The 54,940-nt window shown below is 70.0% G+C and carries 53 protein-coding genes (2 of these 53 cut by a window edge); 41 read left to right on the forward strand and 12 right to left on the reverse strand.

Features of this window, described 5'->3' with window-relative positions:
- Nucleotides 1-346: the 3' end of an ATP-binding cassette domain-containing protein gene (locus tag AC1DCT_RS00295; protein WP_477426910.1), read on the forward strand. It extends 485 nt beyond the left edge of the window; only the last 346 of its 831 coding nucleotides appear in the window; its start codon lies off the left edge, out of view; the stop codon is at nucleotides 344-346.
- A 69-nt stretch (nucleotides 347-415) separates the two neighbouring features.
- Nucleotides 416-1,195 (forward strand): thioesterase family protein, encoded by a 780-nt coding sequence (locus AC1DCT_RS00300; protein ID WP_477426911.1) that lies wholly within the window; start codon nucleotides 416-418, stop codon nucleotides 1,193-1,195.
- Between the two features lie 22 nt (nucleotides 1,196-1,217).
- Here AC1DCT_RS00300 and AC1DCT_RS00305 read toward each other — a convergent pair whose 3' ends face one another.
- Nucleotides 1,218-1,844, reverse strand: coding sequence for a GyrI-like domain-containing protein (locus tag AC1DCT_RS00305; protein WP_477426913.1), 627 nt, complete (start codon nucleotides 1,842-1,844; stop codon nucleotides 1,218-1,220).
- 134 nt (nucleotides 1,845-1,978) lie between these two features.
- On the opposite strand from AC1DCT_RS00305, the gene AC1DCT_RS00310 reads away from it, so the two are divergent.
- Both AC1DCT_RS00310 and AC1DCT_RS00315 read left to right on the forward strand, forming a co-directional pair.
- Entirely contained in the window at nucleotides 1,979-2,506 is a 528-nt protein-coding gene (locus AC1DCT_RS00310) for a flavin reductase family protein (protein ID WP_441976960.1), read from the forward strand.
- A gap of 59 nt (nucleotides 2,507-2,565) precedes the next feature.
- Entirely contained in the window at nucleotides 2,566-2,943 is a 378-nt protein-coding gene (locus tag AC1DCT_RS00315) for a hypothetical protein (RefSeq protein ID WP_441976959.1), read from the forward strand.
- A gap of 52 nt (nucleotides 2,944-2,995) precedes the next feature.
- Here AC1DCT_RS00315 and AC1DCT_RS00320 read toward each other — a convergent pair whose 3' ends face one another.
- From AC1DCT_RS00320 to AC1DCT_RS00335, 4 genes are all read right to left on the reverse strand, one after another.
- Entirely contained in the window at nucleotides 2,996-6,565 is a 3,570-nt protein-coding gene (locus AC1DCT_RS00320; protein WP_477426916.1) for an error-prone DNA polymerase, read from the reverse strand.
- A complete protein-coding gene (locus tag AC1DCT_RS00325) occupies nucleotides 6,565-8,115 on the reverse strand; it encodes a DNA polymerase Y family protein (RefSeq protein WP_477426917.1) in 1,551 nt (516 codons plus the stop codon). The genes AC1DCT_RS00320 and AC1DCT_RS00325 overlap by 1 nt, the downstream gene beginning before the upstream one ends.
- A complete protein-coding gene (locus AC1DCT_RS00330) occupies nucleotides 8,112-8,888 on the reverse strand; it encodes a hypothetical protein (RefSeq protein ID WP_477229284.1) in 777 nt (258 codons plus the stop codon). Before AC1DCT_RS00330 ends, AC1DCT_RS00325 begins: the two co-directional genes overlap by 4 nt.
- A gap of 143 nt (nucleotides 8,889-9,031) precedes the next feature.
- A complete protein-coding gene (locus AC1DCT_RS00335) occupies nucleotides 9,032-9,481 on the reverse strand; it encodes a YybH family protein (protein ID WP_477426919.1) in 450 nt (149 codons plus the stop codon).
- A 112-nt stretch (nucleotides 9,482-9,593) separates the two neighbouring features.
- Here AC1DCT_RS00335 and AC1DCT_RS00340 point away from each other — a divergent pair, with 112 nt between their 5' ends.
- The 7 genes from AC1DCT_RS00340 (at nucleotide 9,594) to AC1DCT_RS00370 (ending at nucleotide 15,023) form a co-directional block, all read left to right on the forward strand.
- A complete protein-coding gene (locus tag AC1DCT_RS00340) occupies nucleotides 9,594-10,448 on the forward strand; it encodes a Rieske (2Fe-2S) protein (RefSeq protein WP_441976954.1) in 855 nt (284 codons plus the stop codon).
- Nucleotides 10,449-10,527: 79 nt separating this feature from the next.
- Nucleotides 10,528-10,998 carry a prepilin peptidase gene (locus AC1DCT_RS00345; RefSeq protein ID WP_477426921.1) on the forward strand — a complete coding sequence of 157 codons (471 nt, stop codon included), beginning with the start codon at nucleotides 10,528-10,530 and terminating at the stop codon, nucleotides 10,996-10,998.
- 78 nt (nucleotides 10,999-11,076) lie between these two features.
- A complete protein-coding gene (locus AC1DCT_RS00350; protein WP_440731411.1) occupies nucleotides 11,077-11,289 on the forward strand; it encodes a response regulator in 213 nt (70 codons plus the stop codon).
- A complete protein-coding gene (locus tag AC1DCT_RS00355; RefSeq protein ID WP_441976952.1) occupies nucleotides 11,282-11,896 on the forward strand; it encodes a CYTH domain-containing protein in 615 nt (204 codons plus the stop codon). Before AC1DCT_RS00350 ends, AC1DCT_RS00355 begins: the two co-directional genes overlap by 8 nt.
- A 125-nt stretch (nucleotides 11,897-12,021) precedes the next feature.
- Complete coding sequence (locus AC1DCT_RS00360; protein ID WP_477426922.1) at nucleotides 12,022-13,176, forward strand: type III polyketide synthase; 1,155 nt, start codon at nucleotides 12,022-12,024, stop codon at nucleotides 13,174-13,176.
- Complete coding sequence (locus AC1DCT_RS00365) at nucleotides 13,166-13,888, forward strand: methyltransferase domain-containing protein (RefSeq protein WP_477426924.1); 723 nt, start codon at nucleotides 13,166-13,168, stop codon at nucleotides 13,886-13,888. The genes AC1DCT_RS00360 and AC1DCT_RS00365 overlap by 11 nt, the downstream gene beginning before the upstream one ends.
- Nucleotides 13,875-15,023, forward strand: coding sequence for an FAD-dependent oxidoreductase (locus AC1DCT_RS00370; RefSeq protein WP_441976949.1), 1,149 nt, complete (start codon nucleotides 13,875-13,877; stop codon nucleotides 15,021-15,023). The genes AC1DCT_RS00365 and AC1DCT_RS00370 overlap by 14 nt, the downstream gene beginning before the upstream one ends.
- 73 nt (nucleotides 15,024-15,096) lie before the next feature.
- Here the strand turns inward: AC1DCT_RS00370 and lpdA are convergent, their stop codons facing one another.
- The gene (gene lpdA / locus AC1DCT_RS00375) at nucleotides 15,097-16,494 is read right to left on the reverse strand and encodes a dihydrolipoyl dehydrogenase (RefSeq protein ID WP_441976948.1); all 1,398 of its coding nucleotides are present in this window, start codon (nucleotides 16,492-16,494) and stop codon (nucleotides 15,097-15,099) included.
- Between the two features lie 115 nt (nucleotides 16,495-16,609).
- On the opposite strand from lpdA, the gene AC1DCT_RS00380 reads away from it, so the two are divergent.
- The 3 genes from AC1DCT_RS00380 (at nucleotide 16,610) to AC1DCT_RS00390 (ending at nucleotide 18,441) form a co-directional block, all read left to right on the forward strand.
- Nucleotides 16,610-17,086 carry an FHA domain-containing protein gene (locus tag AC1DCT_RS00380; protein ID WP_440731417.1) on the forward strand — a complete coding sequence of 159 codons (477 nt, stop codon included), beginning with the start codon at nucleotides 16,610-16,612 and terminating at the stop codon, nucleotides 17,084-17,086.
- The gene (ftsR, locus tag AC1DCT_RS00385) at nucleotides 17,086-17,763 is read left to right on the forward strand and encodes a transcriptional regulator FtsR (RefSeq protein ID WP_477426926.1); all 678 of its coding nucleotides are present in this window, start codon (nucleotides 17,086-17,088) and stop codon (nucleotides 17,761-17,763) included. Before AC1DCT_RS00380 ends, ftsR begins: the two co-directional genes overlap by 1 nt.
- A 132-nt stretch (nucleotides 17,764-17,895) precedes the next feature.
- The gene (locus AC1DCT_RS00390) at nucleotides 17,896-18,441 is read left to right on the forward strand and encodes a MerR family transcriptional regulator (protein ID WP_440731419.1); all 546 of its coding nucleotides are present in this window, start codon (nucleotides 17,896-17,898) and stop codon (nucleotides 18,439-18,441) included.
- Nucleotides 18,442-18,527: 86 nt separating this feature from the next.
- Here AC1DCT_RS00390 and AC1DCT_RS00395 read toward each other — a convergent pair whose 3' ends face one another.
- Nucleotides 18,528-19,337, reverse strand: coding sequence for a ParA family protein (locus AC1DCT_RS00395; protein WP_045252454.1), 810 nt, complete (start codon nucleotides 19,335-19,337; stop codon nucleotides 18,528-18,530).
- Nucleotides 19,338-19,419: 82 nt separating this feature from the next.
- On the opposite strand from AC1DCT_RS00395, the gene AC1DCT_RS00400 reads away from it, so the two are divergent.
- The 3 genes from AC1DCT_RS00400 to AC1DCT_RS00410 all read left to right on the forward strand — a co-directional run bounded on the left by AC1DCT_RS00400 (nucleotide 19,420) and on the right by AC1DCT_RS00410 (nucleotide 25,331).
- Complete coding sequence (locus tag AC1DCT_RS00400; RefSeq protein ID WP_477426928.1) at nucleotides 19,420-22,833, forward strand: pyruvate carboxylase; 3,414 nt, start codon at nucleotides 19,420-19,422, stop codon at nucleotides 22,831-22,833.
- A gap of 126 nt (nucleotides 22,834-22,959) precedes the next feature.
- Nucleotides 22,960-24,840 (forward strand): MinD/ParA family ATP-binding protein, encoded by a 1,881-nt coding sequence (locus AC1DCT_RS00405; RefSeq protein WP_477426930.1) that lies wholly within the window; start codon nucleotides 22,960-22,962, stop codon nucleotides 24,838-24,840.
- Entirely contained in the window at nucleotides 24,840-25,331 is a 492-nt protein-coding gene (locus tag AC1DCT_RS00410; RefSeq protein WP_440731422.1) for a peptide deformylase, read from the forward strand. The genes AC1DCT_RS00405 and AC1DCT_RS00410 overlap by 1 nt, the downstream gene beginning before the upstream one ends.
- A 70-nt stretch (nucleotides 25,332-25,401) precedes the next feature.
- On the opposite strand, the gene AC1DCT_RS00415 is transcribed toward AC1DCT_RS00410, so the two are convergent.
- Nucleotides 25,402-27,258, reverse strand: a complete 1,857-nt coding sequence (locus AC1DCT_RS00415; protein ID WP_477426932.1) for an AMP-dependent synthetase/ligase — start codon at nucleotides 27,256-27,258, stop codon at nucleotides 25,402-25,404.
- A gap of 140 nt (nucleotides 27,259-27,398) precedes the next feature.
- Here AC1DCT_RS00415 and AC1DCT_RS00420 point away from each other — a divergent pair, with 140 nt between their 5' ends.
- A complete protein-coding gene (locus AC1DCT_RS00420; RefSeq protein WP_440731424.1) occupies nucleotides 27,399-28,103 on the forward strand; it encodes a lysophospholipid acyltransferase family protein in 705 nt (234 codons plus the stop codon).
- A gap of 38 nt (nucleotides 28,104-28,141) precedes the next feature.
- Nucleotides 28,142-29,476, forward strand: a complete 1,335-nt coding sequence (locus AC1DCT_RS00425) for a class II 3-deoxy-7-phosphoheptulonate synthase (protein ID WP_440731425.1) — start codon at nucleotides 28,142-28,144, stop codon at nucleotides 29,474-29,476.
- Nucleotides 29,477-29,623: 147 nt separating this feature from the next.
- Here the strand turns inward: AC1DCT_RS00425 and pknB are convergent, their stop codons facing one another.
- Together pknB and AC1DCT_RS00435 are read right to left on the reverse strand one after the other, a co-directional pair.
- The gene (pknB, locus tag AC1DCT_RS00430) at nucleotides 29,624-31,552 is read right to left on the reverse strand and encodes a Stk1 family PASTA domain-containing Ser/Thr kinase (RefSeq protein WP_477426934.1); all 1,929 of its coding nucleotides are present in this window, start codon (nucleotides 31,550-31,552) and stop codon (nucleotides 29,624-29,626) included.
- Between the two features lie 91 nt (nucleotides 31,553-31,643).
- Complete coding sequence (locus AC1DCT_RS00435; protein WP_441978092.1) at nucleotides 31,644-32,666, reverse strand: LysM peptidoglycan-binding domain-containing protein; 1,023 nt, start codon at nucleotides 32,664-32,666, stop codon at nucleotides 31,644-31,646.
- 173 nt (nucleotides 32,667-32,839) lie between these two features.
- Here AC1DCT_RS00435 and AC1DCT_RS00440 point away from each other — a divergent pair, with 173 nt between their 5' ends.
- Entirely contained in the window at nucleotides 32,840-33,190 is a 351-nt protein-coding gene (locus AC1DCT_RS00440; protein ID WP_441978093.1) for an Rv2175c family DNA-binding protein, read from the forward strand.
- 86 nt (nucleotides 33,191-33,276) lie between these two features.
- Here AC1DCT_RS00440 and AC1DCT_RS00445 read toward each other — a convergent pair whose 3' ends face one another.
- On the reverse strand, nucleotides 33,277-34,362 hold the full coding sequence (locus AC1DCT_RS00445; RefSeq protein ID WP_477229277.1) for a polyprenyl synthetase family protein: 1,086 nt from the start codon (nucleotides 34,360-34,362) through the stop codon (nucleotides 33,277-33,279).
- A gap of 136 nt (nucleotides 34,363-34,498) precedes the next feature.
- Between AC1DCT_RS00445 and AC1DCT_RS00450 the strand changes: the two genes are divergently transcribed.
- From AC1DCT_RS00450 to AC1DCT_RS00540, 19 genes are all read left to right on the forward strand, one after another.
- On the forward strand, nucleotides 34,499-34,870 hold the full coding sequence (locus AC1DCT_RS00450) for a DUF3040 domain-containing protein (RefSeq protein WP_440731430.1): 372 nt from the start codon (nucleotides 34,499-34,501) through the stop codon (nucleotides 34,868-34,870).
- Between the two features lie 262 nt (nucleotides 34,871-35,132).
- Nucleotides 35,133-35,564: a division/cell wall cluster transcriptional repressor MraZ gene (mraZ, locus tag AC1DCT_RS00455; protein WP_440731431.1), complete on the forward strand. Its 432-nt coding sequence runs from the start codon at nucleotides 35,133-35,135 to the stop codon at nucleotides 35,562-35,564.
- Between the two features lie 108 nt (nucleotides 35,565-35,672).
- Nucleotides 35,673-36,626: a 16S rRNA (cytosine(1402)-N(4))-methyltransferase RsmH gene (gene rsmH / locus AC1DCT_RS00460; protein WP_441978095.1), complete on the forward strand. Its 954-nt coding sequence runs from the start codon at nucleotides 35,673-35,675 to the stop codon at nucleotides 36,624-36,626.
- The gene (ftsL, locus tag AC1DCT_RS00465; protein ID WP_441978096.1) at nucleotides 36,623-37,198 is read left to right on the forward strand and encodes a cell division protein FtsL; all 576 of its coding nucleotides are present in this window, start codon (nucleotides 36,623-36,625) and stop codon (nucleotides 37,196-37,198) included. Before rsmH ends, ftsL begins: the two co-directional genes overlap by 4 nt.
- 59 nt (nucleotides 37,199-37,257) lie before the next feature.
- Complete coding sequence (locus AC1DCT_RS00470) at nucleotides 37,258-39,036, forward strand: peptidoglycan D,D-transpeptidase FtsI family protein (protein ID WP_441978097.1); 1,779 nt, start codon at nucleotides 37,258-37,260, stop codon at nucleotides 39,034-39,036.
- 55 nt (nucleotides 39,037-39,091) lie between these two features.
- A complete protein-coding gene (locus tag AC1DCT_RS00475) occupies nucleotides 39,092-40,504 on the forward strand; it encodes a UDP-N-acetylmuramoyl-tripeptide--D-alanyl-D-alanine ligase (RefSeq protein ID WP_441978098.1) in 1,413 nt (470 codons plus the stop codon).
- Complete coding sequence (mraY, locus tag AC1DCT_RS00480) at nucleotides 40,501-41,616, forward strand: phospho-N-acetylmuramoyl-pentapeptide-transferase (RefSeq protein ID WP_440731436.1); 1,116 nt, start codon at nucleotides 40,501-40,503, stop codon at nucleotides 41,614-41,616. Before AC1DCT_RS00475 ends, mraY begins: the two co-directional genes overlap by 4 nt.
- Nucleotides 41,613-43,169 (forward strand): UDP-N-acetylmuramoyl-L-alanine--D-glutamate ligase, encoded by a 1,557-nt coding sequence (murD, locus tag AC1DCT_RS00485; protein WP_477426937.1) that lies wholly within the window; start codon nucleotides 41,613-41,615, stop codon nucleotides 43,167-43,169. The genes mraY and murD overlap by 4 nt, the downstream gene beginning before the upstream one ends.
- Entirely contained in the window at nucleotides 43,132-44,364 is a 1,233-nt protein-coding gene (locus AC1DCT_RS00490) for a peptidoglycan glycosyltransferase FtsW (protein ID WP_440731438.1), read from the forward strand. Before murD ends, AC1DCT_RS00490 begins: the two co-directional genes overlap by 38 nt.
- A complete protein-coding gene (murG, locus tag AC1DCT_RS00495) occupies nucleotides 44,361-45,434 on the forward strand; it encodes an undecaprenyldiphospho-muramoylpentapeptide beta-N-acetylglucosaminyltransferase (RefSeq protein ID WP_441978100.1) in 1,074 nt (357 codons plus the stop codon). Before AC1DCT_RS00490 ends, murG begins: the two co-directional genes overlap by 4 nt.
- A gap of 67 nt (nucleotides 45,435-45,501) precedes the next feature.
- A complete protein-coding gene (gene murC, locus AC1DCT_RS00500; RefSeq protein WP_440731440.1) occupies nucleotides 45,502-46,902 on the forward strand; it encodes a UDP-N-acetylmuramate--L-alanine ligase in 1,401 nt (466 codons plus the stop codon).
- 239 nt (nucleotides 46,903-47,141) lie between these two features.
- Nucleotides 47,142-47,936 (forward strand): cell division protein FtsQ/DivIB, encoded by a 795-nt coding sequence (locus tag AC1DCT_RS00505; RefSeq protein ID WP_441978101.1) that lies wholly within the window; start codon nucleotides 47,142-47,144, stop codon nucleotides 47,934-47,936.
- A 166-nt stretch (nucleotides 47,937-48,102) separates the two neighbouring features.
- Complete coding sequence (gene ftsZ, locus AC1DCT_RS00510; protein WP_477426938.1) at nucleotides 48,103-49,266, forward strand: cell division protein FtsZ; 1,164 nt, start codon at nucleotides 48,103-48,105, stop codon at nucleotides 49,264-49,266.
- Nucleotides 49,263-49,946 (forward strand): YggS family pyridoxal phosphate-dependent enzyme, encoded by a 684-nt coding sequence (locus AC1DCT_RS00515; protein ID WP_441978102.1) that lies wholly within the window; start codon nucleotides 49,263-49,265, stop codon nucleotides 49,944-49,946. Before ftsZ ends, AC1DCT_RS00515 begins: the two co-directional genes overlap by 4 nt.
- A 39-nt stretch (nucleotides 49,947-49,985) precedes the next feature.
- Nucleotides 49,986-50,486, forward strand: coding sequence for a cell division protein SepF (locus tag AC1DCT_RS00520; RefSeq protein WP_477426939.1), 501 nt, complete (start codon nucleotides 49,986-49,988; stop codon nucleotides 50,484-50,486).
- 42 nt (nucleotides 50,487-50,528) lie between these two features.
- Nucleotides 50,529-50,795, forward strand: a complete 267-nt coding sequence (locus AC1DCT_RS00525; RefSeq protein ID WP_477426941.1) for a YggT family protein — start codon at nucleotides 50,529-50,531, stop codon at nucleotides 50,793-50,795.
- A gap of 168 nt (nucleotides 50,796-50,963) precedes the next feature.
- The gene (locus tag AC1DCT_RS00530) at nucleotides 50,964-51,539 is read left to right on the forward strand and encodes a DivIVA domain-containing protein (protein WP_440731446.1); all 576 of its coding nucleotides are present in this window, start codon (nucleotides 50,964-50,966) and stop codon (nucleotides 51,537-51,539) included.
- A 9-nt stretch (nucleotides 51,540-51,548) separates the two neighbouring features.
- Complete coding sequence (gene lspA, locus AC1DCT_RS00535; RefSeq protein WP_477426943.1) at nucleotides 51,549-52,238, forward strand: signal peptidase II; 690 nt, start codon at nucleotides 51,549-51,551, stop codon at nucleotides 52,236-52,238.
- Between the two features lie 2 nt (nucleotides 52,239-52,240).
- The gene (locus AC1DCT_RS00540) at nucleotides 52,241-53,164 is read left to right on the forward strand and encodes an RluA family pseudouridine synthase (protein WP_477426945.1); all 924 of its coding nucleotides are present in this window, start codon (nucleotides 52,241-52,243) and stop codon (nucleotides 53,162-53,164) included.
- 29 nt (nucleotides 53,165-53,193) lie between these two features.
- Here the strand turns inward: AC1DCT_RS00540 and AC1DCT_RS00545 are convergent, their stop codons facing one another.
- A complete protein-coding gene (locus AC1DCT_RS00545; protein ID WP_440731449.1) occupies nucleotides 53,194-53,793 on the reverse strand; it encodes a TetR/AcrR family transcriptional regulator in 600 nt (199 codons plus the stop codon).
- A gap of 119 nt (nucleotides 53,794-53,912) precedes the next feature.
- Between AC1DCT_RS00545 and AC1DCT_RS00550 the strand changes: the two genes are divergently transcribed.
- Nucleotides 53,913-54,527 carry a DUF6230 family protein gene (locus AC1DCT_RS00550; protein WP_440731450.1) on the forward strand — a complete coding sequence of 205 codons (615 nt, stop codon included), beginning with the start codon at nucleotides 53,913-53,915 and terminating at the stop codon, nucleotides 54,525-54,527.
- Between the two features lie 11 nt (nucleotides 54,528-54,538).
- On the forward strand, nucleotides 54,539-54,940 hold the 5' portion of the coding sequence (locus AC1DCT_RS00555; protein WP_477426947.1) for a DUF6114 domain-containing protein. Its footprint extends 147 nt past the window's final position; the window shows 402 of its 549 coding nt (coding positions 1-402); the start codon lies at nucleotides 54,539-54,541; its stop codon lies off the right edge, out of view.

Genomic DNA, 54,940 nt, shown 5'->3' on the forward strand with positions numbered 1-54,940 from the left:
GCGGCAGCGCGTCGCGATCGCGCGGGCGCTCGCCGCGGATCCCGGCGTGATCGTGCTCGACGAGGCGGTGGCAGCCCTGGACGTGTCGATCCAAGCGCAGATCCTGAACCTGCTCGCCGACATCAAGGCCGAGCGCAGGATCAGCTACCTGTTCATCTCGCACGACCTCGCCGTGGTCAACCAGATCTCGGACCGCATGATCGTGATGGAGCAGGGCGTCGTGGTCGATCAGGGCGTCACCGCCGAGATCCTCGCCGATCCTGTGCAGCCGTACACCAGGGCCCTGCGCGCCGCGGTGCCCCGCCCGGGCTGGAAGCCTGTGCGCCGGGAGCGGCTCGCGTCGTGAGCGCCATCCCGAACCGGCGGCCGTGAGCCGCCGGTTCGGGGACGATCGCGGTCGACGTAGGATCCGAACATGCCCGCCTACTTCGAGCGCGTCGATGCGTCCGCCTTTCTCCCGACCGCTGCCGTCGAAGGCGCGTGGAGCACCGAGGAGCAGCACATCGCGCCGTCGCTGGGCCTCATCGCGCATGCGATCGAACGGGAACACGCTGAGCGTCGGGGCGGCGATCTGCAGCTCGGACGGATCTCGTACGACATCCTCGGCACGATCCCGATCGAGCGCGTCGACCTCGATGTCCGGATCCTGCGTCCCGGCCGTACGATCGAGCTCGTGGAAGCGGTGCTGAGCCACGACGGGCGCGCCGCAGTCATCGCGCGAGCCTGGTTCATGCAGGCGGCAGACACCCGCGCGTTCGCCGGCAGTGCGCTGCCCGCGATGCCGGACCGCAACGAGCTCGACCCGTGGGAGATGAGCGATCACTGGCAGGGAGGGGCCGTCCGCAGCGTGGACTTCCATCGGGGACAGCGGCAGCCGGGGCACGCGTGGGCCTGGCTGAGGCCGCAGATCCCGCTGCTGCGGGGAGAGCCGGTCGGGCCGATCTCGCGGCTGCTGGGCATGGTCGACTTCGCCAACGGACTGACGCTGCGCCTGGCGCCGACGCAGGTCGCGTTCCCGAACGTCGATCTCACCTGCCACCTCTTCGCCGAGCCCGAGGGGGAGTGGATCGGGTTCGACACGACGGTCTCGATCGGTCCGACCGGGCTGGGCCTGACCGACACCGTGCTGCACGATGAGCGAGGCCCGGTCGGGACGGTGCAGCAGATCCTGACCGTGCGCCCGCTGCGCGGCTGACCAGCCACGGGGCTGCGCGTGATCAGGCGGGCGTCACGGGCTGGCGAAGGATCGTGCGGCGCTTCTCGGGAGCAACCCGGCGGGCGTCGCTCAGGTAGACCTCGTGATGCAGGCCCGCCAAGCGCAGGCCCTGCTCCGGGATCACCTCGTCATGCATGCGTTCGAGGAGCGGCGCCTCGTCGTCGAAGGATCCGATGTGCAGGGTCTGCAGGCAGAGCCTTTCCGACAACGGGAGTATTCGCAGGTCGTCGAGCCGCACCGGTGCCTTCTTCGTGCGGACGTCAGCGATCACAGCCTCCACGAGCGCGTCCTCGATCCATTCGGGGATGAGGATCAGCATCGTCCAGTCCCAGCGCGACTTGTCGCGGGCCGTCGTGAATGCGTCCATCTCGTCCGCCCACCACAGCCCCTCCAGCGGCGGGACGACGTAATCCTGGTCGAGCTCGCGCTTGCTGGCGAACTTGAGCGCGTACGCGACCGGATACAGCGCCTCGAGCGCCTCGGCATAGGCAGGAGCCGTGTTCGGATCCCCATGGCCGTCGATCGCGAGATAGCGGCTCGGCGGCAGATCGAGGAGGCGGAAGTCGCCGGCGCGAGCGCGATAGCCGTCCAGGCTCTTGGTGAGATCGACCTTGGTCACCGTCGTCATGGGGTGATTGCAGCACGAAGCACCGACATCGCGATGACGGAGTGAGACGGGATCGCATCCGGCGTGCGGGAACGGGCATACCGTTGAGGGTGGGCCCGAACGCTGTGCCCGCGGCAACGACAGAGAGAAGCACGATGAGCACCCCCGGTCTGGAAGAGGACGTCACCGAGAAGTTCAAGGGAGCATTCCGGCATCACCCCGCCGGGGTCGCGCTGGTGACGGGGATCGCCCCGGACGGCCCCGTGGGCCTCACGCTGTCGAGTGTCGCCTCGGTGAGCGCCGACCCCGCGGTGCTCGTCTTCTCCGTCACGCGCGCGACCGGAAGCGCGGGCGGGATCCTCTCCGCTCCCAGTGTGCTCGTGCACTTCCTCGTCGCCGGGCAGGAGCCCATCGCCGACGCGTTCGCCCGGTCGGGCGAGCCGCGCTTCACCCCGGAGCAGGGATTCCGGACGCTGCCGACCGGCGAGCCGTTCCTGCCATCGGCCAGGGTCGCGGTGCGCGGCACCATCCGGGAGACGCACCCGGTCGGGCCCTCGGCGCTCGTGCTGCTCGACGTGCTCGACGTGATCGAGGGCACCCCCGGTGCGCCGCTGCTGTATGTCGACCGGCACTACGACAGTCTCGTCTCCGCGAGCGCGCAGGCGCCGGCACCACAGAGCTGAGAGCGTCTGCCCGCGCCGAGCCGCTTGCCCCTGCGGGTGTTCTGAACGAAGGTGGAGCCATGGCCGTGACCCTGATCCTCCCGCTGTCCGCGCCGCTCGGCGTCGGGCGCATCGTGGCCGTGGACGAGGAGTCCCGTGCCGTGCGGATCCGCGACCTGACCACCGGTGTCGTCTACCGCGTGCCCGGATCCGTCCTGCCCGAGCTCGGGGCACTGCCCTGGCGCGGCCGGGTGGAGGCGTGCACGGTGCTGGCGACGGAGGAAGGCGTGGTCACGGAGCTCGTGCTCGACGCCGTCCCGGGCGGTGCGGTCGATCTCCGCGGATCCGCGATCGCGCTCGAAGGCGCCTCGGCCGCGGCCGCGGCCGCGAAGGCCCAGGCCGCCGTCTGGGGCGGCACCGACCGTCCGCCGCAGGAGGAGACGCCCCGCTTCTGGTGAGGGCGGGCGCGGGCACCCGTCTCGTTCGGGAGCTCCGGGGCTCGATCCGCGCTCATTGGAAGTCCCGGGAATGATGCGTCACGCCCACCGCGAGCTGTTCGAACGCGTCGGCCAGCAGATTGGTGACGCCCTCGGGAGAGCGCTCCAGGACGCCGCGCACGATCAGCGCGGGTGACTCCCGGGCGATCCGGCGGTAGCGCAGCCACACGCCCTGGGTGCAGATGACGTTCACCAGACCGTGCTCGTCCTCGAGGTTGAGGAAGGTCACGCCGCCCGCCGTGGACGGGCGCTGCCGGTGGGTCACGAGGCCCGCCGTCTCGACCCGCCGGCCGTTCTCGTGGGTGCGCAGCGCGGAGGAGGACAGCACGCCGCGCGCGTCGAGCTCCGCGCGGAAGTGCGCGAGTGGGTGGTCATCGGTGGACACCCCGGTCGCCCAGAGGTCGGCGGTGAGGATCTCGTAGCTGGTCTGGTCGCCGAACAGCGGCGGCTGCACGGCGACCACCGTGTCGGGCAGATAGCGGGCGCGATCCTCCGCCGCGGAGCCGGCCAGCCAGATCGCCTCCCTGCGCTGCAGCCCGAGGGAGTCGAAGGCCCCGGCGGTGGCGAGGGCCTCCACCTGGGAGGCGGTGAGGTCGGTGCGGCGCACGAGATCGTTCAGGTCCCGGTACGGACCGTGGGACACGCGAGCGGCAACGATCCGCTCGGCCGTCTTCTCGCCGATCCCGGTGACGCCGGCAAGCCCCAGCCGCACGGCGAAGCGGCCGTCCCTGCGGTGCGCAAGGGTCTCGTCGGGGGCTTTCGGGTCGAACGGCGCAGCCTTCACACCGGGAGGCCGCGCGGGGAGCTGATGCACGCAGGCATCCAGGCCGGTGCGCCCGGTCGCCGCCGGATCCACAGGCTCGAGGGTCTCCGTCGCCCCGGAGCGCCGGATGTCGGGCCGGCGCACTTCGACCCCGTGCCGGCGGGCGTCGCCGGTGAGGGTCGCTGCCGAGTAGAACCCCATGGGCTGAGAGCGCAGCAGGCCCGCGAGGAACGCGGCGGGGTAGTGCAGCTTGAGCCAGGAGCTGGCGTACACGAGCAGCGCGAACGAGAGGGAGTGCGATTCTGCGAAGCCGAAATCGGAGAACGCCTGGATCTGCGCGTAGATGCGGTCCGAGGTCTCCTCGTCCAGTCCGTGCCGGCGCATGCCCGTATACAGGCTCTCCCTGATGCTGTCGATCTTCTCCAGGCCCCGCTTGGATCCCATCGCGCGGCGCAGGGTGTCGGCCTCGTCGGCGGTGCAGTCGCCGAGCGTGGTCGCCATCTGGATGAGCTGCTCCTGGAACACCGGGATGCCGAGCGTGCGACTCAGCACCGGCTCCAGCTTCGGATGCGCATAGGTGACGGTCTCCTGGCCCAGCTTGCGACGAACGAACGGATGCACCGCCCCGCCCTGGATGGGGCCGGGGCGGATGAGCGCGATCTGGATCGCGAGCTCGTAGAACTCCCGCGGCTGCAACCGGGGGAGCAGCCCCATCTGCGCGCGGGACTCGACTTGGAACACCCCGATCGTGTCGGCGCGGCAGAGCATGTCGTAGACCGCCGGCTCCTCCTTCGGCAGGGAGTCGAGCGTCCATTCCTCGCCGGTGGCGTCGCGGACCAGGTCGAAGCAGTGCCGCAGCGCGGAGAGCATCCCGAGCCCGAGCAGGTCGAACTTCACCAGGCCCATCCAGGCCGCCGCGTCCTTGTCCCATTGGATGACGGTGCGCTTCTCCATGCGGGCGTGCTCGACAGGAACGACCTCGCCGACCGGGCGCCGGGTGAGCACCATGCCGCCGGAGTGGATCCCCAGGTGCCGGGGTGCGCGCAGCAGCTCATCGGCATAGGCGACCACCTGCTCGGGGATGTCGTGGTCGGGGACGGGGCTCAGATCCAGCCCCCAGCGCTCCACCTGGCGCGACCAGGCGTCCTGCTGCCCCGGGGAATACCCCAACGCCCTGGCCATGTCGCGCACCGCGTTCTTCGGGCGGTACTGGATCACGTTCGCGACCTGCGCCGCGTTCTCCCGGCCGTACTCCTCGTACACCCACTGGATGATCTCCTCGCGCCGCCCCGAGTCGAAGTCGACGTCGATGTCGGGCTCCTCGGTGCGGGTCGTGGCGAGGAAGCGCTCGAAGGGTAGCCCGTACAGGATCGGATCCACGGCGGTGATGCCGAGCAGATAGCAGACCACGCTCGCCGCGGCCGATCCGCGGCCCTGGCAGAGGATCCCGCGGCGCTTCGCCTCGGCCACGATCCCGTGCACGATGAGGAAGTAGCCGGGGAAGTCCTTCTCCTCGATCACGTTCAGCTCCCGCTCGATGCGGCTCTTCCCCTCGTCGGTGAGCTCTTTCGGGGTGCCGTCGGGATAGGCCGAGGGCACGGCCGCCCAGACCAGCGCCCGCAGGTGACTCATCGGGGTCTCACCCGGGGGGACGCTCATCGTGGGCAGCGCAGGCTTGGCGCGGCGCAGCGGGAAGGCACAGGCCTCGGCGATCTCGAGGCCCGCCGCGATCGCCCCCGGGTAGCGGGCGAAGCGTGCCGTCATCTCCGCACCAGAGCGCAAGTGCGCTGTGCCGTGCGCGGGCAGCCAGCCCTCGAGCTCCCGCATGCTGCGGGTGGCGCGCACGGCGGCGATCGCCTCGGCGAGCTGGGCAGATTCCGGCGCGGCGTAGTGCACGTTGTTCGTCGCGACCATGGGCAGGCCGTGCCGGAGCGCGAGGGCGGCGAGGGCGTCGTTGCGCCGGCTGTCGAGCGGATCGCCGTGATCGATGAGCTCCACGGCGACCCTGTCGGTGCCGAACAGATCGACGAGGGTGAGCAGAGCCCGCTCCGCACCCTCCGGTCCCTCCCGTTCCAGGGCGCTGCGGACGCCGCCCTTGCGGCAGCCGGTGAGGATCGTCCAATGCCCCTCGGCGCGGTTCGCCAGCGACTCGATCTCGTAGAACGGCCGCCCCTTCTCGCCCCCGCGCAGCTGCGCCTCGGTGATCGCGGCGGAGAGGCGGTGGTAGCCCTCCTCGCCACGGGCCAGCACGAGCAGGTGCTCGCCGAGCGGATCCGGGAGGCCTCGGCGCTCCGGCGGTGGCCGCAGCCCCGCGCTCCCGCGCGGTCCGCGACCGTGCGCGTCGGGGCCGGGGAGCGACAGCTCCGCACCGAACACGGTCTGCAACGGCGGTCCGGGAGGCTCGGCGTCCTCCGGGGCCTCCGTTCTCGCGTTCTTCTCCGCCTGCGCCAGGGATTCGGCGGCCTCGGCGAAGCTCGCGGCGCCGTAGAAACCGTCGTGGTCGGTGATCGCGAGGGCCGTGAGCCCGAGCCGTTGCGCCTCGGCGATGAGGTCCTCGGGGGAGGAGGCGCCGTCGAGGAAGGAGTACGAGGAGTGCGCATGCAGCTCGGCGTAGGGGACGGCGTTCTTCGGACGCTCGATCCCGTTCAGCCGGATGGGCGGGCGCTTGTGCATGCGGGAGGGTGCGTCGATCGCGATCTGCTGATGCAGTCGCCCGTCGCCGTCCGTGGCTTCGCCGTCGCAGGCTCCGTCGCGGGGGGCCTTGCCGCTGAGGGTGCGCTCCAGCGCGGCCCACGACATGTCGGGGTTGTGGAAGCCCATCAGTGATACCTCCCTTCGGCCCACCACTGATCGCCCTGATGAAGCACCAGCCAGGCACGCTCCTGCACGTCGACGAGCTGCAGGCGCTCGCCGCGGAACGAGCCCGCGGGATCCCCGCGCCGATCCCGCACCGGCCAGGGGCCAGCCCAGGACAGCACCGCGCACGCGTCGACGGCCGCCGGCTCGGCGGTGAGCAGCCCGCGACCGTCGATGTCGACCGCGCTGCCATCGGCGGCGGTCACCGCGATCGGCCGCGGGGGGACGAACACCTCGGCCGGCAGCGGATCCGGCAGCTGCCCGGGCCAGGGCTGGTCCGCGGGCCGGGACGGCACCACTCGCTCGCCCCAGGGCGTCAGCTGCTGCCGGTCGGCGACGAGGCGCCCGCCGGCCACGACGGCGGTGACCACGCCCTCATGTCCGAGCAGGGTCTGCACGCGGGAGACCGCGTGGTGCAGCCGCTCGTCGGTGCCGGATCCGAACAGGCCCGGCTGATGGTGCGCGGCGTCATCGACGGCGACGGGGGCGATGCGCACCCGCACGATGCCGCGGAACCGGTGCGCCTCGTCATCGTCGCCGGTGGCGGCGGTCTCGGCTGCCAGCGACTCCAGCTGCCAGCGCACCCGGTCGACCAGGTCGGAGGCCTCGAAGCAGGTGGGATGCAGCCAGGTGCGCGAGGTCACCTGCTCGTCGTCGTCTGTGAGGTCGATGCGCACCTCGGTGCACACCAGCGAGGCCCTCGCGAGGGCGAGGATCACGGCGTCGGCGCTCTGCCGGACGGCGAACGCGATCTGGTCGGACTGCCCCAGGGGGGACTCGAACTCGACCTCCGACACGAGCTCCGGATCCGGTGGGCGCGGCACGACGGGGCGGGAGTCCGCGCCCGCCGCCAGGGCGTGCAGACGCGCTCCATGTTCGCCGAAACGTGCGCGCAGCCGTTCCGCACCGAGGGCGGTGAGCTCGCCGAGGGTGCGTACGCCGAGGCGGAGCAGCAGCGCGGTCACCTCCGGATCCTGCAGGGCCTGCACGGGCAGCGGGGCGAGGAAAGCAGCGGAGGCGCCTGCACCGACTACGAGCACCGGATCCGCGCCGCGCGCCGCGAGCTCGGCGGTGAACGGCCCGTCCGCGATCCCGATCCGCACCTCGGGGTGCCCCTCTTCCTCGAGGCGGGCGTGCAGAGCGCGCGCCGCCTCGACCTCTCCGCCGTGGAAGCGCGCGACACCGCGGGCCCGGAGCAGCGCGAGCCCCGGCCGGAGCAGCTGCGCCCCCGGGGCCTGCTCCTCGATCAGACGCAGGACGGGCAGGAACGCCCGTTCGTCCCTGGCCGGATCCGCGGGCAGGATGCGCAGGTTCGGCAGCAGTCCCTGTGCCTCTCTGCGGCGCTGTCCGATCCGCACGCCGTGGGCGCGTGCCGCCGCGCTGCAGGCGATGACCCTGTTCGCATGCAGGATCGCCGCGGGCTCGCTGGCTTCGGCGCCTAGGGCTGCGCGCAGCGGCCAGTCCGGGAACCACAGCACGATCACCCGGACCGGCTCCCGTGTCGCGCCGCTCATCCCGCCACCGCCAGGAGCGCGGGTGCGTCGGCGAGCGGACGCGGGGCGACGTGCATGGACGGGAGCGGGATGAGGCGGGGTGCCGTGGGCGCGACGGCCTCGACCATGCCGTGCATCCCCGGCAGGCGCACCCGCACGCTCTGCGGCGCAGGGGAGCGCCGGGTGCGCGCGGTGACCGTCACCTCGCACTCCTCCAATGCGCCCCAACCGGATCCGAGCCCACGCCAGTGCGGGTCATGCACCTGGAGGGAGCCTTCGCTCTGCGGCCAGACGAGAGGGGCGCCGGCGGCCCCGGAGACGACCAGCAGCGTGCAGCCGCGATCGCGGAGCCTGGCGCTCAGCCGGCTCAGCTCCGCATCCCGCACCGCGGAGGAGGGGCGGATCGCGATGAGCGGGATCACCTCGCTCAGCGCCGAGACCACGGAGAGCCAGCGCGGCCCAGGGGCGGGGACGAGGAGGAGGCGGTCCAGATCCACGCCATGCCCGGCCAGCGCCTCCACGCCCAGGGTGGGCATGCCGACGGCCGCGCACCATGCACCGGTGCGCGAGGCGCCGGCGAGCAGCGCCCCGATGAGCCCGGGGGAGGGGGAGAGCGCATACGTCGTGCCGACCTGCAGGCCCCCTTCGGGGAGGATCGGCTCGAGGGGAGGGGGCACCGGGATCAGCGGCAGGTCGCTCCGGCGGCGCTGCATGCGGGTGATCTCGCGGCGCAGTCTCAGCACATCCTCGGCGCGGGTGTCGGCGTCGGGGGCGATCATGGAAGCGAGCGTCATCCCCATGACTCCATTCTCGAAGATCTCTTCTAATACTGCAACAGCAGAGACGACGATAACTCGTACATCCGACATGGATGCCGAGAGCGGGAGAAGGGGCGGGACGGATCCGTCCGCCGTCAGGCAGACAGCGATCCGCATCGTCACACGACGGGGTGAGCCTCCTGGCGCACGTCCTCGTGCAGGTGCGCGATGCGCAGCGAGTCGTCCGCCTGGCGCAGCAGCACGGCGGTGTTGCGCGACAGCTCGGGGGAGATAGCGGCGCCGTGCTCGTCGATCCCGTCCACCCGCAGCAACCAGGTCGCGACGAGGACGCCACCGACCGCGCGCACGCGGAGATCCTCGATGGTCAGAGAGGTCTCCGTCCAGGCCGGTGCGCTCTGATCCTCCGCGGCGCCTCTGCGTCGGCCGCGGAGGGTCGCGAGTTCCTCGAGTCCTGTCACCAGGGGTTCGGAGGCGGAGTCGAAGATCGTCACGTCCTCCGCCAGCAGAGCGTCGATCGCCGCGGAGTCGCCGCGCAGATAGTCGTCGTACATCCCCGTCAGCAGGCGATGCACATCGTCATGCGGCAGGGGATGGGCGCTCTCATTCATCGCGGCGAGGCTATCAGCTTGCGCAGCACAGCCCGCCTGTCAAGCCGTTGACCCTCGCTCAGCGCGAAGGTAGACAGGAGGCTTCGACCACACGGTGCGGAGGAGAGATCCCATGCGAGTGACAGCGGCGATGCAGTCCCTGATCCGGACGATCGGGAAGACCAAGGGACTCGATCCCGCGGCGGAGAAACTGAGCGGCTGGGTCGACGCCGCCACCCGCTCCACGCCTGTGAAGAACGCGCTCTCCGGATCCTGGCTGGGCCATCAGGTCCATCCGATGCTCACGGATCTGCCGATCGGAGCATGGGGTGCGGCCACGGTGCTCGATCTCACCGGGGCGGACCCGGCGGCGTCCCGCCGCCTCGTCGGCCTCGGCATCCTCGCCTCCGCGCCGACGGCGGCGGCGGGCGCCTCCGACTGGTCGGCCCTGCACGGCCCCGCGAAACGGGTCGGGCTGATCCATGCCGCCGCGAACGCGACGGCCTCCGTGCTGCAGATCACGTCCTGGCTCGTGCGCCGGCGCGGCCACCACGGCGCGGGTGCGGCGCTCAGCCTGCTCGGGCTCGGCCTCACCCTGGGATCGTCGTACCTGGGCGGGCATCTCTCCTTCGTCCGCGGCGCCGGTGTGAACCATACGGCGTTCCAAGGCTCGGTGCGGCGCTGGACCGACGTGGGCGCCGACGCCGATCTCGCCGAGGGCGCCCGGTCACGGGTGCTGGTGGGCGGCGTTCCGGTGCTGCTCATCCGTGTGAACAGCGATCTGCACGCGATCTCCGCCGTCTGCAGTCACGAGGGCGGCCCACTCGACGAGGGCAAGCTCGGGGCGGACGGCTGCATCACCTGCCCGTGGCACGGCAGCAGGTTCCGCATCGAAGACGGCTCGGTGCAGCGAGGCCCCGCGAGCGTGCCGCAGCCGCGCTGGGAGGCGAAGGTCGAGGACGGGCGGATCCTGCTCCGCTCTGCCTGACCGGAGTCGCGCCGACGTTCTGGGCGGAGTTGTCCACAGCCCGCTCACGGGCATCGCGCCGATCTTCTACCGTCGGGGTGTGGATCTCACCGCTGTCGTCGTCGTGCTGGCGCATCTCGTGCTGCTCGGGATCGGGGTCTGGCTGATCGCCATCGACATCACGTCGCACCGGCTCCCCGACCGGATCGTGCTGCCGACGCTCGCGGGCGCCCTCCTGCTCGCGCTCGCCGGAGCGGTGTTCGCGGACGCGGGCGCGCGACTGCTCGGCGCGCTGTGGGGGATGCTGATCCTCGGCGGCTTCTATGCGCTGCTGCGGATGCTGAGCCGTGAGGGCATGGGCGGCGGAGACGTGAAACTCGCCGCACTCATCGGGGTGGTCCTGGGCTGGCACGGGTGGCAGGCGCTCCTCATCGGCGCGACGGCGGCCTTCGTGCTGGGCGCCGTGCACGCGCTCGGGCTCATCGTGCTCCGCCGGGCGACCGGCTCGACGCACATCGCGTTCGGGCCGTGGATGATCGTGGGCGGAGCACTCGGTGTGGCCGTGGCATGAGAACCTCTCGCGACCCCCGCGTGAACAACGCCGCACGAGGATCGCATCCGACGGGTGGCCGGGGATTAGGGTGAGCACATGGCACTCGCACGGCTTCACGGCGGCCCGCTGGACGGGCAGATCATCCCTCTCGGATCGGCGGACGACGAGATCGCCGTCCCCTACAGCGAGACGCTGCTCGTCTACAACCGGCGTGGCGAGCCGACGCACACCGGCGAGCACGACGGCCCGACCGAGTACCAGTACTGGTACCAGGGATCCCAGGACGACCTCAATCCCTCGGATGTCTGAGCCGTCCCGCACCGTCGAGGTCGAGCGCAAGTACGACGTCGACGACAGCACTCCGCTGCCGTCGTGGGATGCGGTCCCCGGTGTGGACCTCGTGACCGAGGGCGAGGCCCGCGCTCTGGACGCCCGCTACTTCGACACGGCCGCGGGCGACCTCGCCCGCGCCGGCGTCGCCCTGCGGCGGCGCACCGGAGGGCCGGACGAGGGATGGCATGTGAAGGGTCCCCGCAGCGGCGACGGCCGCGTCGAGCTCGGCTGGCCGCTCGGCGAGGGGGACGAGATGCCGTCCGCGGTCGCGGAGATCATCGCCCAGTGGACGACGCATCCCGTCCTCCCGCTCGCACGTATCGAGAACGCCCGCACCGCCTACCTGCTCATCGGTCGCGGCGGCGTGGTGGCCGAGTTCGTGGACGATCGCGTCCGCGGCACCGACCTGCGTCGGGGCGGTCAGCGGGAATGGCGCGAGTGGGAGATGGAGCTGGGCCCCGCGGCTCCGGCAGACGAAGAAGGCCGGCTGGCTTTCTTCCGGGCCGTGGAGCAGGCGGTCATCGCCGCTGGCGGCCGGAAGTCGCCCTCCGGATCCAAGCTCGGTCGCGCCCTCGGGTTCTGAGCGGAAGCGTGGCAGTTCTCCGGATCCGCTGAGACCTTCGTCGCCCGATCCGGGCGGTGTCGCAGAGTCCGAGCGGGATCCGCAAGACCCTTCCCGCGACGCGGACAGCATGCTTGAGTGGCACCATGAGCAGCCCCGCGGTGCTGAGGTCCCTGCAGACGGTCGTCCCGGACACGGTCCTTCATCAGAGCGAGGTGCGCGACGTCTTCGCCGCGCAACCGGGCCTGAGTCGGCTGGCCCGCCGCATCGTCACAGCCTCGTTCGACGGATCAGGCATCGACACCCGCCGCACCGTGCTCAGCGAGCTCACGCTGGCCGAGACGGACGCGGATCCGGTCTTCTTCGACCGCACCACCGGTGACCTGCTCTCCCCGGGCACCGGAACCCGCAACGACGTCTACGTCCGCGAAGCGACGCGGTTGTTCGTCGCCGCCGCCCGCGCCGCCCTCGACGCCGACCCCGAGATCGCCGCCGCCGACATCACGCACGTGGTCACGGTCTCCTGCACGGGCTTCCATGCCCCGGGCCCGGAGTACGAGATCGTGCGAGCGCTGGGTCTTCCGGAATCGGTGCAGCGCTACCACCTCGGCTTCATGGGCTGCTACGCCTCGATGCCGGCGCTGCGGGTGGCGAGCCAGTTCTGCGCCGCGGATCCGGACGCCGTGGTGCTGGTGGTCAGCGTCGAGCTGTGCACCCTGCACCTGCGTTCCTCGGAGAACCCGGACCTGATCGTCGCCTCCTCCCTGTTCGCCGACGGGGCGGCGGCCGGCATCGTCACGGCACGTCCGTCCGCCGCCGCCGGGCTGCGCCTGGACCGGTTCCACACCGCGATCGCCCCGCAGGGGGAGAAGGACATGGCGTGGACCATCGGGGACCACGGCTTCGAGATGATCCTCTCCACCGCGGTGCCGCAGATCATCGGAGAGACGATCATCGATGCGCTGCGCCCGCTGTACGCGGGGGAGCTGGAAGCGTCGTTCCAGGACGGCAGGATCGGCGAGGAGGTGCGGCACTGGGCGATCCACCCGGGTGGGCGCAGCATCCTCGACCGCGTCCAGGACCGCCTCGCTCTCAGCGACGTGCAGCTGCACCCGGCCAGGGAGACGCTGCGGACGCACGGGAACATGTCCAGTGCGACGATCCTGTTCGTGCTGCGGCGGATCCTGGAGGAGGAGGGGGCGCATCGCGGCGAACGCGTCTCGGCGATGGCTTTCGGGCCCGGCCTGACCGCGGAGAGCGCGCTGATGACCGTCGTCGGCGCCGAGGGCGATGGGCGCTGACCTGTCCGCACGCGCCGTCGACCTGCGCGAGCTGATGGACGACCCGCGGGCGGATCCGCAGACACTGGAACGCACCTACCGGCGCTTCGGCGCGGTGAACGCCGTGGTGTCCCGCGTCGGTGCGCTGTATCGGCGCGACATCCGGCCGCGGGCCAGGGCAGGGCGGGTGCGGATCCTGGACGTCGGCGCGGGAGGCGGGGACCTCTGCCGCGCGCTCGCGGCGCGGCTCGCCAGAGACCGGCTCGCCGCCGAGATCATCGCGTTGGATGCCGACGAGCGGGCCACGGCCTGGTCGGCCGCGCAGGACGATGATGCCGGGGTGGTCTACCGGTGCGCGTTCGTCGCCGACCTGGTCAGGGCCGGAGAGTCCTACGACATCGTGGTGTCCAACCACATGCTGCACCACCTGGACCCGGCGGAGCTGCAGCAGATGCTCGCCGACACCGCGTACCTCGCCGGTGGGGCAGGGCTCGTGGTGCATCGAGACATCGCGCGCAGTCGTGCCGCGTACATCCTGTTCGCGGCGGGGACATGGCCCTTCGCCGGGAATCTGCTCGCGGGATCCTTCATCCGCGCCGATGGGCTGACCAGCATCCGTCGGTCCTACACGCCCGCCGAACTCGCGGCCGTCGCCCCGGCGGGCTGGATCGTGCGGCGCGGGCTGCCCGCGCGGCTGGAACTGCGGCGCGAGCCGGGCGATGTCCGATCCTGACGGGCCGCTGGTCAGGACCACGCTGCACGATCATGAGGTCGTGATCGTCGGCGCCGGTCCTGTCGGGCTGCTGCTGGCCTGCCTGCTCGCCCAGGACGGCGCCGACGTGTTGGTCTGCGAACGCCGCCGCGGCGACGACCTGCGCAGCCGGGCGATCGGGATCCATCCGCCCGGCCTGGAGCTGCTCGACCGCGCAGGCGTGGGCGAGGCGGTCCGAGCCGAGGCCCTGACGCTCGAAGGCGGCGACGTGCTCAGCCGCGGTCGGATCCTGGCGGCCCTGACCTTCCCCGAGTCGCGCCGCGTGCGCGTGCTCCCGCAGCAGCGCACCCACGCCCTGCTGCGGGATCGGCTGGAAACGCTGTCCGCCGGGACTCTGCGCTTCGGCTGCACCGCCGGTGCCGTCCGGGACGAGGGCGACTTCGTGCGGCTGGCGGTCGACCGGCCGGCCGGCCGCCTGGAGATCACCGCAGCGTTCGTGGTGCTCGCGGACGGCGTGCACAGCGCCCTGCGCCGAGAGCTCGGCCTGGGCTGGCGGCGCCGCCCGGGGCGCGCCGCGTACGCGATGGCGGACGTGCCCGATCTCGCGGGAGACGCCCGCGCGCGGCTGCACTGCGAGCCCGGCGGGCTCGTGGAGTCGTTCCCGCTGCCGGGCGGGATGCGGCGGTGGGTGCTGCGATCCGACAGCGTGCACACGGCGGCGGAGTTGCGTGCGGCGATCGCAACGCGGATCGGGCAGGATCCGGAGATCAGCGACGACACCCCGCCGACCCGTTTTGTCGCGACCCAGCACCTGGCGCGCACGTTCGTCCGCGGTCGCGTTGCGCTGCTGGGCGACGCCGCGCACGAGATCAGCCCGATCGGCGGCCAGGGGATGAACCTCGGCTGGGTGAACGCCGGTCGGCTGGCCGCGGCGCTGCGCGCGGCGCTGACCGAGGGCGGGGCTGACCTCGGCGACTACGCACGTCGCGCGGCCCGATCCGCCCGCACGGCCCAGCGGCGCAGCGCGTTCTACATGTCGATGGGCGCCCCCGCGCAGGGCGTTCCGCTCGGGGCGAGGGAGACGCTCATCCGGACCCTGGGCTCCGCGCCGCTGCGTCCGTGGGCGGCCGGCCTGGTGACGATGCGCGGCCTCTGACCACACCGAGCGGAGACGACAGAGGGCCGGTCACGCGCATGGCGTGACCGGCCCTCTGTCCGATCGGATCCGATCAGAGGTTGATCATGTGGCCCGCGAGGCCGTGGAACGCCTCCTGCAGCGCCTCCGACAGCGTCGGGTGCGTGTGCACGTTGCGAGCGGCCTCGAGCGCCGTGAGGTCCCACTTCTGCGCGAGGGTCAGCTCGGGCAGGAGCTCGGACACGTCGGGGCCGATCAGGTGGCCGCCGATGAGCTCGAGGTGCTCCGCGTCCGCGATCAGCTTGACGAAACCGACCGGCTCGCCCAGGCCGTTCGCCTTGCCGTTCGCGCTGAACGGGAACTTCGCGACCTTGATCTCGCGACCCTCGGCCCTGGCCTGCTCCTCGGTGAGGCCGAAGCTGGCCACCTGCGGCTGGCAGAACGTGGCGCGCGGCATCATGCGGTAGTCGCCCAGGGTCATCGTCTCGGCCTTGCCGATGGTCTCGGCGGCGACGACGGCCTGCGCCTCGGCGACGTGCGCGAGCTGCAGCTTGGCGGTGACGTCGCCGATCGCGTAGATGCCCTCGACGTTGGTGCGCATGTGGTCGTCGATGTCGATCGCGCCGCGCTCGGTGAGCTTGACGCCCGTGTTCTCCAGGCCGTAGCCGTCGACGTTCGGAGCGAAACCGACCGACATGAGGACCTTGCCGGCGGTGATCTCGCCGGGCTGGCCGTCGCGGGTCTCGTAGGTGACGTGCACGGACGAGCCGTTGTCGGTGACGGTCTTCACCGCGGTCGAGGTGAGGATGTCGACGCCGAGCTTCTTGTACTGCTTCTGGATCTCCTTGGAGACCTCGACGTCCTCGTTGGGCAGCGCCCTGTCGAGGAACTCGATGATGGTGACCTTCACGCCGTAGTTGGTCAGCACGTAGCCGAACTCCATGCCGATCGCGCCGGCGCCGACGATGACGATCGACTCGGGCAGGTCGCGGGTGAGGATCTGTTCCTCGAAGGTGACGACGTTGTCGCTCAGCTGCACGCCCGGCAGTAGGCGGACGGTGGATCCGGTCGCGATGATGGCGTTGTCGAACGTGACCTCTTCGGTCGTGCCGTCGGACTTGGCCACGGAGATCGCCTTCGGGCCCGTGAAGGTGCCGCGGCCGTCGTACTCGACGACCTTGTTCTTCTTCATCAGGAAGTGGATGCCCTTGACATGGGTGTCCGCGACCTTGCGGCTACGGTCGAATGCGGCGCCGAAGTCGAAGTGCACGTCACCCGAGATGCCGAAGAACTCGGCCTTGTGGTTGAACGTGTGCGCGATCTCCGCGTTCTTCAGGAGTGACTTCGAGGGGATGCACCCCACGTTGAGGCAGATGCCGCCCCAGTACTTCTCCTCGATGATGGCGGTGGAAAGGCCGAGCTGGGCGCTGCGGACGGCGGCGACGTAGCCGCCGGGGCCAGCGCCGAGGATGACGACGTCGTAGTGTGGCATGCTCCCAGCCTATCGCCCGCGCGAGCGGGCTCGGGCAGGTGAGACAGCCCCGGATCCGGCTCCCGGGGGCCGCGCGCTTCCGATAGGCTGGAACGCCAGAGGAGGGGGAGAAACAGTGACTGAGAACGACGTTCCCGAAGGCGCCGTCCGCCGCGGCGGTGAGCCCCTGCACGACACCACGCAGACGTTCGGGCACGACTCCGACCTGTCGTTCGTCCCGTTCGGCGCCGAGCTGACCGAGGTCGAGCAGGCGGCGATCGCCGCGCTCCCCTCGGGTTCCGCGCTGCTGCTGGTCCGTTCCGGCGCGCTCGCCGGTGCCCGCTATCTGCTCGACACGGCGGTGGCGACGGTCGGACGTCATCCTGAGGCGGACATCTTCTTCGATGACGTCACGGTCTCCCGGCGGCATGCGGAGGTCATCCGCACCGGCACCGCGTTCGAGATCGTCGATCAGCGTTCGCTGAACGGCACGTACGTGAACGGCGAGCGGGTCGATCGCAGCGAACTGCGAAACGGCTACGAGGTGCGCGTCGGCAAGTTCCGGCTGAACTTCTTCGCCTCACCCGTGGATCTCGCGCAGGCGAACGACTGATGGCGGCGTCGGCCGCCGAGCGTTCTGCCCCCACCGGGTTGCTGAGCATCGGCCAGGTGCTCGCACGTCTCACGCCGGAGTTCCCCGACGTACGCGCCTCCAAGCTCCGGTTCCTGGAGGAGAAGGGGATCGTCAACCCCGTGCGCACCGCGTCCGGGTACCGCAAGTTCTCCGCGGCCGACCTGGAGCGGATCCGCGTCGCGCTGACGCTGCAGCGCGACCAGTACCTGCCGCTCAAGGTCATCCGCGAGCACCTCGACGCGCTCGACGAGTCCGGCGGCTCGCCGGAACTACCCGCATCGATCGTGCAGGGTCCGCGCCGGTACCGCCGCGACGAGCTGGTCCACGCGGCGGGTGCGTCGCACGCCCTCCTCGGCGACGCGGTGTCGAGCGGCATGCTTCCGGCGGCCGAGACCTACCCCGAGTCCGCGGTGTCGCTGCTGCGCGCGCTGGCGGCGCTGGACGGCCACGGCATCGGGCCGCGCCACCTGCGTCCGCTGCGGCAGAGCGCCGAGCGCGACATCGCCCTGGTCCAATCGGCGCTGTCTGCGCTGCTGCGCCGCACCGACACTCCGTCGCGGGCGCGGGCCAGCGAGATGGCCCCCGAACTGGCGTCCCGTCTGGACGAGGTGCGTTCGCTCCTGGTCAAAGACGGCATCGGCCGGCTGCTGTCGTAACGAACTGATTGCGACACACCCCCTTGTCGGGACGGATGTCGTTGTCGGGGGGTCCGCGCTGTTCTAGCGTGGAGTCATCGACTTTCAGGTTGTGGTTGAAGGATGCTGTGCCTTCAGGATGAGGAGGATGCCATGAGCGCCGAGGAACGGGGCGATGCACCGTCGTTCGGAGACGATCTCCTCTTCACCGACGGACTTCCCGCGATGGACGACGAGGTCGGCTACCGCGGCGCCGTGGCCGCCCGTGCGGCGGGCATCACGTACCGCCAGCTGGACTACTGGGCGCGCACCGAGCTGGTCGTCCCGACCGTGCGCGGCGCGAGCGGATCCGGATCCCAGCGCCTGTACGGCTTCCGCGACATCCTCGTGCTCAAGCTCGTCAAGGAGCTGCTCAACACCGGCATCTCGCTGCAGCAGATCCGCACCGCCGTCGATCAGCTCAGGGCCGCCGGCATCCGCGACCTCGCCGGCACCACCCTCATGAGCGATGGCGCCTCGGTCTACCTGTGCACCTCGAACGACGAGGTCATCGACCTGCTGAGCCGAGGCCAGGGCGTCTTCGGCATCGCCGTGGGCAAGGTCTTCCACGAGGTCGAGGCGACGCTGGTCGAGTTCGATGCGCTCGTCGCCGAGCCGGCGGACGACCTGGCCGCGCGCCGCGCCCGTCGCACCGCCTGACCGCACGGGAACAGCAACGACGAGAGCCGGCCCCCTCGGGGACCGGCTCTCGTCGTATCGGGGCTCTTGCGAACCGCCGAGTCCGCTCAGACGCGGGTGTCGTCGGGCAGGGCGATGCGCCCGGTGCGGATCACCCTGTCCAGCAGCGTGTCGAAGTCGGCGGCGAGTTCCTGCGCGGAGTCGCCGGGCCAGATGTGCAGCGGCTTCGCGGCGCCCTGCGCCTGCTGCAGCGATGTGCGCTCCGGCAGCTGCGGCGAGAGCACGAGCGGGCCGAACATGTCGCGCAGCTCCTTGATGCGGAACTGGTGCTCGATGGACTGCGGGCGCACGCGGTTGACCACGATGCCGAGCGGCTGCAGCCGGGGGGAGAGGCCGCGGCGGATCTCCTCGATCGCGCGCAGGGCGCGGTCCGCGGCGGCGACCGAGAACAGGCCCGGCTCGGTGACCACCATGACGCGATCGCTCGCGGCCCACGCGGTGCGGGTGAGCGCGTTCAGCGACGGGGCGCAGTCGATCAGCACGAGGTCGTAGTCGGCCTCGACGGCGGCCAGCGCCTCCTCGAGCTTCCACACGTCGCGCACGCTCGGGTGCGGGCCGTCGAAGTTGATCGCCGACGGGCTGCCGATGAGCACGTCGATCGTCCCGGGGTGCACCTTCGCCCAGCCGGAGGATGTGATGGCCTGGCGGACCACCTTCTCCTTGGGGTTGGCCAGGACGTCGGCGATGTTGAGCCGGCCGGCGACCTGGATGTCCATGCCGGTGGAGACGTCGGACTGCGGGTCGAGATCGACCACGAGGGTCCGGACGCCGCGGGCGAACGCCGCCGAAGCGAGGCCGAGGGTCACGGTCGTCTTTCCGACACCGCCCTTGAGGGAACTGACGCTGAGTACGTGCACGGACACCACGTTACCTTCCTCTAGGCTGAGGACACACTCAGCCCCCGATGCGCGTCGCTGCGCCCCCAGTGTTCGAGGTGCCATGTTCCAGAAGATCCTTGTGGCCAATCGTGGAGAGATCGCGATCCGGGCCTTCAGAGCCGCGTTCGAGGTGGGGGCGAAGACGGTCGCCGTCTTCCCCTGGGAAGATCGCGGATCCATCCACCGCCAGAAGGCGGATGAGTCGTATCAGATCGGGGAGGTCGGGCACCCGGTGCGGGCCTACCTCGACGTCGAGGAGATCATCCGCGTCGCGCGGGAGTGCGGCGCCGACGCGATCTACCCCGGCTACGGCTTCCTCTCGGAGAACCCGGAGCTGGCGGCACGCGCCGCCGAGAACGGGATCGCCTTCATCGGCCCGCCGGCGCACGTGCTGGAGATGGCCGGCAACAAGGTGACGGCGAAGCAGCATGCGGTCGCAGCCGGCGTGCCGGTGCTGCGTTCGACCGACGCGTCCGACGACGTCGACGAGCTCGTCGGACAGGCTGCCGACATCGGCTTCCCGATCTTCGTCAAGGCCGTGGCCGGCGGCGGCGGACGCGGCATGCGCCGGGTCGAGTCGATCGGGGAGCTGGCGCCGGCGCTGGCCGAGGCCATGCGCGAGGCCGGGAGCGCCTTCGGTGACGCGCGAGTGTTCCTCGAGCAGGCGGTGCAACGGCCCCGGCACATCGAGGTGCAGGTGCTCGCGGACGGCACGGGGCACACGGTGCATCTGTTCGAGCGCGACTGCTCGGTGCAGCGTCGTCACCAGAAGGTGATCGAGATCGCTCCGGCTCCGAACCTCGATGACGGAATCCGCACGGCTCTGCACGGCTACGCCGTCGCCTTCGCGAAGTCCATCGGCTACGAGAACGCGGGCACGGTCGAGTTCCTGCTGGAGACGGCAGGGGAGCGCGCGGGTGAAGTCGTGTTCATCGAGATGAACCCGCGGATCCAGGTCGAGCACACCGTGACCGAAGAAGTCACGGACGTCGACCTCGTGCAGTCGCAGATCCGGATCGCCGCCGGGGAGACGCTGGCGGATCTGGGCCTGGACCAGGACAGCATCCAGCTGCGCGGCGCCGCGCTGCAGTGCCGGATCACCACGGAGGACCCGGCGCAGGGATTCCGTCCCGACACCGGCCGGATCACGACCTACCGCTCGCCCGGCGGTGCCGGCATCCGCCTCGACGGCGGCACCACGGCCGCCGGCTCGCAGATCAGCCCGCACTTCGACTCGATGCTCGCGAAGCTGACCTGCCGTGGCAGGGACTTCCCTGCGGCGGTGGCCCGGGCGAAGCGCGCTCTTGCCGAGTTCCGGATCCGTGGCGTCGCGACGAACATCCCGTTCCTGCGCGCCGTGCTCAACGACCCGGCGTTCGTCGCCGGAGACGTGTCGACGCTCTTCATCGAAGAGCGGCCTGAGCTGCTCACGACCAACCCCTCGAGGGACCGGGCCACGCGTCTGCTGAACTGGCTCGGCGACGTCACGGTGAACAGGCCGTACGGCCAGAAGCCGTTGTCGCCCTCGCCCGGGAGCAAGCTCCCGAAGATCGATCTGAGCGTCGAGCCGCCCGCAGGAGCCCGTGAGCGTCTGCTCCGGCTGGGACCGGCCGGGTTCGCCCGCGCGCTGCGCGAGCAGACCGCGCTCGCCGTGACGGAGACGACCTACCGCGACGCGCACCAGTCGCTGCTCGCGACGCGGGTGCGCACCCGGGATCTGGTGCGAGTCGGCCCGCACGCGGCGCGCATGACGCCGCAGTTGCTCTCGATCGAGGCATGGGGCGGCGCGACCTACGACGTCGCGCTGCGCTTCCTCGCGGAGGACCCGTGGGAGCGCCTGGAGGCGCTGCGGAAGGCGATCCCCAACATCCCGCTGCAAATGCTGCTGCGCGGGCGCAACACGGTCGGGTACACGCCGCGGCCGGTCGAGGTGACGAACGCGTTCGTGCGTGAGGCCGCGACGACCGGGATCGACGTCTTCCGCATCTTCGACGCGCTCAACGACGTGTCGCAGATGCGGCCCGCGATCGACGCGGTGCTGGAGACCGGCACCGCGGTCGCCGAGGTGGCGCTCTGCTACACCGGCGATCTGCTGGACCCCGCGGAGCAGCTCTACACCCTGGACTACTACCTGCGCCTCGCGGAGCAGATCGTGGACTCCGGCGCGCACATCCTCGCGATCAAGGACATGGCGGGCCTCCTCCGCCCCGCGGCGGCGGCGCGCCTCGTGTCCGCGCTGCGCGAGCGGTTCGACCTGCCCGTCCAGGTGCACACGCACGACACCGCCGGCGGGCAGCTCGCGACGCTGCTGGCCGCCAGTGCGGCGGGAGCGGACGCCGTGGACGCCGCGGCGGCGCCGATGTCCGGCACGACGAGCCAGCCGTCGCTGTCGGCCCTCGTGGCGGCTCTCGCGCACACCGAGTGCGACACCGGGCTGGATCTGCAGGCGATCGGCGACCTGGAGCCGTACTGGGAGGGCGTGCGCCAGCTCTACCGCCCCTTCGAGTCAGGACTGGCCGCACCCACGGGCCGCGTGTACCACCACGAGATCCCCGGAGGGCAGCTGTCCAACCTGCGCCAGCAGGCCATCGCCCTGGGCCTCGCGGACGACTTCGAGCGCATCGAGGACATGTACGCGGCGGCGGACCGGATCCTCGGCCGGATCCCCAAGGTGACCCCCTCGTCGAAGGTCGTCGGTGATCTCGCCCTGGCTCTCGTCGCGGCAGGAGCGGACCCCGCGGACTTCGAGCAGAATCCGCAGAACTACGACATCCCCGACTCCGTGATCGGCTTCATGGCCGGCGAGCTGGGCGATCTGCCCGGCGGATGGCCGGAGCCGTTCCGCACGAAGGTGCTGGCGGGGCGGAAGGTCTCGATCGACGTGGTCCCGATCTCCGAAGACGAGCAGCGCGCACTCGACGGAGAGAGCCTGGAACGGCGGCAGACGCTGAACCGTGTGCTCTTCCCCGGGCCGGCCGCGGAGTTCGAGCGCAATCGCGCGGCATTCGGAGACCTGTCCGCGCTGGGCACGCCCGATTACCTCTACGGCCTCGTGCCTGGTGAGGAGCACGTCGCGGAGATCGACCCCGGGGTGCAGCTCTATGTGGGGCTCGAGGCGATCGGCGAAGCGGACGAGAAGGGCTTCCGCACGGTCATGACCACGCTGAACGGCCAGCTCCGGCCGGTGTTCGTGCGGGATCGCTCCCTCAAGGTCGATGTGCGTGAGGTCGAGAAGGCGGACACCTCCAAGCCTGGTCAGGTGGCTGCCCCGTTCTCGGGCGTGGTGACGCTGAAGGCCGAGGCAGGACAGGCGGTGAGCGCCGGCGAGGCGATCGCCTCCATCGAGGCGATGAAGATGGAGGCGGCGATCACGGCACCCGTGGACGGCGTCGTGGAGCGCCTTGCGATCGGCGCCACCCAGCAGGTCGACGCCGGCGATCTCCTGGTCGTGATCCGCCCGTCGCACACCGACTGAGAGCCGCGGAGGGCGTCCGCGATGGACGCCCTCCGGCCCGGTCCGCCGCGTGGGGGCGCGGCGATGTGCACTAACCTTGGGCGTTGTGATGCGCGCCGACAGGGCGTATCACGGGGGAGAAGCATCATGAGCACAGAACGCAGGAATACACAGAACGAAGAGGCCGAGGACGCTCTCGGCGTCCTCGACAGCACCGGCGCCATCGGCACGGCGGACATCGGGCTGCTCGGCGAGTCGACCGCACAGGTCCCCGTCGCGCTGCCGGTCCCGGACGACGATGATCTCGTCGACGACGACGTCACCGATGGGGAGGCGTTCGCCGACCTCGTGCTCGACGCCGATCCCGCCGACCTCGTCCGAGGGGACGACGGCATCGGGAGGATCCATCAGGGCGCAGGCATCTCGGACATCGTGATCGAGATCCCGGCGGTCGCGGCCGAGGAGGTCGTGGTCGCTGAGCTCGTCGAAGATGCAACGGCGCGGGACCATGACGTCGCCGGCGGGGTCGAGGGCGATGCCTCCGGGTCCGCGGATCCGTCGCCGCAGGCGGCGGCCTCCGACGAGCCCGCGGTGCAGGAGGACGCGCCTGCCGAGGAAGCAGCTGTCGAGGATGTGGCTGCCGAGGAAACGGTCGTGGATCCGATCGACGACCAGGTCGATGCCCCGGACTTCGACACCGCCTTCGACGGCACCGCCTTCGACGGGATCGCCGAGGACGTGAACGCCGGCGAGGTCGAGTTTCCGGTCGACGATGATGCGGAGGCGGTCGAGGTGGGCGAGCATGCCGAGCCTGTCGCCGACGTCGAAGCCGAGGAGGACACCGGCGCCGTCGCCGACCACGAAAGCTCCGTCGAGCCCGTTGTCGCGTCGGTCGTGCCGGCGGAGCTGGTGCTCCACGCCGTGGACGGGACGAGCCCCGCGCCGGTCCGGGCGCTCGATGTGAACACCGCGCCGACCGTCGCTGCGGCGGCGACGGAGGAGGAGGAGATCATGACCGACGACCACGCTCGCGCGTCCGACCCCGACCTCACCTCGCGTCGGCTGGATCAGCTCGGCGACCGGGAGCGGGAGAGCGCGGACCTGCTCACGGCCGACCGGTTGCTGGATGCGAGCAGGCTCGCGGGCCCGGAGCCGGAAGGGCTGTGGAGCCACCTGCTCTACACGGTGTCCGGCCGCCGTATCAACCTCGGCGACGGCAAGCGCGCCCAGCAGCGCAAGGCGCTGAGCGCGCGCATCGCCTCGCCGCTGTCCGGGACGGCCCGGTTCGTCCCGGTGCTGAGCCGAAAGGGCGGCGTCGGCAAGACCACGGTGACGGCGCTGCTCGGTATGGCACTCGCCGATGCGCGGGAGGACAGGGTCATCGCCGTCGACGCGAACCCCGACCGCGGCACCCTCGCCGATCGCATCGCGCGCACCAACAGCAAGACCGTGCGTGACCTGGTGCGCATCCACGATCAGGTCACCGGCTATCACGACATCTCCGCCGTGGTATCGCGCGACGCCACCCGCCTTGATGTGCTGGCATCGGACGCCGATCCCCGGGTCTCCGAGGCGTTCAATGACGAGGACTACGACCAGGTCGCCTCGGTCGCGGCGCACTACTACTCGCTCGTGCTCACCGACACCGGCACCGGCATCGTCCATTCGGTGATGGGCGCGATCCTGGACCGCGCGGACACGCTCGTGATCGTCGCCGGACTCAGCGTCGACGAGGCGCGGCTCGCATCCGAGACGCTCACCTGGCTCGAGGCGAACGGCTATGCCGCCAAGGTCCGCGATGCCGTCGTGGTGCTCAACCAGTCCACTCCGGGGTCCCCCATGGTGCGTCTGGGCGAGCTGGAGGCGCATTTCCGCACTCGAGTCGCGCACGTGCTGCGCCTCCCGTACGACGCCCGCATCGCGGCGGGAAGCGCGATCACCTTCGCAGCGCTGCAGCCGGAGACGCGCCAGGCGGCGCGGGAGCTGGCCGCGATCGTGGTCGAGGGCCTGAGGGCGCAGGCGGCCTGATGGCGGTCCGTGAGATCCGGCTGTTCGGAGACCCCGTGCTGCGCACGGTGTGCGCCGAGATCGGCACCATCGACGACGGCGTGCGCGCTCTCGTCGCCGACCTGGTCGACAGCGTCGAGCTCCCCGGGCGCGCCGGGGTCGCCGCCCCTCAGATCGGCGTGGCGCTGCGTGCGTTCAGCTACAACATCGACGGCGACATCGGCTACGTGCTGAATCCCGTGCTGGTCGAGGTGCGCGGCGACCCGGTGCCCACCGGCGAGGGCTGCCTGTCCGTGCCCGGCCTCTGGCACGACGCGCTGCGCCATCCGTGGGCGCGCGTCGAGGGGATCGACCTCGACGGCGAGCCCGTGGTGCTGGAGGGGGAGGGGCTCCTCGCCCAGGCTCTGCAGCACGAGACCGACCACCTGGACGGCAAGGTGTACCTCTCCCGGCTGGATCCGGAGACCCGCAAGATCGCCATGCGCGAGGTGCGCGAGAGCTCCTGGTTCTGAGAGCACCTGGTTCTGAACGCATGAGGAAGGGCCCCGGGAAGCCCCGGGGCCCTTCCTCATGCGCCTGCCGTCAGCCCAGCGGCACCGTCGTGGTCGCGGTGGTCTCGTTGTAGATCGCGGCGACCTGCGGGGCGAAGTCCTTCATGATGACGTTGCGCTTGATCGAGAGCTTGGGCGTGAGGTGCCCGCTCGCCTCGGTCCACTCCGAGGGCAGGATCGTGAACTTGCGGATCGACTCGGCACGGGACACGCGGGTGTTGGCGACGTCGATCGCGCGCTGCACCTCGGCGCGGACCGCGTCGTTCGCGGCGGCGTCGGCGAGCGACATGTCCGCGGGGAGCCCGTTGTTCGCCAGCCAGGTCGGCAGCATCTCGGGATCGAGCGTGACCAGTGCCGCGATGTACGGCTTCTGGTCGCCGACGACGACCACCTGGCCGACGATCGGGTTGGCGCGGATCGGATCCTCGAGCGCGGCGGGGGAGACGTTCTTGCCGCCCGCGGTGACGATGATCTCCTTCTTGCGGCCGGTGATCGTCAGGAACCCCTCGTCGTCGAAGGAACCGAGGTCGCCGGTGCGGAACCAGCCGTCGTGGAACGCGGCCTCGGTGGCCTCGGGGTTGTTCCAGTACTCCTTGAAGACGTTGACGCCGCGCACCTCGATCTCGCCGTCGTCGGCGAGGCGGATGCCGACTCCGGGCAGCGCGGGACCGACAGTGCCGATCTTCGACTTGTCCGCCAGGTTGACCGTGGCGGGGGCGGTGGTCTCGGTGAGGCCGTAACCTTCCAGGATCACCACGCCGAGGCTGTGGAAGAAGTGGCCCAGGCGTGCGCCGAGCGGCGCGGATCCGGAGATCGCATACTGGATGTTGCCGCCCATCGCCTCGCGCAGCTTCGCGTAGACGAGCTTGTCGAACAGCGCGAACTTGATCTTCATGCCGAGCGGGATCTTCGCCCCTTCCTCGACGAGGCGGGAGTGCTCGATCGCGGTCGCCGCAGCGGCGCGGAAGATCTTGCCCTTGCCGCCGGCCTCTGCCTTCTGCTCGGCGGAGTTGTACACCTTCTCGAACACGCGCGGCACGGCGAGCAGGAAGGTGGGCTTGAAGGACCCGAGCGCCGGGAGCAGCTGCTTGGTGTCGGGCTGATGCCCCGTGCGCACGCCGGCGTGGATGTCGAGGATCGAGATGAACCGGGCGAACACGTGCGCCGTGGTGATGAACAGCACGGTCGATGCGCCCTGGATCGAGACGACGTCATCGAGCGACTTCGCGGCGTTGCGGGACAGCTCCACGAAGTTGCTGTGCGTGAGCACGCAGCCCTTGGGCCGCCCGGTCGAACCCGAGGTGTAGATGAGGGTGGCGATGTCCGCGCCGTTCGCGATGACGCGGCGGCGTTCGATCTCCTCGTCGGGCACCTCGGTCCCCTTGGCGGTGAGCTGGGCGATCGCGCCGAGGTGCATCTGCCACACCTCGCGGACCAGCGGCAGGTCGCCGCGCACCTCGTCGAAGCGGGTGAAGTGCTCGGGCGACTCGACCATGAGCGAGATCGCTGCCGAGTCCTCCATGATCCACTGGATCTGCGACGGGGAGCTGGTCTCGTAGATCGGAACCATGACGGCACCGGCGTAGAACAGCGCGAAGTCCACCAGCGTCCACTCGTACGTCGTGCGGGCGAGGAAGCCCACCTTCTCGCCGGGCTGGATTCCGGCGGCGACGAATCCCTTCGCGAGGGCGATCACGGCGGTGCGGAACTCGGCCGCGGTGATGTCGCGCCATCCGGCGCCGTCCGGCACCGAGAACAGAGCGAGGTTCGGGGTCTTCTGCACCCGCTGCTCGAGGAGGTCGGTGATGTTGTCCTCGGGTGCGGCTTTCACGATCGCGGGGACTTCGAACTGGACCACGGCAACTCCTTCGGGGCCGGACGCGTACATGCTTCCCAGGAGTCTATGCCATGCGGCGCCTGGGGTCTGGGCATCATGCGTGAGATTCAGTCGCACGATCGGTGAAACTGCGTCGCAAGCAAAGAACCCGCCTCTCGTCCTCATCCCGGTAGCGGGATAGACTGCGGGCGATGATCTACTGGTTCATGAAGTACATCGCCATCGGCCCCCTGGTGAAGGCGATCTTCCGTCCGTGGATCGTCGGCAGAGCGCATGTGCCGGTGACGGGTGCCGCGATCATGGCGAGCAACCATCTGTCCTTCTCCGACTCGATCTTCCTGCCGCTGATGCTGGATCGGAAGATGTCCTTCCTCGCCAAGAGCGACTACTTCACAGGCCGCGGGCTCAAGGGCTGGGCGACGCGGATGTTCATGAAGGGCACGGGGCAGCTGCCCATCGACCGCTCGGGAGGCAAGGCCTCCGAGGCCTCACTGAACACCGGGCTGGGGGTGCTCGGGCGCGGCGACCTGCTGGGGATCTATCCCGAGGGCACCCGCAGCCCCGACGGAAAGCTGTACCGAGGCCGTACCGGCATCGCGCGGATGGCGCTGGAGGCGAAGGTCCCGGTGATCCCCGTGGTGATGGTCGACACCGACATCGCGATGCCGACCGGGCAGCGCATCCCAAAGATCATGCGCGTGGGCATCGTCATCGGGGAGCCGCTGGACTTCTCCCGGTATGCGGGCATGGAGAACGACCGCTACATCCTGCGCTCGGTGACGGACGAGATCATGATCGCCCTGCAGCGGCTGGGCGAACAGCACTACGAGGACGTCTACGCCTCGACCGTCAAGGACCGCCTCGCCGCACAGGCGTCATCCGCGCGGGCTTCATAGAGCGATCCGTACCCGTCCCCGCACCCTAGGATGGGGGGATGCCTCAGCCTCTCGACCTCGACTCGTGGCGCGCCCTCCCGATCAAGCAGCAGCCGCAGTGGCCTGACGCCGAGCGCGTCGCCGAGGTCTCCTCGCAGATCGCGGCGCTCCCGCCGCTCGTGTTCGCCGGCGAGGTGGACAACCTCCGCGAGCGCCTCGCCCGCGCGGCGTCCGGGCAGGCGTTCCTGCTGCAGGGCGGCGACTGCGCCGAGACCTTCGCCGGCGCCACCGCCGACCAGATCCGCAACCGCATCAAGACCGTGCTGCAGATGGCGGTCGTGCTGACGTACGGTGCGTCCATGCCCGTGGTGAAGATGGGGCGCATGGCCGGGCAGTTCGCCAAGCCGCGCTCGAGCGACACGGAGACCCGCGGCGACGTGACGCTGCCCGCATACCGCGGCGACATCGTCAACGGCTACGACTTCACCGAAGGCTCCCGCGAGGCGAACCCGGCGCGACTGCTGCAGGGGTACCACACCGCGGCGTCGACGCTGAACCTGATCCGCGCGTTCACCCAGGGCGGCTTCGCGGATCTCCGCGAGGTGCACTCCTGGAACCAGGGTTTCGCGAAGAACCCGGCCAACCAGCGCTACGAGCGCATGGCGGCCGAGATCGACCGCGCGATCAAGTTCATGGAGGCGGCGGGCGCCGACTTCGACGAGCTGAAGCGCGTCGAGTTCTTCACCGGCCACGAGGGCCTGCTGATGGACTACGAGCGGCCGATGACGCGCATCGACTCGCGGACCCTGACGCCGTACAACACCTCCGCGCACTTCCTCTGGATCGGTGAGCGCACCCGCGAGCTGGATGGCGCGCACGTCGACTACTTCTCCAAGGTCCGCAACCCCATCGGGGTGAAGCTCGGTCCCACCACGACGACCGACACGGCGCTGGCCCTCATCGACAAGCTCGACCCGAACCGCGAGCCCGGCCGGCTCACGTTCATCACCCGCATGGGCGCCGGCAAGATCCGCGAGGCGCTGCCGCCGCTGCTGCAGGCCGTGAAGGATTCCGGTGCGCAGCCGCTGTGGGTCACGGATCCGATGCACGGCAACGGCATCACCACGCCGACCGGGTACAAGACCCGTCGCTTCGACGACGTGGTCGACGAGGTCCGCGGGTTCTTCGAGGCGCACCGCGCCGTCGGCACCTTCCCCGGCGGCATCCACGTGGAGCTCACCGGCGATGATGTCACCGAGTGCCTGGGCGGATCCGAGCAGATCGACGAGGCCGCCCTCGCGACCCGGTACGAGTCGCTGTGCGACCCGCGCCTGAACCACATGCAGTCGCTCGAGCTGGCCTTCCTCGTCGCCGAGGAGCTCGAGAAGCGCTGACGCCCGTTCGAAGGCCCGGCCCCCGCGCAGCGGTGCCGGGCCTTCGCCGTACCGGCGGGTGGCCCCGCGGATCGCGCGGTCTCGCGGGTGTCATCCGGTTCGCGGACCACTCGACCACTCCACCACGCGCATGGCGGGCGTCGTCGGTCAGCCCGAGACCTTCACCCGGATCGTCGAGTTCTTGTCGACGCTGACGCCGGCCTTCGGATCCGTCCCGGTCACCTGGAACAGGCTCCACGCGATCTCGGGAACGCTCGTCTGCGGGTTCAGGCCCGCGTTCGTGAGGGTCTGCATGGCCTCGGCGAGGTTCTTGCCGACGACGTCGGGCACCGTGACCGGTTCCGGTCCCTTGGACACGTTCAGCACAATCGTGTCTCCGGGGCGCCAGTTGCCGCCGCCTTCGCGGTCGCCGATGCCGATCACGCGGCCCTTCGGCACGCCGTCGCTGTACGAGGACACCGAGCCCGCGTCGACGCCGAGTCCCACGGCCTTGAGCTTGTTCGTGGCGTCGTCCACCGTGAGGCCCGACACGTCCGGGACAGGCCCCAGTGACGTCAGCAGGCGGATCTGATCGCCCTCGTAGATGCTGCAGCCCTCGCCGCACTCGTAGCCGGCGGCGCCCGAGCGAGGCGTGACCTCCGCGTTGATCACCAGGCCGCTGTCGGCGCCGGAGAACAGGGCCACGGAGTCCTGCAGCTTCAGGTGCAACGGCGCGAGTGCCTTCTTCGCCTGATCCTCGGTCATCGCGTCGAGCTTCGGGATGTCGTGCTTGGCGGGCCCGGCGGAGATCAGCACGCTGACGCGGGCCTTCTTGTCCACGCGGGAGCCCGCGGCGGGATCCGTGCGGATCGCCTGCCCCTGCGGCACATCGAGAGAGTTCTCACTGCCCTGGACGGGGGTGAGCCCCTCCTTCGTGATCGCCGCTGCGGCGACCTCCCAGGTCTTGCCTGCGACCCCCGGCACCGAGATCTTCGAGCCGGGACCGGATCCGAACCACCAGCCGGTTCCGCCGGCCAGGACCGCCAGCAACAGCACGAGCACCAGCAGCAGCGCACCTCGCGAGCGCCGGTGCGCCGTACGGCGACGCAGCAGCGTCGCATTGTCCAGCGGCGCCTCCGCCGCCGGGGCCGGGGCGGTCGTGGTGGGGAGGCCTGGCAGCACCAGGGTCTGATCCCCGGTGTCGCGCATCGGCACGACCGTGGTCTTCGCGGTCGTCGGGGCGGGGGTGACGCCCAGTTCGCGCTCGATCACGCGCAACCGGTCGAGCATCGCCTGTGCGTCGTCCGGCCGCTCGTCCGGCGTCTTCTCGGTCGCCCACAGCACGAGCTCGTCGAGCTGCTCCGGCACACCGGGATTGCGCACGCTGGGGCGCGGTACCGAGTCGGTCGCATGCTGGAATGCGATCTGCATGGGCTGTTCGCCCTTGTAGGGCTGCTCGCCGACGAGCATCTCGTACAGCATGATGCCGAGCGCGTAGATGTCGCTGCGGGCGTCCGCCGTGCCGCGCGTCACGAGCTCGGGTGCGAGGTAGGCGATCGTGCCCATCAGCTGCGCGCCCGAGGCGGTGTTCGCCGTGGTTGCACGGGCCAGGCCGAAATCGCCGATCTTGATCCGGCCGTCCTCTGCGAGCAGCACGTTCTCGGGCTTGACGTCGCGGTGCACGATGCCGGCGCGGTGCGCGGCGGCGAGGCCCGAGAGCACCGCGTCCATGATCGTGATGGTCTGCGGGACGGTGAGCCGGCGCTGCTCCCGCATGAGTTCGCGCAGCGTGATCCCGGGCAGGTACTCCATCACCAGGTAGGCGAGTTCGCCGTCCTGGCCCTGGTCGAAGACGTTGACGACGTGCGGGTCGGCGAGGCGCGCGGCCGCGCGCGCCTCCTGGATGAAGCGGCTCTGGAACACGGAGTCGTCGCTGAGGTGACCGTGCATGACCTTGAGCGCGATGCGCCGTTCGAGCCGCAGGTCGGTGGCGACGTACACGGTGGCCATGCCGCCACGCGCGATCCGTGCGCGGACCCGGTAGCGACCGTCGACGAGCCGCCCGATGAGGGGGTCGGCTTGTTGGCTGGTCGTCACGACAAGAGTCTATGGAGAACTCGCTGAGAGCCCGGGGAACGGCTCGCGTGCGCGTGCTTTTCCGTTCGTGGGGAGCGGATCCCGCGGTGACTCAGCCGAGTGCGGCGAGCCAGCCGTCCGCCTGGGGCTCCCACAGCCCATAGCGGGCGGGGAACGCGGAGATCTGCACGTCCTGTGCGGCTTCGCTGAAGCCGAGGCCCTCCCAGCCCGGGATGTCCAGCAGCCCGTTCGTGTGCGGGGTGCCCAGGTAGAAGGCCCTGATCGCGTAGTCCGCATCGGCGATCTGCTCCGGCGTGCCCCAGCCCGTGCTCGGGCGCTGCTGGAACAAGCCGATCGAGTCGCGATCCCCGGACGGCGTGTTCACCAGGCCGGACTCGACCATCGCCGTGGCCAGGGCGATGGCGATGCCGCGGTCGCTCACGCCCAGCTCACGACCGACGCGGATGATGTGCTGCGCGTTGGCCGTCTGCACGTCGTCGAGCACGACCTGCGGGGCGGTGTAGGTGTCCGCTGCGGGCTGGGGTGCGGGATCGACCGCAGCGGGAGCCGGCGCGGGGGCGGAGAAGCGCAGCGTCTGACCCGGGTAGATGATCGAGTCGGGGGAGAGGCCGTTCGCCGCGTAGAGCTCGGCGAGCGTGATCCCGTGCTCGTGCGCGATCGACCACAGCGTGTCGCCGGCGACCACGTCGTAACCGGGGCCGGTGGTGTCCGCCGCGGGAGCGGGCGTCGCCGACTCGGCCACGGCAGGGGCAGGCGCCGGCGCCGTTCCGCCGAGGGAGAGCACTTGGCCGGGGTAGATGATCGAATCGGATCCGAGCCCGTTGGCCGCGTACAGGGCGGCGACAGTGGTTCCGTGGGCCTGAGCGATGTCCCACAGGGTGTCCCCGTCCTGCACGGTGTAGGAGGTGACAGGCACGAGTTCGGCCGGCGCAGTCCTCGCGGCGAGGGCAGCCGCGACCGCGCCGGTCGGCAGCGCGGTCAGGGGAGGCAGAGGGATGCGGGCGGGTGTGTGAGCCTGGGCCGGCGTCGCCACGAGTGCGGTCGCCACGGTGGTCAGCAGCACCGTCGGCACAGTGAGGCCGAGAGCGCGGCGCGGACTGGATGTGGTCGTCATGGATCCCCCGATTCTGACGTCTGGTGCCGGTGCGCCACGTCGCGCATCGGCCCTACGACGGTGTCACGGATGCATATCCAAGTCAACTGAAGTGATGAATGTTAAAGGTGAGATCAAACGGTGAATCGAAGCCCGTGACCTCCGTCCGGCCGCGGGGATGAGAACATTGCTGAGTGTCTGAAACGGAAACGGCGGCCTCCACGGCCGAATGGCTGACCCTCCCCGAACTCGTCGAGATCCTCGGTGAGCCGCTCGGGCGTGTGCACCGGCTCTTCGACGAGCAGCATCTCGTCGGATCGCGGCGCAACGGACCGCTCGCGGTTCCGGCCGTGTTCCTGAAGGATGACCAGCCGATCGGATCGCTGCGCGGCACGATCATCGTGCTCAGGGACGCCGGGTTCAGCGACGACGAGGTGATCGACTGGCTGCTCGCCGAGGAGGAGTCGATCGGTCGCGCCCCGATCGCCGCTCTGCGCGACGGCCACAAGAGCGAGGTGCGCCGGGTCGCACGCGGTCTGGCCTGATCCCACGGGCTCGCGTTCGGCCGCCCGCGTACTGATCTCGGTCGACGCGGTGGTCGGCGGGATCGTCGGGCAGCACCCCGCCGGAATCAGGCCGTGCGCTGAGTGGCGTCGCGGGCGAGTCCGCGCAGCAGCTCGAGCGCTCCGGCATCCAGTGGCGCTTCCTGCAGCGCCGCTTCGCCCGCCTCGGCGTACTCCACGATGAGCTGCTCCATGCGAGCGAGCGCTCCGGATTCCATGATGATGGCCTGCAGGCTCGCGATCTGATCCGCGGTGAGCTGCGGGTCTCCCAGCAGCTCGTCGACGAGACGCCGCCCTTGCGGCGCCAGAGCCTGGCGGGTCCATGCGATGAGCAGGGTGCGCTTGCCCTCGCGCAGGTCGTCGCCGGCCGGTTTGCCGGTGACCTGCTCGTCGCCGAAGACGCCGAGCACGTCGTCGCGCAGCTGGAACGCCATACCGAGCGGATGCCCGAACGCGCGCAGCGCGGCCTGCTGCGCCCGATCGGCACCAGCGATCACCGCCCCGATCAGCAGCGGCTGCTCCACGCTGTATCGCGCCGCCTTCAGCGAGACGACGCGCAGGGCGCGTTCGGAATGGCCGTCGTCGGCGTTCACGCTCCATGCCGACTCCTCGGCGATGTCCAGGAACTGCCCGATCGTGACGTCGCGGCGCATCCGGGCGTATTCCGTGCGGACGGCGTCGGCGTGCGGATTCGCCGAGATCCCCGCTTCCAGCAGGTCGTCGCTCCACGCCACGAGCAGATCGCCGAGCAGCACGGCGGCGGCGCGGCCGAATTCCACGGCGCTGCCGCTCCACCCCTGTCCGACGTGCGCGGCCTCCAGCGCTCGATGTGCGGACGGCCGGCCCCGGCGGGTGTCGGAGTTGTCGATCAGGTCGTCGTGCACGAGCGCGGCCGACTGGAACACCTCGAGTGCCGCGCAGGCGTCCCAGAGCGCGGTCGGCGCAGCGTCGATCCCGTTGAGGCCGGCGACCGAGGCCCATCCGGCATGGCAGAATCGCGCACGCAGGCGCTTGCCCCCGCGCAGCGTCGCCTCGGCGGATGAGACGAAGGCTGCGGCATCGGGGCCGTACGTCGCGGTCTCCTCGCGCACCCGGGCGACGAAGGCGTCGAGACGAGCGGAGACCTGGTCGATCACAGCGGTTGAGGATGCCACTGGATCAGCCTACTCAGCGCCACCGTACGGAACCGGACCGCTTTCTGCAGGGTGATGCCCAACTCCCAGGCGAATCCCTACCCTGGGGCATCCCGGCACGCGTAGACTGGGTGGAAGACCACCCGAGGGGGATGAAATGCCACTCTCCGAACAGGAGCAGCGCCTGCTCGATGAGATGGAGCGCCATCTCATGCAGAACGACGCCGACGTCGTTTCCGCGCATGCAGGAGACCGCGCGCTCAGCTATCGCAATCTCATCTACGGAGCCGTGCTGCTGCTCGCCGGCGTCGGCGGCCTGATCGTGGGCGTCGTGGTGGGCAACATCGGCGGGATCATCATCGGCGTGGTGGCGTTCGCCGCCATGCTCGGCGGACTGATGCTCGCCCTGACGCCGGTCCACCACAGCGTCGGAGACGACGGGGCGCCCGGCACCAAGAGCAAAGAACCGTCCCCGTCGTTCATGGATCGCATGAACGATCGGTGGGACCGTCGGCACGAGGAGCGCTGACCTCGTCACCATGACCTTGTGAGGGTCCGGACGCCTCGGCGTCCGGACCCTCTGTCGTCCCCCGGCTGTCCATTCGCCCGGAGTCCTCCTCTGTCCTCCACCATCCCCTCCACTTCACTCCACAGGCCCTCGTTCCGCATGATCTCGCGGATCGGGGGCCTTCTTCGTGCTCTGCCCCTTGCTTTCCGAGACAGGAATAGGTATCGGAATGGAGGGAAGTGGAGTAAAGTGGAGGAAACGGCGGCGAAAGGGGGATAGGCGCATGTTGCTCGGCACGCATTCCCCCAAGCTCGACGACAAGGGCCGCGTCATCCTCCCCGCCAAATTCCGCGAGGATCTGGCCGGCGGCATCGTCGTCACCCGCGGACAGGACCGCTGCCTGTACGTGTTCAGCACCGCCGAGTTCGAGAGCGTGCACGAGCGCATCCGTCAGGCGCCGCTCGCGAACAAGGAGGCACGCGCCTTCCTGCGCATGTTCCTCTCGGGAGCGAGCGCCGAGATGCCGGACAGCCAGAACCGCATCACCATCCCCGCCCACCTGCGCACCTACGCAGGCCTCGGCAAGGAGCTGGTGGTCACCGGCGTCGGCGCGCACGCCGAGATCTGGGACGCGGCCGCGTGGAACGCGTACGCCGAGGGGCACGAGGACGCCTTCGCCGAACTCGAGGAGGAGGTGATCCCCGGCCTGTTCTGAGCCGACCCCTGACTGTGACTCCCAGCCGCTCCCGCCCCGGCGCACCTTCCCCGGTGCCGGGTCGAGCGGATGGGGATCAGGGTCAGGGACCGGAAGGCCGAAGGAACCATGGACATCCGTCGCATACACACCCCGGTGATGCTCGAGCGCTGCGTCGAGCTGCTTGCTCCTGCGCTGCAGCACGACGGGGCGGTCCTCGTCGACGCCACGCTCGGCATGGGCGGGCACTCCGAGGCGTTCCTCGAGCGCCTGCCCAACATCCGGCTGGTCGGCCTCGACCGCGACACCGACGCGCTGCGCATCGCAGGGGAGCGGCTGGCCCGCTTCGGTGATCGCGTGACTCTCGTGCACACCGTCTACGACGCGATCGGCACTCACGCCCAGGGTGCGTCGGGGATCCTGTTCGACCTCGGTGTCTCCTCGCTGCAGCTGGATGAGGCCGAGCGCGGCTTCGCCTATGCCAAGGACGCGCCGCTGGACATGCGGATGGATCAGTCGAGCGGCGTCACCGCCGCCGAGGTGCTCGCCACCTACAGCGAGGGCCAGCTGCGCCGGATCTTCGAGCGCTACGGCGAGGAGAAGCTCGCCGGACGCTACGCCCGGGCGATCGTGCAGGCACGCCAGACTGCGCCGCTGGAGCGCTCGGGACGCCTGGTCGAGGTGCTGCAGGACGCGACCCCTGCTGCGGTGGCGCGCGCAGGGCACCCGGCGAAGCGCGTGTTCCAGGCGCTGCGCATCGAGGTGAACCGCGAACTGAACGTGCTCGCGGACGCGATCCCCGCCGCCATGGACGCCCTCGTCCTGGGCGGGCGCATCGTCGTGATGTCGTATCAGTCCCTGGAGGACCGGCTTGTCAAGCACGCGTTCGCCGCCGCCTCCGCCTCGACGGCTCCCGCCGGACTGCCGGTGGAGCTGCCGGAGCACGCACCGCGGTTCAAGACCTTGACCAAGGGTGCGGAACTCGCCGACGAGGAGGAGCGCGCCGCCAACCCCCGTGCCATCCCGGTGCGCCTGCGCGCTGCAGAACGTGTGAGAGACGATCAGAGGAGGGCCGCGCGATGAGCCTGGCCGAGAACGCCCTGCTGCAGCCCGAGTTCGACGAGCCGCAGCGCTCGCGGCACCTCCAAGCGATCGAACGCCCCTCCCGACGCCGCCGTCCACGTCTGGCGTACGCCATCGTCGCCCTCGTCGGAGCGGCCCTCATCGCCGGCGCGCAGATCGCCCTGACCATCGCGACCACGCAGGATTCGTTCGCGGTCGCGAAGCTGACCCAGCAGAACAAGCAGCTCACCTGGCAGGCGCAGGCCGCCGCGCAGGACCTCGACGGGATCAGCTCGCCGCAGTCCCTCGCCGCGGAGGCGAGCAAGCTCGGGCTCGTGGTCGGCGGCAGCGCAAGCTATCTGCGGCTGAGCGACGGCGGAGTCATCGGCGCCGCCGGGGCTGCGCCGTGGGCCTCCACGGTCAACCCCACCGGCTCGAACGCGGTGCCGAACGCCCTGGTCCACGACACGCCGCCCGCCACCGCGACCAAGCCCGGGGGTGCAGGCGTAGAACCGAAGGCACAGGAGACCGCTCCCGTGCAGGCGGAGGCTCCGCCGACGGCCGAAGGCCTGCCGAGCCCGACCATCCGCTGACCGAGCCGCCGGCTCTCAGCCCAGACGATGACAGACCGCGAGCCCCGGACGGAGATCCGATGACACCCCGAGCCAGCCGGACCCCGCGCCGGCGGACCGTCCTCGCCCTCGCTGTGATCCTCGCGGTCATGTGCGGCTTCCTGGTGCGCCTCGTCGACATCCAGGTGGTCAGCGCGTCCGCCACGGTCAAGCAGTCGGTGAAATGGAGCCTCGGCAGTACGCGAGAGATCGACGGGGCCCGGGGGAAGATCGTCGACTCCAACGGCACCGTGCTCGCTGAGAGTCAGCTCGTCTACGACCTTCAAATGGATCCCTACACGATGACGCAGCTTCAGGAAGCGAAGACCAAGCCCAAGCTGCCCTGGGCCAAGGCTTCCGACAAGATCGCTGCCATCATCGGCGAGAGCGGTGACGCGATCCGCAAAGAAGTAGCGGATGCACTGAAGGCGAACCCGGAATCGCAGTACGTGATGCTGAAGCGGGGACTCAGCACGGACCAGTTCCTCAAGCTTCGTGCCCTCGACCTGGCCTATCTCTGGCCGATGCCGCGGTCCGTGCGGGTGTATCCGAACGGCGCCGTCGCGGGCAACCTGATCGGCTTCATCGCAGGCAATGGCGACAAGGAGGGTCTCGAGGAGGCCCAGAACCAGTGCCTGAGCGCGACGAAGGGCCAGGAGACCTACCTGCAGGGCAAGGACGGCGTCGTCATCCCCGGTAGCCAGAGCGAAACGCCGGCGGTCGACGGCGGGACCGTGCAGCTCACGATCAACACCGAGCTGCAGTGGTATCTGCAGCAGATGATCTCCGAGGAGGTCAAGGCGCAGGCGGCGAAGGCCGGCACCGTGACGGTCGTCGAGGTCGGCACGGGCAAGATCCGCGCCGCCGCCGAGTTCCCGACCGTCGACCCCAACGACCCCGGCGCCGCGAACCCCGAAGACCGCGGATCGCGGATCTTCTCGACGAGCTTCGAGCCCGGATCCACATTCAAGGCCATCACGGCGGCTTCTGTCATGGAGTACGCGAACGCGAACGCCTCGACCAGGATCACGGGCGCCTCCAGCCACGAGGAGTTCCCGAACGGCGCGGTGATCAACGACGCGTTCGAGCACCCGGCCTACGACTACACGCTCGCGGGTGCCCTCATCGACTCCTCGAACGTGGCGCTGTCGAAGTTCGGCGACATGGTCACCGACCAGCAGCGCTACGACGAGCTGGTCAAGTTCGGAGTGGGCAGCAAGACTGCGATCGACTTCCCCGGCGAGACTTCCGGAGTCATCCACCCGGTCAAGGACTGGGACTACCAGTCGCACTACACGACCACGTTCGGCCAGTACTACACCGTCACCGCTCCGCAGGTCGCGAGCGCATACCAGGCCATCGCGAACGGCGGGGTGAAGGTCCCGCTGTCCCTGGTGGAATCCTGCACCGACGCGTCGGGCAAGGTCACCGAAGCGCCCGCCCCGAAGCCGCAGCGCGTCTTCGATGCGGCCAAGGACGCCGAGCTCAGCCGCATGATCGAGAACGTGGCCGAGCAGGGCAGCGTCTCGGACCTGATCAAGGTCCCCGGCTACCGCATCGCCGCCAAGACCGGAACCGCCCAGAAGCCCGATCCGGAGACCGGCGCTTACAAGGAGGGGATCTACTTCACCAGCATGGTGGGATACGCCCCTGCCGACCACCCGGAGTACGTCGTCGTGGTCACCCTCGACGAGCCCACTAGGGTAACCTCGTCTGCGGCCACCGCGCCCGCCTTCCAGAAGGCGATGACGCAGGTGCTGAAGACCTATCGCGTGCAGCCCTCCACCACACCCATGGAACCGCTGCTGCCCAAGTACTAATGATGGCCGCCGTCGCTTCGGAGCGATGGCGTCGCCCTCGGAGGATCCCATCCCCATGATCGCTCTGTCTCTCGCGGAGATCGCCGAGATCGTCGGCGGCGACTTGCGCCCCGCCGCAGGTCACGATCCCGCATCGATCGTCTCCGGCGTCGTCGACACCGACTCTCGTCAGATGTCGCCCGGCGGCATCTTCGTCGCCAAGCCCGGTGAGCAGACCGACGGCCACCGGTTCGTGGGCGCCGCGATCGAGAACGGCGCCGTGCTGGCGCTCGTCGAGCACGCCGTCGACGAGGCGATCTCGCAGATCGTCGTGCCCGATGTCGTCGACGCCATCGCGGAGCTGGCCCGTGCGGTCGTCGCCAAGGTGCGGGCGGCAGGCGACCTGCGCATCGTCGGCGTCACCGGATCCAACGGCAAGACCACCACGAAGAACTTCCTCGCGCGGATCCTGCAGGACGAGGGCGAGACCATCGCGCCGATCGCCTCCTACAACAACGAAGTCGGCGCGCCGCTCACCATGCTGCGGATCACCCCCACCACCCGCTTCCTGGTGTGCGAGTTCGGCGCCAGCGCGCCGGGCGAGATCGCGCGCCTGGCCGGGCTCGTGACTCCCGACGTCGTGATCGAGCTCATGGTCGGACTCGCGCACGCGGGCGGTTTCGGCGGCATCGAGGAGACGGCACGGGCCAAGGCCGAACTGGTCGAGGCTGCGGCCCACGGTGGCACCGCCGTGCTGAACCTCGACGACCCGCGCGTAGCGGGCATGGCGCCGCTCGCCGAGGAGCGCGGCCTGCGGATCGTCGGCTTCGGCCAGACCCCCGCGGCAGACGTGCGCGCGGCCGAGATCGACGTCACCGCATCCGGGACGTCCTGCATCGTGCACGTGGACGGGCAGGCGCTGCCGCTGCGTCTGCAGGTGCTCGGCGCGCACCACGTGAACAACGCGATCGCGGCGATCGCTGCGACCGGCGCACTCGGCGTCGCGCCTGCCGACGCCATCGCGCGCCTGGAGACCGTGCAGCTCGCCGAGCGGTGGCGCATGCAGCCCATGGGCGGCGCCGACGTGCGCATCATCAACGACGCGTACAACGCGAGCCCCGACTCCATGGCGGCCGCGCTGCGCACCCTCGCGCAGATCACCGGTCCGGACGAGCGCACCGTCGCCGTGCTGGGCGCGATGAGCGAGCTCGGCGAGACGGCCGGCGACGAGCACGACCGGATCGGGCTGCTCGCCGTGCGCCTGAACATCCAGCGCATCGTCGTGGTCGGCGCGGAGGCGCGCCGGCTCTACCTCGCGGCCGTGGGCGAGGGCTCGTGGGACGGTGAGGCCGTACATCTCGCCGACGCCGACGCCGCCTTCGAGTACCTCCGGGGTGAGCTGCGCCCCGGCGATCGCGTGCTCGTGAAGTCGTCCAACTCCGCCGGACTCCGGTTCCTCGGCGATCGTCTGGGAGAATCGTTCTCGTGAGATCCCTGCTTACCTCCGCCGCGATCTCCCTCGCGTTCACGCTCCTGCTGACGCCGGTGTTCCTCCGGCTGTTCCGGAAGTGGGGCTGGGGACAGGTCATCCGCACGCCGGAGTCGATCAGCAACCCCAGCCACCAGGCCAAGCGGGGCACGCCGACCATGGGCGGCGTCATCTTCATCCTCGGCACCGTCGTCGGCTACGGCGTCGGCACCTTCACCGGCGGGAGCTATCCGACGGCCTCCGGGCTGCTCGTGATCTGGCTCATGCTGGGCTTCGGCGCGGTCGGCTTCATCGACGACTACATGAAGCTGCGCCGGCGCAACAGCCTCGGACTCTCGGGCTGGCGCAAGATCGTCGGGCAGGTGCTGGTCATGGTGCCGTTCGGCATCGTCGCGCTCACGGTGCGCAGCCCCTCCGGCAACACCCCCGCGAGCGGTTTCGTCTCGCTCTTCCGCGACATCCCCGTGCTGTGGTTGTTCGCGCTGGGCCCCATCGTCGGCTGGTTGCTGTACTTGCTCTGGATCTCGCTGATCGGCATCGCGACCTCCAACAGCGTCAACCTCACCGACGGCCTGGACGGCCTGGCGGCCGGCTGCGCCGTGTTCGTGATCGGCGCCTACAGCCTGATCTCGTTCTGGCAGTTCAAGCAGTCCTGTGCCGCTGAGTCGCTGTCGCCGTCGTCACTGGCAGGCTGCTACGACGTCGCGCATCCGTTCGACCTCGCCGTGATCTCGGCATCGTTCGTCGGCGCGCTGATCGGTTTCCTGTGGTGGAACGCGCCCAAGGCGAAGGTCTTCATGGGCGATGTCGGATCCATGTCCATCGGCGGCGTGATCGCGGCGCTCGCGATCCTCACCCGCACCGAGCTGCTTCTCCTGCTCCTGGCGGGCGTCTTCATCATCGCCTCCGGTTCGGTGATCGTGCAGCTGGCCTACTTCAAGCTCACCCGCGGCAAGCGCCTGTTCTTGCAGAGCCCGTTCCACCATCACCTCGAGATGCGCGGCTGGCCCGAGGCCACGATCGTGGTGCGGATGTGGATCATCGCCGGTCTGCTCTCCGTGTCGGCGTTCGGCCTGTTCTACGTCGAGTGGCTGCGGCTGACCAGCTCATGACCCGTGATCTCGATGTCCTGACCAGCTGGCACGCCGACTGGCGGGGCCTGCGGGTCGCCGTGCTCGGCCTGTCCGTGACCGGGTTCTCGGTCGCCGACACCCTGACCGAGCTCGGCGCGGAGGTCCTGGTGCTTTCCGAGAGCGCCACCGAGGAGTACGAGCGCCTGGTGCCGCTGATCGGCGCCCAGCTGTGGATCGGCGATCTCGGATCCGTTCCGGAACAGCTCGTCGAGTTCGCGCCGGAGGTCGTCATCGCCTCGCCGGGCTTCGCGCCCGCACATCCCGTGATCGCGTGGATCCGCACGCAGCCGATCGCTCTGTGGGGCGACATCGAGCTCGCCTGGCGCGTGCGGGACAAGGTCCTCCGCGACGACGGCACACCCGCGGAGTGGGTGCTGATCACAGGGACCAACGGCAAGACCACCACGACCCAGCTCACTGCGACGATGCTCGTCGCCGGCGGTCTGCGCGCCGCCCCGTGCGGCAACATCGGCGTGCCCGTCCTCGACGCGGTGCGCGACCCCGGCGGCTTCGACGTGCTCGTGGTCGAACTGTCCAGCCACCAGCTCTGGTACCTCGGGCGCTCCGACCCCGCAGGGCAGCCGGTGCCGTGGACGGCCACGTGCCTCAACCTCGCGGACGACCACCTCGTGTGGCACGGCAGCGCCGAGGCGTACCGCGATGCCAAGGCGGTCGTGTACCGCAATACGCGCGTCGCCTGCGTGTACAACAAGGCCGACGCGGCCACGCAGCGCATGGTCGAGGACGCCGACGTCATCGACGGCGCCCGCGCGATCGGATTCGGGCTGGGGATCCCGGGGCCCAGCGACCTGGGCGTTGTCGAGGGCATCCTCGCCGATCGCGCGTTCCTCGACGACCGCCATCACAGCGCCCTCGAGCTCACGACCGTGGCGGATCTCGCCGCGCACGGATTGAACGCCCCGCACATCGTGCAGAACATCCTCGCCGCGGCGGCGCTCAGCCGGTCGCTCGGGGTCGAGCCCACCGCGATCAGAACGGCGCTGGACGGATTCCGCCTCGATGCGCATCGCATCGAGGTCGTCGCGCGTTCCGCGGGGATCACCTGGGTGGATGATTCCAAGGCTACGAACCCGCACGCCGCCCAGTCGTCGCTGCGGGCGTTCCCCGGGGCGATCTGGGTCGTGGGCGGGGATGTGAAGGGCGTCGACCTGTCGGAGCTGGTGGCCGGCGCGGGCGCGACCGCTCGGGCGGCCCTCGTGATCGGCGTCGACCGGACGCACCTGCTCGAGGTGTTCGCGCGACACGCGCCCGCGGTGCAGGTGCTGGAGGTCGTCCCCGGCGACACTGAAGAGGTCATGACCCGCGTCGTCGAATTGGCTGCGGGCATCGCCCGGGAGGGGGACACCGTGCTCCTCGCTCCGGCGGCGGCGTCCTTCGACCAGTTCGCGAGCTATGCGGATCGCGGCCACCGCTTCGCCGAGGCGGTGCGGCAGTGGATCGATCAGGGACGGTCGAGCGAGCAGGGGAGCGCCGATGACGCAGGTGGCACCACGCCCGACGCCGGCTCCTGAGCCTCGCGTCGACGGACTCGCCGCGCGCGTCCGTCTGGGGCGGGTCTTCCGCCCCGTGTCCACCGAGTTCGCGCTGATCGCCTCGACGTCGCTGCTGCTGACGGTGTTCGGCCTCGTGATGATCCTCTCGGCCTCGAGCGCGAACGCGGTCGAGGGCGGCCAGGATCCCTTCGCGATCGTCATGACGCAGGCTCTCGTCGCCGCCATCGGCGTCCCGCTCATGTTCCTGATGAGCCGGTTCCCCATCACGTTCTGGAAGCGCACGGCCTGGCTCATCCTGATCGGTGCTGTAGGGCTGCAGATGCTCGTCTACACGCCGCTCGGGTATGCGAACGACGGCAACACGAACTGGCTGAGGATCGCGGGCCAGGTGGTGCAGCCCTCCGAGTTCATCAAGCTCGCCCTCGCCGTGTGGGCCGGCTTCATCCTGTGGCGCAAGCAGGACCTGCTCGGACGCTGGAAGCATGTGTTCATCCCGCTGATCCCGGTCGGCTTCCTCGCCATCGCCGCCGTGCTCGGCGGCAAGGACCTCGGCACCTCGATGATCCTCTTCCTGATCATCCTCGGAGCACTGTTCTTCTCAGGGGTGCGGCTGCGGCTCTTCATCCTGCCGCTGCTGATCTCCCTGGCCGCGGTGCTCGGATTCGCCTTGGCCGACGAGCGGCGGCGCGCCCTGATCCTCGGCGTCTTCGATGCTTCGAACGACACGAGCTGCTATCTGAGCACCTGCTATCAGCAGGTGCATGCGATCTGGGGCATGGCGAACGGCGGCATCTTCGGCCTGGGGCTCGGCAACTCGCGCGAGAAGTACGGATGGCTCCCTGCCGCCTCGAACGACTACATCTTCGCGATCGTGGGCGAGGAGCTGGGCCTGATCGGCTGCGGGCTCGTGCTCGCCCTGTTCGTCCTGTTCGCCGTCGCCGTGTTCCGCATGGTGCGCAAGACCGACGACCTGTTCGTCCGCGTCACCTCCGGCGGCATCGTGGTGTGGATCCTCTCGCAGGCACTCATCAACGTCGGCGTCGTGCTGCGCATCTTCCCCGTGCTGGGCGTTCCGCTGCCGTTCATGTCGCAGGGCGGCACCTCGCTGCTGTCCGTGCTGCTCGCCTGCGGCGTGCTCCTCTCCTTCGCCCGCACGCTGCCGGCGCCCGCGCAGAGGCCGGCCGCAGGCCGGTCCGGTACGCTCCTGAAGTGACCACGTATCTTCTGGCCGGCGGCGGGACCGCGGGCCACGTCAATCCGCTGCTCGCCGTCGCCGACGGCCTGCACGCTCGTGATCCCGAGTCGTCCGTGCTGGTGCTCGGCACCCGTGAGGGCCTGGAATCGCGGCTGGTGCCGCAACGCGGTTACGACCTGCTCACGATCGACAAGGTGCCGTTCCCGCGCCGCCCGAACGGCGCTGCGTTGGCCTTCCCGGTGCGGTTCTCGCGCGCCGTGAAGCAGGTGCGCTCCTATATCCGCGAGCACGGGGTGGACGCGGTGATCGGCTTCGGCGGATACGCCTCGGCACCCGCGTACGTCGCGGCGCGGCGCGAGCGCGTCCCCTTCGTCGTGCACGAGGCCAACGCCCGCCCCGGCATGGCGAACGTGCTGGGCGCCCGCACCGCGGCGGCCGTCGGCGTCGCCTTCCCCGGCACGCCCCTGCGCCGCGGCGAGTTCGTCGGCATGCCACTGCGCCGGGAGATCGTCGACCTGAACCGCTCCGCCCTCCGCACCGAGGCCGCGGCGGAGTTCGGGCTGGATCCCGATCGCCCTGTGCTGCTCGTGTTCGGCGGCTCGCTCGGCGCACAGCGCCTGAACGAGGCGATCGCAGGATCCTGGCAGGACGTCCTCGACACGGGGTGGCAGATCCTGCACGCGACCGGCGATCGTTCCGAGATGTCGGATCCGGGTGCTCCCGGGTACACCATGCGCCGCTACCTGGACCGGATGGATCTCGCGTTCGCCCTGGCGGATCTGGTCCTCTCCCGCTCCGGCTCGGCGACCGTGAGCGAGATCAGCGCCCTCGGCATCCCCGCGATCTACGTGCCCTACGCCGTCGGCAACGGCGAACAGCGGCTGAACGCCGCAGCCGCGATCGATGCGGGCGCCGCCGTGCTGATCGAGGACGGGCAGCTCACTCCCGAGCGCGTGCGGAGGGAGGTGGTCCCGCTGCTGCGGGACACGGATCGCCGTGCGGAGATGAGGCGGGCGGCCGAGAGCGTGGGATCGCGCACCGGGACCGAGGACCTCATCGCGCTCGCCGACCGCGCGCTGGCGCGCTGAGCCCCTCCAGCCCTGACCCGGCGAGCCGGGCGCCGCCCCGCTCGCCCCGACTTAGGATTATTCAGTCATGATCAGACCCGACCTCTCCCTGCCGATTCCGGACGACATCACCGCCGCGCACTTCATCGGCATCGGCGGCTCCGGCATGTCCGGACTCGCCCGGATGTTCCTCGATGCGGGCATCCGCGTCTCCGGCAGCGATCGCGCGGACAGCGCCAACCTGCGGGCGCTCGCCGACCTCGGTGCCGAGGTGCACGTGGGTCATGACGCGGCGAACCTGGGCGACGCCGACACCGTCGTGCACACCGGCGCGATCTGGCCGGAGAACCCGGAGTTCGTTCTCGCCAAGGAGCGGGGACTGCATGTGATCCACCGGTCGCAGGCGCTGCACTGGCTGATCCGCGGGCGCCGCCTCGTCTCCGTGGCGGGCGCGCACGGCAAGACCAGCTCGACGGGCATGATCGTCACCGCGCTGCGCGAGCTCGGCGCCGATCCGAACTTCGTCAACGGCGGCGTGATCGAGCAGCTGGGCACCTCCAGCTCCTCCGGCGCCGACGATCTGTTCGTGATCGAGGCCGACGAGTCCGACGGCACGTTCCTGCTCTACGACACCTCGGTCGCCCTGATCACGAACGTCGACCCGGATCACCTGGACCACTACGGATCCGACGAGGCCTTCCACGAGGCGTTCGTGACCTTCGCGAACGCGGCGGGCGAGGCCGTCGTGATCTCGAGCGATGACGCCGGCGCCCTCCGCGTGCGAGCGGGGATCACGCATCCGAATGTCATCTCGTTCGGGCTCGCGGAGGACGCGGACCTGCGGGTCACCGACATCGTGACCGACGGTCCGGTCGCCGCGACCCTGACCTTGCGCGGCGCCTCCGCCCGCATGCAGCTCGCGGTGCCCGGCGTGCACAACGCGATCAACGCCGCGGGTGCCGTCGCCGTGCTCACGACGCTGGGGTACGAGCTGGCCGACGCCGCTCGCGCCGTCGAGGGCTTCGCGGGGACCGTGCGCCGGCTCGAGCTGCACGGCGTCGCCCGGGGCGTGAGCGTCTACGACGACTACTCGCACCACCCGACCGAGGTGCGCGCTGCACTGGATGCCATGCGCACGATCGTCGGCGACGGCCGCATCATCGCGATCCAGCAGCCGCACACCTATTCGCGTACTCAGCACATGTACCGTGAGTTCGCCGAAGTGCTCGAGACCGGTGCCGACCACACCGTCATGCTCGACGTGTACGGAGCCCGGGAGGATCCGGTTCCGGGAGTCACCGGTGAATTGGTCAGCGGCGCCTTCGCGGACCCGGATCACGTGCACTACGTCGCGGACTGGCAGCAGGCCGCCGACTACACGGCGTCCGTCGCGCGCGAGGGCGACTACGTGATCACGCTCGGCTGCGGCAACGTGTATCAGATCATCCCGCAGGTGCTGGACGCGCTGCGCGCCACCGCCGAGGGCTGACCGTGCGCCGGCCGTCCGCGATCCCCGCTTCGGCGCCTCCGGTCGAGCCGGAGCGTCCCGTTTCGGCAGAGCCGTCAGACGGCCCGTCGGCGCGTGCGTGGGGGCGGCAGACGGAAGTCGGGATCGCCGCGGCGGAGCCTGAGGCGACGTCGACGACGTCGGCCGACCGGAACGCGACGTCGTTGATCCCTCTCGAGCGGGGAGGGGCCGCCGAATCCTCGACGGTGCAGGACCGCGCGGTGGAAGCCGACCGGTCGGCGATGCAGGACGAGGCGCCGCTGACCGCGCGCGACCTCTGGCAGGCGACCCGGGCACGCCGGAAGGCGCTGCGCACGGAGATCCGCCGCTTCACCCAGCGTTCCCGGCGACGCCGCATCGGCTGGATCATCGGCGCCGCCCTCGCACTCCTCATCGTGGGCGGAAGCGTCGGCGCGGCGTACAGTCCGCTGTTCGCGGTGCAGACGATCACCGTCGAGGGGACGAGTTCACTCAAGGCGGGAGACGTGCAGAAGGCACTGTCGGGGCAGGTCGGCCGGCCGCTCGCGCTCGTCGACGCCAGCGCCGTCAAGGCCGCTCTGGTCAGATTCCCGCTGATCGAGACCTACCGTCTGGAGGCGCACCCTCCGCACGACCTCGTGGTTCGGATCGTTGAGCGCACGCCTGTCGGCGTGATCCAGCAGAGTGACGGGCGGTTCACGGTCGTCGATGTCGCAGGGGTCGTGCTCTCGACCAGCGAGGAGCAGCCTGCCGGATACGCGTTGATCGACGTCAGCGGCGGCACGGCGTCCAAGGCGTTCGCGGCGGTCGGCACGGCACTGCGAACACTGCCCGCCGAGCTGCGCGGCCAGGTCGCCGGCGCCGCCGCGTCCACTCCGGATGACATCGTGCTGCAGCTGAACGGCGGCGCCAAGGTGGTGTGGGGGAGTGCGGAGCAGTCCGCGCTCAAGACTCGGTCCCTGCAGGCGCTGATGAAGGCGAATCCGGACGCGGCGTCGTACGACGTGTCCTCTCCGGGCGTCGGCATCGTCGGCTGAGCACGAATATCCGAAACGATCGCGCGCAGGCGCGTGTCGCTTGGCTCCTGCGCGCCGTGTGCCGCTTACCTTCGATCAAAGAGAAAGCAATACCGGGAAATACTTTAACCTTCTGCTTGAGGTTTAAGGTTTCCGGCCCGGGGCTCGACATACATCGGAGGACGGGATGAGCCAGAACCAGAACTACCTTGCCGTGATCAAGGTCGTCGGTGTCGGCGGTGGTGGCGTCAACGCCGTCAATCGCATGATCGATCTCGGCCTGCGCGGCGTCGAGTTCATCGCGATCAACACCGACGCGCAGGCGTTGCTCATGAGCGACGCGGACGTCAAGCTCGACGTCGGTCGTGATCTGACCCGCGGTCTCGGCGCCGGCGCCGATCCCGAGGTCGGACGTCGGGCCGCGGAGGACCACGCTGAGGAGATCGAGCAGGCGCTGACCGGCGCCGACATGGTCTTCGTGACGGCGGGAGAGGGCGGCGGCACCGGAACGGGCGGCGCCCCGATCGTCGCGCGCATCGCGAAGTCGATCGGCGCGCTGACGATCGGCGTCGTCACCAAGCCGTTCTCCTTCGAGGGCCGCCGGCGCCAGTCGCAGGCCGACGCGGGCGTCGCCAAGCTGAAGGAAGAGGTCGACACCCTCATCGTGGTGCCGAACGACCGTCTGCTCGAGATCAGCGACCGCGGGATCTCGATGATCGAGGCGTTCGCCACGGCGGACCAGGTGCTGCTCGCCGGTGTGCAGGGCATCACCGATCTGATCACCACTCCCGGTCTCATCAACCTCGACTTCAACGACGTCAAGTCGGTCATGCAGGGAGCGGGATCCGCGCTCATGGGCATCGGCTCGGCGCGCGGCGCGGACCGCGCGATCAAGGCCGCCGAGCTCGCGGTCGAATCGCCTCTGCTGGAGGCGTCGATCGAGGGCGCGCACGGCGTGCTGCTGTCGATCCAGGGTGGATCGAACCTCGGCATCTTCGAGATCCACGACGCCGCGGATCTGGTCAAGGAGGCCGCGCACCCCGAAGCCAACATCATCTTCGGAACGGTCATCGACGACACCCTCGGCGACGAGGTGCGCGTCACGGTGATCGCCGCCGGCTTCGACAGCGGTGAGCCCACGCTGCGCCTGGACCCGCAGATCTTCTCGCGCACGACCACTCCTGCGGTCGCCGAGAAGCCTGCCGTCGAGGAGCGCGAGGATTCGGCACAGGCCGAGGAGGCGCCGCGCGAGACCGTTTCGGTGTCCGCGCCGTCGATCCTTCCAGTGCACACGAGCATCGAGCCGGCCTTCGACGAGAGCGACCTCGACATCCCCGAGTTCCTGAAGTGAGCTCGGTCGCCGAGCGGCTGTCCGCGATCGATGCAGCGATCGCGGACGCCGCACGGCTCGCGGGACGGGATCCCGCGGAGATCACGCGCATCGTCGTGACGAAGTTCCACCCCGCGTCGCTCGTGAGCGAGCTCTACGGCCTCGGCGTCCGAGAGGTGGGGGAGAACCGCCAGCAGGAGCTCTCCGCGAAGACGGAGGCCCTTGCCGGGCTGGATGATCTGCGCTGGCATTTCATCGGGCAGGCGCAGACGAACAAGGCCGGTGCGATCCGCCGGGCGGCGCAGGTCGTGCACTCGGTGGACCGCCTGCGACTCGCGGAGGCACTCGATCGAGCGGCGACCGACGACGTGCGGCTCGATGTCCTGCTGCAGATCAACCTCACCGACGACCCGGGCCGCGGGGGAGTCCCGCCGGCGGAGATCGAGCGGCTCGCCGAGCAGGTGCTCGCGCTGCCGACGCTGCGTTTGCGCGGCGTGATGGCCGTCGCGCCGCTCGACGAGGACCCGGCTGCGGCGTTCGCCCGAGTGCATGAGTCCGCGCAGCGCCTGCGCACGGTCGCGCCGGGAGCCGATTGGATCTCGGCCGGCATGACCGGCGATTTCGTCGAGGCGATCGCGGCAGGCGCGACACACCTACGCATCGGCACCGCAATCACGGGGGCACGACCCGCACAGGGTTAGCCTCGACACAGAACCACCCCTACACGTTCGGAGGACACGATGGGGAACCCGCTGAAGAAGACCATGGTGTACCTCGGCCTCGCCGATGAGGAAGAGGTCTACGAGGAGACTGCTCCGGCCGCGCACAGCGCTCGCCAGGAGCAGGTCCGGCACGAGCCCGTCCGTCGGGACGAGGTGCGTCGTGAGCGTGATGAGGTCAAGCCGGCTCCGGTCACGCCGCTGCGTCGCCCGACCGCCGTGCGTCAGCCCGCTGCGGGCGTCGTGAACGAGATCCTCACCGTGCACCCGAAGCAGTACCGCGACGCCCAGGTCATCGCGGAGAGCTTCCGGGACGGGATCCCGGTGATCATCAACCTCTCGCAGATGAGCGACGCCGACGCGCGCCGTCTGATCGACTTCGCGAGCGGGCTCTCGCTCGGCCTCTACGGCCGCATCGAGCGCGTGACGAGCAAGGTCTTCCTGCTGTCGCCGGAGAGCATCGCGGTGTCGGGGCAGGGCGGGATGGCCGGGGGCGACGAGCCCGCGCTCGCGCACTCCTGACGCGTGGTGGTGCCGCCCGCGGTCTCCGTGATCGCAGCGATTATGAACATACTGCTGCTGCTGTACCTGCTCACGCTGTTCGCTCGGCTGATCCTGGACTACATCCCCATCTTCAACCGCTCATGGCGCCCCCGTGGTGCCGGACTGATCGCGGCTGAGATCGTCTACACGCTCACCGACCCGCCGATCAGGATGTTCCGACGCCTCATTCCTCCGCTGAGGATCGGACCCGTCTCGCTGGATCTGGGCTTTACGCTCACGATGATCATCGTGCTGATCCTGATGTCGATCACGCGATCCTTCATCTGATCGTCTGTCGCTGTTCATCTGATTGTTCCTTGCCCCCATCTGATCGTCTGTTGCCGCGTGCCGTCGCTGCACAGGGATCGGACGGCTATGCTTTTCTGAAGGTGCACGCCGAGGGGCAGGCGCCATTTCCACCCGGCCACCGAGAACTCATCGAAAGAGGAGCCACCCATGGCACTGACCCCGGATGACGTCGTCACCAAGCAGTTCCAGCACGTCCGTTTCAAGGACGGCTTCGACCCGGACGAGGTCGACGACTTCCTCGACGAGGTCGTACTCGAGTGGCGTAAGGCCCTCGACGAGAACGCGGAGCTGAAGGCCAAGCTGGCCGCCTACGAGTCCGGCGAGAAGGCTGCACCCGCGGCCGAGGCGCCGGTCGCTGCGGCACCCGCTCCCGTCGCCGCGCCGGTCGCGGAGACCGGTGCTCCTGCGGCCGCGACCGCCGGCATCATCGAGCTGGCCCAGCGCCTGCACGACGAGCACGTCGCCGAGGGCAAGTCCCAGCGCGACCAGCTCATCGCGGACGCCAAGGCCCAGGCGTCGAAGATCCTCGCGGACGCCGAGCAGAAGCAGCGCGAAGAGACCGCCCGTCTCGAGCGCGAGCGCAACGTGCTCGAGAGCAAGATCAGCGAACTGCACACGTTCGAGCGGGATTACCGCACGCAGCTTCGCAGCTACATCGAGGGTCAGCTCCGCGACCTCGACGAGAAGGGCGGCCCCAACGGGGACGCCTCCTCCGCGCAGTAAGGAGCCCCGTTGACCCGGCGTCAACCGCTTCACGGTTCGGCGGCCGGCGCGATCATTGCGATTCTCGCAGTGCTCGTGCTGGCCGCCGATCAGTTTGTGAAGCATCTCACCATCACGAACCTCCCGCTGGAGCAGACAGTCCCCGTTCTCGGCGGCTTCCTGCAGCTCTTCTACGTCCGCAATTCCGGGGCCGCGTTCTCCATCGGCGCCGGTTACACGTGGATCTTCACCATCGCCCTCGCCGTCGTCGCGTGCGTGATCGTGTGGAAGGCGTTCGCGGTGCGCGCACGCCTGTGGGCCGTCGTGCTCGGTGCACTCCTCGGCGGTGTGCTCGGGAACCTCACCGACCGCGTCTTCCGCGAACCGGGTTTCGGCGTCGGACACGTCGTCGACATGATCTCGATGCCGTGGATGCTGCCGGCGATCTTCAACGTCGCGGACATCTTCATCGTCAGCGGCATGATCTCGATCGCCTTGCTGATCATCACAGGCCTCCGCCTCGACGGCACTCGTGAGCGGGATCACAAGGATGAGGCGGCTGCTGAACCGTCCGACCATGACACATCGGGATCCGACCGCATCGACGACGACTCCGCCGGGACCGAAGGCGCATCTGCCGACATCGCTGCCCAGGACGTGGCGACGAGTGCCGATCCGCAGAGCCCCGCTCGGCGCGACGGTGCAGGATCCGAGGCCTGATCGTGGAATCGCGCTCTCTTCCGGTCCCGGACGGACTGGACGGTGTCCGTGTCGATGCGGCGCTGGCGAAGATGCTCGGGTTCTCCCGCACGTTCGCGGCAGAGGTCGCCGAGGCCGGGGGAGTGGCGCTCGATGGTGTCGTCCTGGGCAAGTCGGACAAACTGCGCGCCGGCGGCTGGCTCGACGTGGAATGGGCGCCCAAACAGGAGCTCCGGATCGAACCCATCGCGGTGCCGGAGCTCGGCATCGTCTATGACGACGACGACATCGTGGTGGTCGACAAGCCCACCGGGGTCGCTGCGCACCCGTCCGTGGGCTGGGAGGGCCCGACGGTCGTCGGCGCTCTCGCCGCAGCAGGCTTCCGGATCGCCACCAGCGGGGCGCCCGAGCGTCAGGGCGTCGTACATCGCCTCGATGTCGGAACCAGCGGCCTCATGGTGGTTGCGAAGACCGAGGCGGCCTACTCCGCACTCAAGCGGGCCTTCAAGGAGCGCACGGTCGAGAAGATCTACCACGCGGTCGTGCAGGGGCACCCGGATCCGCTCGCAGGCACGATCGACGCTCCGATCGGGCGGCATCCGAACCACTCCTGGAAGTTCGCGGTGATCCCTGACGGCAAGCCGTCGGTCACCCATTACGAGACGCTCGAGGCGTTCCCCGGCGCATCGCTGCTGGAGATCCACCTCGAGACCGGCCGGACGCACCAGATCCGTGTGCACATGGCCGCGCACAGGCACCCGTGCGTGGGGGACCCGCTGTACGGTGCCGACCCGACCCTGTCGGCGCGGCTGGGCCTGACGAGGCAGTGGCTGCACGCGCACCGGCTCGGTTTCGCGCACCCCACCACCGGGGAGTGGGTCCAGACGGAGTCTCCGTACCCCGCCGATTTCCGGCACGCGCTGGACGCGCTCCGCGGCGAGGACTGAGTCTTCGGCATCCGCGTTCGGATCCGAGATCAGAGTGGCAGCTCCCCTGTCGCCGACACCACGCCTTCAAGGGTCGCCTCCAGGAACCGGACGACCACCTCTGGGTCCTCGTCGCGGTCGATGACGAGGCTGATCAGTGTCTCCTCGGTGAAGGAGACCCAGGCGCGCAGGGCGACGCGGAGCCCCGGGGTGTCCGGCGTGCCGAGTTCGGTGAACGCGTCGAGAAGACGCGCGGCGTTGAGGTCACGCGACTCGTCGACCACGCGCCGGACGGCGGGGTCGCCGCTCGCGATCCCGCGCACCAGAGAGTGGAACGTGCCCTGATGCTGCCGCACGAACTCCGTGATGCGCAGCAGAGTGTCGCGCACTCGCGCCCGCGGCTCCAGGTCATCGCGCGGCTCGGAGGCGAGCAGCAGACTGTCCCTCGCCATGGTCACCACCGCGAGGTGCATGCCCTGCCTGGTCTCGAAGTAGTGGAACAGGAGAGGCCGTGACACTCCGGCGCGCTGGGCCAGCACGTCCATCGTGAGTTCGTCCAGGGAATGCTCGGCGAGGAAGTTCACCCCGGTCGCGACGAGCTGCGCACGACGCTCCTCAGGAGTGAGTCTGGCGCGTCGCAGGTCGGGCATACCCCGAGCCTAGCGGGATGCGCAGCGATGGCCGTGTCCGGTATTGACTCTGAGTCAACGGGCAATATACTCGACCAGGTGAACGCCGCCATCGCAGCCGGCGCACTGGAGGAGGATCGATGAAGTTCCCGAAGTCCGACCGTGTCCGCAAGTTCGGGTCGTCCCACGCAGGCCGTATCGCCCTCGTCGCCATTCCGGCGGGCGTGGTCGCCGCAGCGCTGATGGGCGGCGTCGCCCAGGGCGCGGTACCCGTGTCGTTCGCCGTATCGGGGAGCCAGTTCCAGATCGGCGCCTCCCAGCTCGAGGGCACCGGTTTCTCGCAGTACGCCGGTGTCGCGAAGGACACGGAGGGCAAGGAGCACACCGTCGCCATCGCGAACATCAAGAGCGCCACGCTCAACGACCTCTGCCAGTCGGTGATCACCGACACGCCGCTCGGCAAGGTCGGCGTGCTCATCAAGGCGGGTGGCAACGGCAACCCGGCGTCCGCCAGCGATCTGCAGATCGGCATGACCGGCCTCAAGGGCGACGCCTCCTTCGGTGCGATCCGCATCGGCGTGGACGCCTCCACCGTCAACACCGAGGCGAAGGGCTCCGCCGGAGACTTCGCTCAGGACGCCGACACCGTCTCGATCAAGAACCTGCAGCAGACGGCCTGGAGCACTCAGGCCTCGGTGTTCACCCTCACGGGCATGACGCTGGAGCTGACGGACGGTTCGCAGGGATGCTTCTGAACGAGGCCACGATGACCGACGAGACCAGCGCATCCGGATCCGCACGGCGTGATCGTCGGGATGCCGCGGCTCCCGTGCTGCGGCCGGTGCGCAACGGGGCAGAGTCCGCGCCGGCCGTCGTCGCGGGTGGCGTCGACCACACCGTCGATGCGAGTGCCGCGCCCGAGGAGACATCGTCCGCGCGAGGATTCCGGCACTGGCGGCGGCAGCGTCCGTTCATCGGGGGACTGCTCGTCGCCGTCGGCGGTATCGAGATGTTCTTCTCCGGACAGCTCGACATCGGGCATCTGCACGTCCAGCTGGGCATCGAGGGGCTGCAGGCGACGATCATCCCGATCGCGCTGCTGCTGCTCGGGATCCTTGCGATCACGATGCCCGCGCACCATGTCTTCTACGGCATCCTGGCCCTGGTC

Source organism: Microbacterium sp. 10L49 (assembly GCF_056395125.1).

What these genes read in the sequence shown, in the direction of transcription:
- AC1DCT_RS00300 (WP_477426911.1), top strand. Translation starts at nt 416, where the DNA reads ATGCCCGCCTACTTCGAGCGCGTCGATGCGTCCGCCTTTCTCCCGACC.
- AC1DCT_RS00305 (WP_477426913.1), bottom strand. Translation starts at nt 1,844, where the DNA reads ATGACGACGGTGACCAAGGTCGATCTCACCAAGAGCCTGGACGGCTAT.
- AC1DCT_RS00310 (WP_441976960.1), top strand. Translation starts at nt 1,979, where the DNA reads ATGAGCACCCCCGGTCTGGAAGAGGACGTCACCGAGAAGTTCAAGGGA.
- AC1DCT_RS00315 (WP_441976959.1), top strand. Translation starts at nt 2,566, where the DNA reads ATGGCCGTGACCCTGATCCTCCCGCTGTCCGCGCCGCTCGGCGTCGGG.
- AC1DCT_RS00320 (WP_477426916.1), bottom strand. Translation starts at nt 6,565, where the DNA reads ATGGGCTTCCACAACCCCGACATGTCGTGGGCCGCGCTGGAGCGCACC.
- AC1DCT_RS00325 (WP_477426917.1), bottom strand. Translation starts at nt 8,115, where the DNA reads ATGAGCGGCGCGACACGGGAGCCGGTCCGGGTGATCGTGCTGTGGTTC.
- AC1DCT_RS00330 (WP_477229284.1), bottom strand. Translation starts at nt 8,888, where the DNA reads ATGACGCTCGCTTCCATGATCGCCCCCGACGCCGACACCCGCGCCGAG.
- AC1DCT_RS00335 (WP_477426919.1), bottom strand. Translation starts at nt 9,481, where the DNA reads ATGAATGAGAGCGCCCATCCCCTGCCGCATGACGATGTGCATCGCCTG.
- AC1DCT_RS00340 (WP_441976954.1), top strand. Translation starts at nt 9,594, where the DNA reads ATGCGAGTGACAGCGGCGATGCAGTCCCTGATCCGGACGATCGGGAAG.
- AC1DCT_RS00350 (WP_440731411.1), top strand. Translation starts at nt 11,077, where the DNA reads ATGGCACTCGCACGGCTTCACGGCGGCCCGCTGGACGGGCAGATCATC.
- AC1DCT_RS00355 (WP_441976952.1), top strand. Translation starts at nt 11,282, where the DNA reads ATGTCTGAGCCGTCCCGCACCGTCGAGGTCGAGCGCAAGTACGACGTC.
- AC1DCT_RS00360 (WP_477426922.1), top strand. Translation starts at nt 12,022, where the DNA reads ATGAGCAGCCCCGCGGTGCTGAGGTCCCTGCAGACGGTCGTCCCGGAC.
- AC1DCT_RS00365 (WP_477426924.1), top strand. Translation starts at nt 13,166, where the DNA reads ATGGGCGCTGACCTGTCCGCACGCGCCGTCGACCTGCGCGAGCTGATG.
- AC1DCT_RS00370 (WP_441976949.1), top strand. Translation starts at nt 13,875, where the DNA reads ATGTCCGATCCTGACGGGCCGCTGGTCAGGACCACGCTGCACGATCAT.
- lpdA (WP_441976948.1), bottom strand. Translation starts at nt 16,494, where the DNA reads ATGCCACACTACGACGTCGTCATCCTCGGCGCTGGCCCCGGCGGCTAC.
- ftsR (WP_477426926.1), top strand. Translation starts at nt 17,086, where the DNA reads ATGGCGGCGTCGGCCGCCGAGCGTTCTGCCCCCACCGGGTTGCTGAGC.
- AC1DCT_RS00390 (WP_440731419.1), top strand. Translation starts at nt 17,896, where the DNA reads ATGAGCGCCGAGGAACGGGGCGATGCACCGTCGTTCGGAGACGATCTC.
- AC1DCT_RS00400 (WP_477426928.1), top strand. Translation starts at nt 19,420, where the DNA reads ATGTTCCAGAAGATCCTTGTGGCCAATCGTGGAGAGATCGCGATCCGG.
- AC1DCT_RS00405 (WP_477426930.1), top strand. Translation starts at nt 22,960, where the DNA reads ATGAGCACAGAACGCAGGAATACACAGAACGAAGAGGCCGAGGACGCT.
- AC1DCT_RS00410 (WP_440731422.1), top strand. Translation starts at nt 24,840, where the DNA reads ATGGCGGTCCGTGAGATCCGGCTGTTCGGAGACCCCGTGCTGCGCACG.
- AC1DCT_RS00415 (WP_477426932.1), bottom strand. Translation starts at nt 27,258, where the DNA reads ATGTACGCGTCCGGCCCCGAAGGAGTTGCCGTGGTCCAGTTCGAAGTC.
- AC1DCT_RS00420 (WP_440731424.1), top strand. Translation starts at nt 27,399, where the DNA reads ATGATCTACTGGTTCATGAAGTACATCGCCATCGGCCCCCTGGTGAAG.
- AC1DCT_RS00425 (WP_440731425.1), top strand. Translation starts at nt 28,142, where the DNA reads ATGCCTCAGCCTCTCGACCTCGACTCGTGGCGCGCCCTCCCGATCAAG.
- AC1DCT_RS00435 (WP_441978092.1), bottom strand. Translation starts at nt 32,666, where the DNA reads ATGACGACCACATCCAGTCCGCGCCGCGCTCTCGGCCTCACTGTGCCG.
- AC1DCT_RS00450 (WP_440731430.1), top strand. Translation starts at nt 34,499, where the DNA reads ATGCCACTCTCCGAACAGGAGCAGCGCCTGCTCGATGAGATGGAGCGC.
- mraZ (WP_440731431.1), top strand. Translation starts at nt 35,133, where the DNA reads ATGTTGCTCGGCACGCATTCCCCCAAGCTCGACGACAAGGGCCGCGTC.
- rsmH (WP_441978095.1), top strand. Translation starts at nt 35,673, where the DNA reads ATGGACATCCGTCGCATACACACCCCGGTGATGCTCGAGCGCTGCGTC.
- ftsL (WP_441978096.1), top strand. Translation starts at nt 36,623, where the DNA reads ATGAGCCTGGCCGAGAACGCCCTGCTGCAGCCCGAGTTCGACGAGCCG.
- AC1DCT_RS00470 (WP_441978097.1), top strand. Translation starts at nt 37,258, where the DNA reads ATGACACCCCGAGCCAGCCGGACCCCGCGCCGGCGGACCGTCCTCGCC.
- AC1DCT_RS00475 (WP_441978098.1), top strand. Translation starts at nt 39,092, where the DNA reads ATGATCGCTCTGTCTCTCGCGGAGATCGCCGAGATCGTCGGCGGCGAC.
- murD (WP_477426937.1), top strand. Translation starts at nt 41,613, where the DNA reads ATGACCCGTGATCTCGATGTCCTGACCAGCTGGCACGCCGACTGGCGG.
- AC1DCT_RS00490 (WP_440731438.1), top strand. Translation starts at nt 43,132, where the DNA reads ATGACGCAGGTGGCACCACGCCCGACGCCGGCTCCTGAGCCTCGCGTC.
- murC (WP_440731440.1), top strand. Translation starts at nt 45,502, where the DNA reads ATGATCAGACCCGACCTCTCCCTGCCGATTCCGGACGACATCACCGCC.
- ftsZ (WP_477426938.1), top strand. Translation starts at nt 48,103, where the DNA reads ATGAGCCAGAACCAGAACTACCTTGCCGTGATCAAGGTCGTCGGTGTC.
- AC1DCT_RS00520 (WP_477426939.1), top strand. Translation starts at nt 49,986, where the DNA reads ATGGGGAACCCGCTGAAGAAGACCATGGTGTACCTCGGCCTCGCCGAT.
- AC1DCT_RS00525 (WP_477426941.1), top strand. Translation starts at nt 50,529, where the DNA reads ATGAACATACTGCTGCTGCTGTACCTGCTCACGCTGTTCGCTCGGCTG.
- AC1DCT_RS00530 (WP_440731446.1), top strand. Translation starts at nt 50,964, where the DNA reads ATGGCACTGACCCCGGATGACGTCGTCACCAAGCAGTTCCAGCACGTC.
- AC1DCT_RS00545 (WP_440731449.1), bottom strand. Translation starts at nt 53,793, where the DNA reads ATGCCCGACCTGCGACGCGCCAGACTCACTCCTGAGGAGCGTCGTGCG.
- AC1DCT_RS00550 (WP_440731450.1), top strand. Translation starts at nt 53,913, where the DNA reads ATGAAGTTCCCGAAGTCCGACCGTGTCCGCAAGTTCGGGTCGTCCCAC.